Genomic DNA, 47,605 nt, shown 5'->3' with positions numbered 1-47,605 from the left:
TCTACAGGCCAGCTCCTACAGACCGTGGCCATCAGGCCTTCTTCTTGTAGGCCACACAATCGATCTCGACCTTGCAATCCACCATCATGCTGGCCTGCACACAGGCCCGGGCCGGCGCGTGTTCGGGCTTGAAGTACTCACCGAACACCTTGTTGAAACTCCAGAAATCCCGCGGGTCTTCCAGCCACACGCCAACCCGTACCACATCCTCCAGGCCATACCCGGCCTCTTCAAGAATGGCCACCAGATTGCGCAGCGTCTGATGCGTCTGCTCGACGATCCCACCGTGAATGATCTCGCCATCCAGCGCCGGCACCTGGCCGGACACATGCAGCCAGCCATCGGCCTCGACCGCACGAGCGAAAGGACGCGGCTGGCCACCGCCTGCGGTGCTACCGGTGCCGTAACGGGTGATGCTCATGAGAGGTTCTCCTGGTTGAAGGCTGAGCAGACAAGACCACCCTCGGAAAAACAAAGGCGGCCTGGGTCACACAGCAATAATTCCGCTACAACGGAATTAAATATCAAATAACGGAATAAATTCCGCAGGAGTGTGCCATGGGGAACACGGAACATGACAGGGGGGGCCAGAACAATCGGGCCGGGAGCGACCATGGATCGGCCGTCCAGTTGCACGGCAAACCCGAATACCCTCCCCGCCCCACAGCCCTCTCGTGCTTACGCCTTGAACGTCAGGATCGGCGAAAACCGCGCAATCACCGATACCGTGCCCTCTTCCACCTGGGACTGGATCACCTGGCCAATTTCCTTGTAGGCCCCCGGTGCTTCTTCGATCATCCGCTCTTCCTTGGTGGTGATGCACTCCACGCCCTGCAGGCCGAGGAAGGCCTTGTCCTTCTTGGCCTTGAACACCACCTCGCTGCGCGACATGGAGCGTCCGGCGCCGTGGCTGGCCGAGCGCAGCCAGCGTTCGTTGCCCAGCCCGGTGAGCAGGTAGGAGTCATGCCCCATGCTCCCCGGAATCAGCAGCGGCTGCCCGGCATAGGCCGGTGTGGCGCCTTTGCGGTGGACGTTGCCGCCTTCCTCGCGCAGTACGATGTTGTGCGGTACATCGACAATCAGCGGCGCTTCGATGCCCGCGCCGAACACCTGCCGAGTGCGCTGGCGCACCATTTCGGCGATCAGTGCGCGGTTGGCGTCGGCGTAGTGCGCGGCGCTGTGCATGGCCAGCAGGTACTCATCGGCCATCTCGCCAAACAAGGCGAAGATCTTCGAATCGGGATGCTTGATCCCGGCCGGCCACAGGGCCTTGGCCTTGTCCATCCAGCGTCGGCCTACATAGAAGCCCACGTCGCGAGAGCCGGTGTGGATCATCATCACCACCTGCCCCACGGACAGGCCCTGGGCGAAACAGGCCTGGCGATCCACCAGTTCAGTGACCACCTGGATCTCGACAAAGTGATTACCACCTCCCAGGGAACCCAGGCCCGGGTCGCGAAGGATCTTGCGCGAAAAGTCTTGCAGGGCCTCCGGTGCATAGTCGGCGCTGCCGCGGGCAAAGGACGACTCATGCAGGCCCGAAAGCTCACGCTGCAACTGGGCGAAATCCGCCCCGGCAAACAGCCCGATCGGGTCCTGTTGCTGTACCTGAGCCCAGAAATCCCCCAGCCCCGAAGCAAACAGTGCGCTCATGGCCGTGGGGCTGGTGGGAATATTGCGCGTGCCTTCCAGCAGATCGCCACGCACCAGGGCGGTCCACTTGGCCTTTTGCGCCATGAACTGCTCGTAGTTCAGCCCCAGCTTGTGCAGGCGCATGCCGCAATTGATGTCGGTGCCGATAGCTTGCGGCACCACCATGTCGTGGCTGGTGACGATCACGCTGCCCACCGGAATCGGGCTGCCGGTATGGAAATCCGGCGTGGCGCAGGCGCACTTCACTTCGCCGCCATGGGGGTGGGCGACCTTGGCGAAATCCATCAGTTGCAGGATGGCTTTCTCTTCGATGGCAAAACTGTCGGGCAGCAGCAGATCCACCTTGAGGCCGGCGTCATTGGTGGACGAGATAGAGAGGGAATTGGAATTCAGGCGTTCGATGGCCACCCCGGAACGGGCGAGCTTGTGCTGAATTCTTTTCAGAGGAGTCTTGGTCATTTTTCAACTGCTTTTCTTGGACGCAACAAAACAACCACCCTTTTGGTGGCTGGAATTGTCTGGTCAGCAGCGAAACTTAGACGGCGCGAATAATGGGGGAATGACGCTGTGGATGTAAATAGCCGGGGAGAAATTATTTAAGGAGGCGCCTGGCGAGACGCCTTCGCCAGCAAGCGGGCTCCTACAGAGCTGCGTGGGGTCAGAAGTCGAAGCGCACGCCCTTGATCTGCACCTTCTGCGCCTGGCAGTTGGCGGCAGGTGGGCCAGGGTCTGCTGCCAGAGGAAGCGGCCCTGGGCATAGCTCTGGGTCTTGAGCCGTAGTAACTGCTGTTGCTCGGGGGGCAGACTTGGGGCGGGGAAAATCAGAGTGGCAGCCGGCCAGGGCCAAACTGCTTCTACCTGAACGAACCAGCAGGCGTTCGCTACAGGCCGGCGCGGATTATCCTTGCCCGCTACATGAGATGAAAAGGCCCCAGCGCATGCCGAGACCCTGAACGGCGAAACCGTTCAACGATAACTCATCGTCAAGGTCGCCATCCCACTGACCGTTCCTGGGGTGACTCGCGAAGCGGTCTGGACATAACGTGCGGTCAGTGGAATGTCGTAGCTCGAGACCCCAGCGGAGATATTCCCCGCCCACCATCGATTGACAGAGCCCGAACCGTAGCCGAGAACAGTCGCTCCCTTGAGGATCTGCACCCCCACTCCCGAGGCAGTCGACCCGGCGCTCAGCGACAAGGTGCTGCCCTGGTTAGCCCAGTTGTTCACATCTATGAACGAGACATAAGCCCCGATCGAAGCCCCCGCATCCCCTCCCGAACATGACAGGTTTATTTTGAAGGGCACCGCTTTGGAGGTACTCCCCACTCCGGAAAAGGTCATGTTCGATGTTCGCCCCAGGGGCACTGAAATCTGCGAGCTGGACACATTGCATGTCGGTACTCTGAGCTGCACCGTCACTGCGCTTTTGCCGCTGGTGTAGACCGTCCAGCCTTTGGAGTTGCAGATACCAACGCAGTTGAACGCAACGTTCACCGACCCGTTACCAGCCAAGGTCCCACTCTGGATGTCGCCGATCTTTATGATTTCCAGCCACATGGATTGCTTGTAGGCATCACCCTTGACCCATCTGAGTTTTACGAGTGACTTTCCACTCCCCACCAGATACTGGCTGGACCCGGACTGATTTTCACGCCATCTCCATTTGGCGTTCCACCTGAATCCGACTCCAGCCACATTGCTCAAATAGACATTGTGGTAACCGGGGGCCAGCGTAGCGCCTTGAAGCTTGTAGACCATGGGCTCGGAACTGAATATTTGCGGCCATGGATCCCTCATCGTCGAGTCCACCTCTGCGGTGGTCGCAATGACGTCGCCATTCATGGTTCCTGCACTGATGTAAATGCTGGCAGGCAACTGAATGATCGATGACTCGGGAGAGAACTCCCCGCCGGCATACGCCGGGCCCCCACCCCATAGCGACAACAACAGGACAAGAGCCGAGAGCAGAAGGTTGCGCTTCATGAAAGTACGGTGCCTGTTCAAATGTCCACGACGTTTGGCGCTCTTTCCACTGAGGACGAGGCGACCCAAACTTCGACTTTAAGCCCCCCCGATCACGGCACCTATCAGCCCGAACACAGAACGTTGTCGATAAATCCTCAGGAGCCAAGGACTTATCCTACAAAGCGCTGTTGCAGGGGTCAGCAACACGCCAACGACAGCAGCCCTCCCCCCCTTGCCCAGCAACGAAATGTTCCATTGAGTCGCTGAAATCGGGCTATTCTGCGCGCCCTCCAATACTCATTCGCCTCAGCAAGGACAGCTGCCCATGACCCGCGCCATTACCCTTGTCTGCGACAATTTCGCCGACTGGGAAACCGCCCTGATCAACGCCACCGGCCGTGGCTACTATGGCTTCGACTGCCGTTACGCCTCACCCAAGGGCGCCATCGTGACCTCCATGGGCGGCCTGCGGGTGACCCCGGACCTGGCGTTGGAAGATATTCGTCTGGATGAGGTGGACCTCTTGATGGTCTGCGGCGGGACGGTCTGGCAAAGCCCCCAGGCGCCGGATATCCGCGAACTGCTACGCGCGGCCAAGGAGCGCAAGCTGGTCCTCGCCGGCATCTGCGACGGCACCCGCGAACTGGCCCGGGCCGGGGTGCTGGACCAGCTCAAGCACACCTCCAATTCGGCGGACAACCTGCTGGCGGTGGGTTATGCCGGCGCCGCGCACTACCAGGATGTGCCCCATGCGGTAGCGGACCAGCGCGTGGTCACCGCCCCGGGCAGCGCTCCAGTGAGTTTCATGGCACAGATTCTCGGCGCCCTGGGCATCAGCGACGACAACCTGACCTTCTACCTGGGCCTGCACGCCGCCGAGCACCGCCAGCAAGCCTGACCCTCCCCTGTAGGAGCCGGCTTGCCGGCGAAAGCGATCTCCCGGCCGCCTTGGCTGGCAAGCCAGCGCCTACGCAAGGTAGTGGGTGGGCGGCAGTGCGGGCGTGTGCCGTGGATTATTTCACCAGCCGAAAATTCCGGTGGCCCAACCATGCCGAAAAGTCCGCAGCGCTGAAAATGCTCTCGCCCTCATGCTCGAGGATCGCCAGCCCCGCCAGAAATTCGCTGTCCCGGGTGTAGGCACGGATGCTGGCGCCGAAGGCCAGCACGCCATCCAGGTGACGGGCCAAGGTCAGCGCCGCCTGCCCTAGGCGCTGGTGATCCGCCTGGTCTTTATCCATGGCCGCCAGGCTCAGAATGTCTTCAGGGAGCCATCCCAGTTGCCCGGCCAGCCCGGCATATTCCGCCAGCTCCCCTGGATATTCGGCCCCCATCCCAAACAGCATGGGGCTACCGCCAATGAAGAACGAGCTCGTACCGGCCCAGGGTTGATCCGCAATTGCGGCCAGACAGGCCCGCACCCGGTTTTCGAGCAAGCCATCGATCTGGCGCGGTAAAAGCACCCTGACAGTCGGCCCGGCCATTGAGTCACCTCCTCCAGCGCACCGCATCCGCATCAGGGATAACAGGCGAGCCCTTGTTCGCTGCATCAGCAGGCCTCAATGCTCAAGCCCGCTGCCGGTCAGTGCATTCACCGGACCGGGAGCATAAAAGCCCGTGGTGCAATAGCCAAGCTCAGCGCCTGGAACCATTGACCCCCAACACCTCTTCCAATCGCTTCGCCTCGCCCTCCGTCAACAAGGGCGCAGGCGGTTGAACAAGGCGCTGGCTGGACAGGGCGGGCACCGGGGCCGTTGGTTGGGCCGCCTTCGCAGTACGGCTGCGGCTCGCGCTGCTTTGCGGGTACAGCGCTTCATCCAGGCATTTGTCGCGCATGCCCTGGCTGGACAGGCCGTGGCAACCGGTGCCGTTGGACAGGGCGCGGGCGCCGCAGGTGGCCTTGCTGTCGGGGTCCTTGAGGTCGATGCAGCCCAGGGAACCAAAACCATGGCCCAGTACCGAGGCGGGGTCTTCGGCGCAAGCTGCGCCGGCACACAGGAACAGGGAGGTCAGCACAAGTGCATTTCGCATAGGGGCGCGTCCATGGCTAGCGTAGGTCCCCCGACGCCTTTCCGGCCGCCGGGCAGGTCTGTCGAGGGAAAAAGCCGTTGTAGCAGATGAACATGACCGTTTCCCTTCCCCATAACCACCGCTGTTGCGTGACTAGCGGAAACGCCCCGCCAGGAAGGGTTGCAGGTTCACGCTCGGGGTCAGCCCGCTGGCCTGTTCCGCCACCAGTTGCCCACTGATGGAGGCCAGGGTCAGGCCAACGTGACCATGGCCGAAGTTGTAGTGCACCTGGGGCAGCAGCCGCGACTGGCCGAGCACCGGTTTGCTGTCCGGCAGCGAGGGACGAAAGCCCATCCACCGGGAAACCGGTTCGTGGTGCAGGGTCAGGAAGCGTCGCGCCGCCCGGGCCAGGTAGTGATAGCGGCGCGGGTCCGGCGCGGCGTCGAGGCCGCCGAATTCCACCGTGCCCGCCACCCGCAGCCCTTGGGCCATGGGCGTCAGGTAGAAACCGCCGGCGCCCCAGCACACCGGGCGGCTGAGCAAGCCGCCAGCCTGATCGAACAGCACGTGATAACCGCGCTCGGTGTCCAGGGGAATCTCGTCCCCCAGGCTCTGCGCCAGGCGGCGGGACCAGGCGCCGCTGCACAACACCAGGCGTTCGGCGGGCAGTTGCTCGCCACTGCCGAGGCGGGCAAGCACCCGCTCGCCGTCCTGGGCGCTGCGCTCGACCCCCTGCAACTCATCGCGGCGAAACACTCCACCGCGCTCGATGAAGCACCGCAGCAAGCGCTGGCTCAATGCGAAGGGATCGAGGGTGCGGCTGACCTGGGGCAGTTCCAGCGCCAGGGCCGCACGGGCGTTGAGGGCCGGCTCCATGGCCCGTAGCTCCGGCCCTTGCACCAGGCGCATTGGCACCTCGAACCCCTGGTGATAGGCCAGCATGTCGATAGCGCTCTGCCGCTCGTGGGCCTCGAAGATGTACAGCGAGCCGTCATGGCGCACCAGGTCGTTGGCCCCGGCATCGTCGAACAACGCCTGCCAGGCGCCCATGCAGGGCTTGAGCAGGCTGTGCAGGTCATGGCTGATGGCCTTGACCCGCGGCTCGCTGGAGCTTTGCAAAAAGCGCCATAGCCAGGGGGCGATCCGTGGCAGGTAACCCGGGCGGATCGCCAGCGGGCTGTCGCGCCGCAACAGCATGCCCGGGGCCTGGCGCCAGATGCCGGGGGTTGCCACTGGCTCCACGGCATAGGTGGCGAAGGTACAGGCATTGCCGAAGGAAGTGCCGCTGCCCGGCGGCTGGCGGTCCAGCAGGGTCACCCGCCAGCCCAGGCGCTGCAGCCACAGGGCGCTGGCCAGGCCCACCACCCCGGCCCCCACCACCACGGCGTGGCCGCGTTGTTGCTGACTTGCAATCATGCCGTGCTCCTCATGTGCCGCTGACGACCCGGGTCCACAGGCGAGTGCTCAGGCGCATGCCGGCCGGGGTCATGGTCTTGATCGGGAACAGCGTATCGAGCACCGACTGCGGCGGGTAGGCCGCCGGGTTGCTGCGCAACTGCGGTTCGATGTAGGGCAAGGACGCCGCATTGCCGTTGGCGTACTGCACGAAGTTGCTGATGTTGGCGATCACCTTGGGCTCCAGCAGGTAGTTCAGGTAGGCGTAGGCGTTGTCCAGGTGCGGGGCGTTCCTGGGAATCACCACCATGTCCATGGCCACGGTGGAGCCTTCCCTGGGGATGCTGTAGCCGAGGTTCACGCCGTTTTTTGCCTGCTGCGCGGTGGCCATGGCTTGCAGCACGTCGCCGCTGAAACCCACGGCCACGCAGATGTTGCCGTTGGCCAGGTCGCTGACGTACTTGGCCTGGTGGAAGTAGAGGATCGAGGGGCGGATCGCCTGCAGCGCCGCTTCGGCCTTTTTCAGGTCCGCCGGCTGTTCGCTGTGGGGGTCCAGGCCCAGGGCATTGAGGGTGATGGGCACCATCTGTGTCGGGTTGTCGAGAAAGGCCACGCCGCACTGCTTGAGCTTCTGGATGTTCTCCGGCTTGAACAGCAGCTGCCAGGACTGGGTGACATCGGTGTCGCCGAAGATCGCCTTGATCTTGTCGACGTTGTAGCCGATGCCCACGGTCACCCACATATAGGGAATGCCGTACCTATTGCCCGGGTCGCTGGTTTCCAGCAGCTTCATCAGCTTGGGATCGAGGTTGTTCCAGTTGGGCAGCTTGCTGCGATCCAGGGGCTGGATCGCCCCGGCCTGGATCAGCCGCGGCAGAAAGTGGTTGGACGGGCTGGCCAGGTCATAGCCGCTGCCGCCGGTCATCAGCTTGGCCTCGGTGGTCTCGTTGCTGTCGATCACGTCGTAGGTAGTCTGAATTGCGGTGCGCTGGGTGAACTGGGCCAGGGTGTCCGGAGCGATATAGCCGCTCCAGTTGGCGATGCTCACGGTCTCGGCCGCCTGGACGCTTGCGGCGCACAAGGCCAGGGATAACAGTGCCGTAGTGGTGCGATTGATCATGTTGCCGCCCTCTGTGCTCTTATTATTGCGGCGTTTCATTCGCCGCGACGGTTAACGTTCGTGTCGCGCGCGCTGCACTTCCCAGCCCATGCGCAAGCTTGCTCCAATGTCGAAAAACGGTCGGGGTGGCAGGTAGCCGGGCCGGGCCTGGGACAGCACGTCCCGCAGCAGCGAGGAGTCGCAGCCGGCGGCCATTTCCACCAGCAGCCTGCCCCACAGGGTGCCCCGCGCCACCCCCGAGCCGTTGCAGCCGGCCACCGCGTGCAGGCCTTCGGCGACCCGGCTGAAGTACGGCTCGCCGGAACGGGTGCCGCTCAGGTGCCCGGTCCAGGTGTATTGCAGGTCGGTATCGGTAATGCCGGGAAAGCGCTTTTGCAGGCCCCGCAGGTGTTCCTGGCGGCGCACCGCCAACTGCGCCGGGCCGAGATCGCGCTGGCGATACTCGACGGTGTTGCGCATCAGCAGGCGGCGCCCGGGCAACAGGCGCACCGTGGCCGCCCCGGGCAAGGTGGAGAGCACGCCCCAGCCCTGCTCATCCAGCAGCCGCTGCCAGTGATCTTCCTGCAGGGGCCGGGTGATGCTGGCGCTCAGCTCCAGGGGGAAGGTGCGGCTGTGCCGGACTCCGAGCCGGGGCAGAAAGGCACCGACACAGGCCAGCACCTGGGGCGCCTGGATCTCGCCCTCCCCGGTCACCGCCCGCCAGCCCCGGCCCGGCAGAGGCTGCAGGTCCTGCACCGGGCTGTTCTCGAACACCTCCACCCGCTCCGGCAGGCGCTCCAGCAGGCCCTTGACGTATTTGGCCGGCTGCAGCAGCGCGTTGCCACCGGCGCAGTGGATGGCCCGCTGGTAGAAGCCGCTGCCCAGGCGCTGCTGCAAGGCCGCGCCTTCCAGGTACTGGGCCTGGGCGCCCGCAGCGTTCAGGGTAGCGACTCGGGCGCCGCTGTCCTGCAAGTGCTGCCCCTGGTGCACGGCGAAGTGATAGCCGCCAGCGTCGAACTCGCACTCGATGCCCAACTCGTCAATGCGCCGGCGCACCTCTTCACCGGCAGCGATGCCGATGCCGCAGGCAAGCTGATAGGCCGAGTGGCCGGGCCGGCCCAGCAACTCATCGGCGCCGGGCAATTCATGGCTGACCACAAACCCCGAGTTGCGCGCCGAAGCCCCCTGGGCCGCCCGCTGGCGATCCAGCAGGACGATGCGTTGCTGGGGCAACATCCGCGCCAGGGCATGGGCCGCCGAGAGGCCGGTGATGCCACCGCCAATGATCAGCCAATCGGCTTTCTGTAGGCCCTTGAGGGTTGGCCGCTGGGAAGTCTGCCCTGCCAGGGCGATCCAGCCACATACATTGTTCAAAGCCTGTCACTCCTGCACAATCCATGCGCCCGGAGCATTCAACAGAACACTCAACCCGGCGCCACATGCCTACAATCTATGGATATGACGGCTTTATTTCGAACGTTATTAATTCATCCATCTATTCGGAAAACGCATGGATAACCCTCTTCGACTGCCCTCGTTGCAGGCCCTGCAGACCCTGGTCAGCGTGGCCCAGACCCACAGCTTCACCGAGTCCGCGGCGCGCCTGCACCTGACCCAGAGCGCGGTGAGCCGGCAGATCCAGCAACTGGAGGAGCACTATGGGGTCAGCCTGTTCGAGCGCAGCAGCCGAAGGGTCTCGCTGACCGAACAGGGGCGCGATGTCTGCACGGTGGCCACCCAAGTCCTGAGGTCCCTCGGCTCCCTGCAGGAACGCCTGGCCCCGGCGCCCCTGGACCGGCCGTTTCGCATCCGCATCTTTGTCTCCCTGGCGGTGCGCTGGTTGCTGCCGCGGCTCAGCGGTTTCTACGCCGCCAACCCCGGGCTGTGCCTGTCGATCGAGACCGTGGGCGGGGCCACGGTAGACCCCGGCGGCGATTGCGACGCCTATGTGCTGTACCTGCCGGAAGGCCTGGACGAGCGGCCGCTGACCCCGCTGTTCGACGAATACCTGGTACCGGTGTGTGCCCCAACGCTCAGTGACGGGCAATTGCCGCCGCGCTCCCTGGAGGAACTGGCCGGGCACGCGCTGATCCACGGCTCTACCAGCCGCCAGGAATGGACCGCCTGGCTGCAGGCCCAGGACGACCAGACACCCCACAGCTACAAGCACCTGCTGTTCAACCTCGACGACCTGGCCCTGGACGCCGCGGCTCGGGGGCTGGGGGTGGCCATGACGGACCTGATCCTGGCCCAGGACTCGATTGCCCGGGGCAGCCTGCTGATCCCCTTTGGCCAGGCGCTCAAGACCGGCGGGGTCTATGCCCTGTGGCTACGCGACAGCGGCGCCGCGCATCCGGCCTGCGAAACCGTATTGAACTGGTTCCAGGCTCAGGCAGCCGAACGGGATCTGCCCGCGGCACGAGGCCTGGCTGGGGCGATTGCAGCAGCCCTGCCCACCCTGGGTGGCAGTAAATCCCAGGCTGAATGACTGGACCAGGCCCTGCTGCTCATGGGCCTGGGCAAACAACATTGAAGGGCCGATGAACACAGCCCGGGAAAGCTCGAGCGCCGCCGGCGCTCAGCTGTAGAGCGTCACCATTGCCCAGGCAAAACACGCCAGCACCAGGGCCATCCCCACTACATATACCGCTAAAGCACGACCCACAGCATCACTCCACGAACCAGGCAGTCATCAACACACTCACTCTCGGGGTGAGTCATGGCGCGCATTCTAGCAGCGCGCGACGTCATTTTGACACGAGCCTCTAAGCCTGATTAAAAGCCTCCCGACAAATGGTACAGGCGTCAATTTAATGGCTTAAATCAGCCTGATTCTTCTTAACGGGCAGCCGAACTGCGAAACATCATCTTGCATTGCGCCCAGTGTTTTCTTTCCGCCGAGAAACCTGCTGCCTCCGGAATCAATGCAAGCCCCCTTTTCCCGCTAAACCGCGAACCTGAGCGCTATCAGCGCCTGCACTCCTGGTTGGACAAGAGTGATTCTCACTGCTTTGATCTCAACGCCAGGTCCGGTTTTCACAATCCCAGGGAGGGGTCCATGTCGTTCAAGGTCATGATGGTTTTCGGTACACGTCCTGAGGCGATCAAGATGGCACCACTGGCTCGGGTTCTAAGGCACTGGCCAGGTATCGAGCTGCACATCTGTTCCACCGGCCAGCACCGGGAAATGCTCAAACAGGTACTCGACGCCTTTGAGCTCGAGGTCGATGTGGACCTGCAAGTGATGACCCAGGGCCAGACCCTCAACGGCTTGTCGCAGCAACTGCTGATCCACCTGGACACCAGCTACGAGCGCCTGCAACCGGACATCGTGCTGGTCCATGGCGACACCACCACCAGTTTTATCGCCGCCCTCGCTGCCTTCAACCGGCGGTTGCCCATTGGCCACGTCGAGGCCGGCCTGCGCACTGGCAACCTCCAGGCACCCTGGCCCGAAGAAGCCAACCGGCGCCTGACCGGGGTCATCGCCGACCTGCACTTCACCCCGACCGCCAGGTCCGCAACCAACCTGCTGCGGGAAAACGTGCCCGCTGAAAACATCGAGGTCACCGGCAACACGGTGATCGACGCGCTACTGTGGATGCGCAACCGGCAGAAGCACACCCACTGGCGCCCCGCGGCCAACTCGCCCCTGGCGGTGCTCGACGACAGCCGGCGCATGGTGCTGATCACCGGCCACCGCCGGGAGAACTTCGGTGACGGTTTCCGCGATATCTGCAAAGCCCTGGCAACCCTGGCCGAGCGCTACCCGGACGTGCAGTTCGTGTACCCGGTACACCTCAACCCCCAGGTGCAGAACGCGGTGTACGGCCTGCTCTCGAACAAGCCGAACATCTACCTGGTAGCGCCCCAGGACTATCAGCATTTTGTCTGGCTGATGGGACGTTCGCACTTCATCCTCAGCGACTCCGGCGGCGTCCAGGAAGAGGCCCCGGCCATCGGCAAGCCCTTGCTGGTGCTGCGCGAGGTCACCGAGCGGCCGTCGGTGCTGGAAGGCGGCACCGTGCTGCTGGTGGGCACCGATCGCGAGCGCATCGTGCACCACGCCAGCGAACTGCTGGACGATGCACAGCTGCATGCCCGCATGAGCCGCGTGTACAGCCCCTACGGTGACGGCCGCGCCAGCGAACAAATCGCCCGCCGCCTGTGCACCTGGCTGGAGGCCCAAGCCCCCCGTACTCCGGCATGAGCCCGGGCAGCCTCCGCAGCCCGCAGTCGCAAAACGTCCAGTTGGCCATATGGCTCCACACTCTGTGCGAGAACTGGAAGCTACCGGTCACTGGCAGGTACCTGCCGATTGAACTGGACGACCTACACTTTCAAGCAGCGGATCGTCGCGCCCCCTCCAACCCCAGCGCGGTGTTCTCCCTGCGCTATCGCCCCTGGGGCAAGCCGCTGCTGGATCATCAGCTCACACCCAAGGCCCGCGATGTTCAGAACCCTTGAAGAACAAGTGCTCAAACAGGCCGCTCCGGCGGCCTTGAAGCTTGAATTCGCGCAACATGATTTCGAACGCCTGCGCAGCTTCTGCGTCCTGATCTACACCGCCAGCATCCTGATCTGGCTGATCTTCGACCTGATCGTCAGCTTTCCCGGGCAGCAGGGCTTCACCGCCTATTCGATGGTCTTTCTGAGCATTCTGTCCTTCACCACCATCATCCTCGGCTTCACCCGCCAGGACCGGCACTTCCAGTGGATCAACCTGCTGTTCGTGCTGACCATCACCATCGGCGTACGCCTGGTGATCGAGGGGCTGCCCATCGACCAGCGCCCGGTCTGGCTGATTCTCGGGGCGTCGAGCATGCTCTACGGCGCCTCGGTGATGCCTCTGCGACGCTGGTCGTTCGTCAGCGCCATCTTCATCACCTGGCTGGTGCTCAATCCGTTCTGGCGCACCAGCACCACCCTGCAGGAACTCAAGGGGCTGCTGGTGCTGGTGTACGCATTGTTCCTCAGCGCATTGACCCTCTACAGCTTCATCACCCTGCGCCGGGCCCGGCTGCACAACTACATCATGTCCAAGTTGCTGCTGGACCAAGCCTACCTCGACACCCTCACCGAGATCCCCAACCGCCGCTCGTTCATGGCCCGCGCCGGCCAGCGCCTGCAGGCTCTGCCCCGGGAGCACGACCATTACCTGGCGATGGTCGACATCGACAACTTCAAGAAGGTCAACGATGTGCACGGGCATGACATCGGCGACGAAGTGCTCAAGCGCATCGCCGCCGATATCAAGGGAGTAATGAGGGATTTCGACTATGCCCGCCTGGGCGGCGAGGAGTTCGCCATCTACCTGGCCGACGTGCCCCGCGCGGATGTGGAGGCGCTGGCCGCGCGGCTGTGCCAGGTAGTGCGCGACCAGCCGACCCCGCACCCGGTGACCATCAGCATGGGCCTGGCCCGGGTCGAGCCTGGCGAAACCCTGAACCAGGCCTTGATCAAGGCCGACCAGGCGCTGTACGAATCCAAGCACGGCGGCAAGGATCGCTACACCTTCCATCCAGCCGCCAGGCCCGCACCACCCGCGTAGGAGCTGGCTTGCCAGCGAAGAGGCCCCAGTGTCAGTCCACGCTCCTGCGCGACAGCAGCACCTGGGTTACCCGGCGCTCTTCCACTGCCCTGACCTGCAGGCTCCAGCCCGCCCACTCCACCCTATCGCCCTTGACCGGCAGGCGGTCCAGCAGGCTCATCACCAGACCGGCCAGGGTCTGGTAGTCCTCGGTGGGTTCAGCGCCGAAGCCGGTCCGCTGGCGTACCTGAGGCAGGTTCAGCGCACCATTGACCAGGAACCCGCCCTCTTCTTCGATCACATCCGGGCCTTCGATCTCGCTGGCATCCGGCAGCTCGCCGGCAATGGATTCGAGAATGTCGGTCATGGTCAGGATGCCCATGAAGTCACCGAATTCGTTGATCACAAAGGCAATGTGAGTGGACGCCTGGCGCATCTGTTCCAGGGCGTTGAGGATCGAAAAGCTGTCCAGCAGGTTGATGGTCTTGCGCGCCAGATGCTCAAGGTTCGGCTCGCTGCCCGCCAGGTACTCCTTGAGCAGTTCCTTCTTGTGCACGAAGCCCAAAGGCTCATCCACCGCGCCATCGCGAATCAGCGGCAGGCGCGAGTACGAAGAATGCATCAGCTTGGTACGAATACTCTCCGGGCTATCCGTAAGGTCGATGCAGTCGACCTCGGCACGCACCGTCATCAGGCTGCGGATCGGCCGCTCCGCCAGTTGCAGCACACCACTGATCATCACCCGCTCACGGCGGTCGAACAGCTCGCTGCTGGGGGCCTCATCAGTTTCCAGCAAGTCGGCAATTTCCTCGCCCACTTCTTCCGCCGCCAGCCTGCGCCCACCCAGCAGGCGCATCACCGCATAGGCCGTGCGCTCGCGCATCGGCCGCAGGCCCTGCATGGATTTCTTGCGCCGGGCCCGGGCGATCTGGTTAAACACCTCGATCAGGATCGAGAAGCCGATGGCCGCATACAGGTAACCCTTGGGAATATGGAAACCCAAGCCTTCCGCGGTCAGGCTGAAGCCGATCATCATCAAGAAGCCCAGGCACAGCATGATCACCGTCGGGTGCGCGTTGACGAAACGAGTCAGCGGCTTGCTGGCGACGATCATCACGCCGATGGACACCACCACCGCGATCATCATCACCGACAGGTGCTCGACCATGCCCACCGCGGTGATCACCGCGTCCAGGGAGAACACCGCATCGAGCACCACGATCTGCGCCACGATCGGCCAGAACAAGGCGTAAGTGGTACTGCCGGCGCGCTGGCTGACATGGCCCTCCAGGCGTTCATGCAACTCCATGGTGGCCTTGAACAGCAGGAACACACCACCGAACAGCATGATCAGGTCACGCCCCGAGAAGCTGTGCTCGAAGACCTCGAACAGCGGCTGGGTCAGGGTCACCATCCACGAGATGCTGGCCAGCAGGCCCAGGCGCATCAACAACGCCAGGGACAGGCCGATGATCCGCGCACGGTCGCGCTGCTCGGGCGGCAGCTTGTCCGCGAGGATGGCGATAAACACCAGGTTGTCGATGCCCAGCACCAGCTCCAGGACGATCAGGGTCAAAAGGCCAAGCCAGGCCGTGGGGTCTGCGATCCATTCCATAACGACGACTCAAGTGCTCCGGAAAATTCAAACGGCCAGGCGCGACGCAGCGCCAAGGTGCAGGGGCTGCAAAACCTCGGGTACGGGCGGATAAAGGCAGGAAGTGGCAAGTGCCAGGCAAGTGCAACCGGGAGAATGGCTGCCTGAGCGTCTGGGGCTCAGGGCCGCCGGATGGCGCGAGAAGTCATGGGGCAAAGCGAGGAAAGAGCGCCGACTGGGGGGCTCCGAGAGCGTGTTCATGCAAGTCCTGAAGGAAAAAACGGACTTGGAGATTACAGGGAGGGCAAGGCGATTCCCCAGCGGGAAATCATTACAAGATTTTATCCGGCCCGCGTCTCTGACGCAGGCCGGCACCGCTACAACTGCTCGGAAATCTCGATCAGGTTCAGGTCCGGGTCCCGCAGGTACACCGAACGGATCGGGCCGGTGGCGCCGGTGCGCGGCACCGGCCCTTCGATGATCGGCCAGTTGGCCTGTTGCAGATGGGCAATCACCTGGTCCAGGGGCACGCTGGCGATGAAGCACAAATCCAGCGCCCCCGGCACCGGCAGGTGGGCCTTGGGTTCGAACTCCTGGCCGCGCACATGCAGGTTGATCTTCTGGTTGCCGTACTTGAAGGCCTTGCGCCCGCCGGCAAAGGTTTCCAGTTGCATGCCCAGCACGCGGACGTAGAAATCCTCGGCGGCAATCGGGTCGATGGTGGTCAGTACCAGGTGGTCAAGGTGGTCGATCATCGAAGACGCGGCTCCTGAAGCGAAAGGAATGGCCCGGGGATTATGCGACCCGGGCCGTCGCTTGAACATGCCCCATCAGGCTTTGCCGCGGTACTCGCGCCGTACCTGCTCGATGTAGCGCACCACCGCCGGTGCCTGCTCGAAACGCCGGTGGATCAGCGACAGCCAGGACGTCGCCGAGCTGCCGCCAATCGGCCGGTACAGCACATGGGGCAGGCTGATGTGGCCCACCACCGACTCCGGCACCACTGCCACGCCCTGCCCCAGGGACACCAGGGCCAGTACCGCCACCAGGCCGCCGGGCTGGGGGCCCAGCTTGGGGGCGTAGGCACCCTGGGCCGCCACCTGCAAGGTGCCGCTGATCTGCTCCGGAAGAATGAAGGTTTCATTGAGCAGGTGTTCGGAGGCGATCTGCGGCAGGCGGCACAGCCAGGATTCATCGGACAGCGCCAGGACAAAGCCCTCGGCGTCCAGGCGAATGGCCTCGACCCCTTCCGGCAATGTCATGGGCGAGCGAATGTAGCCCACGTCCAGGCGACCATCGGCAATCCGCGCCGGCAGCGTCGCCATCGGGCACTCCCGCACGTTGAGGCTGACGTCCGGGCAGTCGCGGCCAAAGCCCTGCACCTGTTTCTGCAACAGCCCGCAATACACCGCCGAGGCCACATAGCCCAGTTCGATATGGCCGATCTCGCCGCGCCCGGCACGCTGGGCATTGCGCTGGGCAAACTCGAACTGGCGCACCGTGGCCTCGGCTTCCAGCAGCAGGGTGGCGCCGGCCTCGGTCAGGCTGACTTCGCGTTGCTGGCGCAGGAACAGCCGGGTGCCAAGGGTGTTCTCCATGTCCTGGATCTGCCGGCTCAGGGTGGGCGGGGCAATCCCCAATTGCTCGGCGGCGCGGGTGAAATTGCGCTGCCGGGCCACCGCCAGGAAGTAGCGAAAGTGACGAATTTCCATGATGGGCATTAGCTCAAAGGTAATGAACTGGTCGCCAGCAGCTAACAAAGACCGCGAAAGGCCGGGATAAGCTGAGCGAACCTTCACAGTAGAGAGCCTCTGCCATGCGCGTCAAACCCCTGCTTCTGGCAATGATCACCTGCTGCGTGCTGCAGACCGCGGCCGCCGAGGACAGCCGCCCCGTCATTGCCCACAAGGCAATCCTTACCCTGGACAACGCCCAGCGCCTGCTCAGGGCCGCCCAGCAAACCGCCCAGGCCAAGGGCTGGCCCTGCGCCGTGGCAATCGTCGACGACGGCGGCTGGCCGATACTCGGCGCACGCATGGACGGCGCCCCGGTGGTGGCCGGAGTCGAGCTGGCCCAGGGCAAGGCACGCACCTCGGCGCTGTTCAAGCGGCCTTCCGGGGATCTGGAAAACGCCGTCAATGGCGGCCGCCCCGCCGCCCTCAGCGCCGGCCTGGTGATGATGAAAGGCGCCCAGCCGATCATCGTCGACGGCCAGGTGATCGGCGCCATCGGGGTCAGTGCCGACACCCCGGCCCACGACGATGAAATCGCCCTGGCCGCCCTCGCCACCCTCAGTCGGCAGGCCACGCAATGAACCGCTCCGTCAACCCGCGCCTGACCCTGCTCACCGCCTCCGGGGTCTGTTCGCTGATCGTTCTGGACACCAACATCGTCGCCGTGGCGCTGCCGAGCATCGCCCGTGACCTGGGGGCCAACTTCGCCGATATCGAGTGGGTGGTCAGCGCCTACATGCTGGCCTTCGCCGCCCTGCTGCTGCCCGCCGGCAGCCTGGCCGACCGCTTCGGCCGCAAGCGCACCCTGCTCTGCGGCCTGGGCCTGTTCATCCTCGCCTCCCTGGGCTGCGGCGCGGCGCCCAACGCCCTGCTGCTGGACATCGCCCGGGCGCTCAAGGGGGTGGGCGCGGCGCTGCTGCTGACCTCGGCCCTGGCCTCCATCGGCCATACCTTCCACGACGAAGTGGAACGGGCCAAGGCCTGGGCCTTCTGGGGCGCCTGCATGGGCATGGCCATGACTGCCGCGCCCACGGTCGGCGGGCTGATCACCGAGTACTTCGGCTGGCGCTGGATCTTCTACTTCAACCTACCGGTGGGTGCGTTGCTGCTGTGGAGTGTGCTGCGCAACGTGCCGGAATCCCGGGATACCCAGGCGGCGCGCCTCGACCCCTGGGGCAGCCTGGCCTTCAGCGCCAGCCTGCTGTGCCTGATCTGGGGCCTGATCGAGGCCAACCGCATCGGCTGGAGCCACCCGGCCACCACCACCCGCCTGCTGGCAGGCGTGGCGCTGCTGGGGCTGTTCGTGCTGATCGAGCGGCTGCAAAGCCGGCCCATGGTGGACCTGCAACTGTTCCGCCACCCGCGCTTCATCGGCGCCCTGCTGGGCATGTTCGCCTACGCCGGCTGTGCCCAGGTGATGATGACGCTGCTGCCCTTCTACCTGCAGAACGGCCTGGGCTTCTCGGCCATCGCCTCGGGCCTGGGCATGCTGCCCTTCGCCCTGACCATGCTCATCTGCCCGCGGATCGGCGCACGCCTGGCCGGGCGCTATGCGCCGGCCACGCTGATGGCCGCAGGGCTGACCCTGGTGGGCTGCGGCAACCTGCTCAGCGCCTGGGCGGTACACGCCGGGGGCTACCTGAACTTCGCCCTGGCAATCGCCGTGACCGGCGCCGGGGCCGGCTTGCTCAATGGCGACACGCAGAAAAACATCATGGCCTGCGTGCCGCGGGAACGCACCGGCATGGCCTCGGGCATGAGCACCACCATGCGCTTTAGCGCCATCATGCTGGCCATCGGGGTGTTCGGTGCGCTGCTGGCCAGCCATACCCAGCAGCTCTTGCAGGGCAGCCTGCACGCCGTGCCCGGGCACTGGCTGGAGCAGGCACCGGAGATTGCCTCACGGGTGGTGGCCGGGGACATGCAGGGCGCGATGGCCGGCTTGCCGCCCGATGCCCGGGCCCTGGTCGAGCCCCTGGCCCGGCAGGCCTTTGTCGGTGGTTTCGGCCTGGTGCTGACGGTGGCCGGGATGCTCGCCCTGCTCGGCGCCCTGGTGGTGGGCCGGCTGATGCGCAATCCACTGCCCCAGGCATTGGGGCTGACGCTGAAGCTGCAATAGCCCAGGCACTGCACAAACCGCTGCCGCGCCTGCGGCAGCGGTCCTGGCCCGCCCGCTTGCAATTTCACAACACTCGTTCAATTGCTGGGGCAATCCGCCACGGTTAAGGTGCGCCCTTCGCAACGCCCCATTGAATGGATAACGAGGTGAGCGTGAAGCCTTCAAGCGTGATCGTGGTGGGCGCCGGGATTGTCGGCGCCGCCATTGCCTACCACCTGGCCCGCCAGGGCACGCAGGTGACCGTGCTGGAACAGGACAGCCCGGGCTCGGGCGTCACCCGCCACTCCTTTGCCTGGATCAACCCCCACGGCGAGTTCCCGGCAGCCGCCCGCGCCCTGCGGGCCCAGGCGCTGGCAGACTACCGCCGCCTGCAGCACGAACTGCCGGCCTTGCAGATCCGCTGGTCCGGCGCGCTGACCTACGGCGCGGCCGACCAGCAAGCGCCAGATACCGACGAGCCAACCGCCGAGGCCTCGACCCGGTGGCTGGACCGGGCCGGGGTTGCCCAACTGGAACCCCACCTGCAAGTGCTGCCGGAGCGTGCCCGCTATGCACCCGGCGAAGGCAGCCTGGACCCGGTGGCCGCCACCCGCACCCTGCTCGATGCGGCCTGCACCCACGGCGCCCGGGTGTTCGACCAGACCCGGGTACTTGGCTTGCGGGTCGAAGGCCAGCGGGTACTCGGGGTAAACACCGCCGCCGGGCTCCACCGTGCCGACCAGGTGCTGCTCGCCAGCGGCTGCGCCACCCCGGCCCTGCTCGCGCCCCTGGGTATTCAGTTGCCGGTGCAGGCCTCGCCGTCGATCCTGATCCGCATCAATGCGCCACCGGGCCTGGTCAAGACCCTGGTCTCCAACAGCCAGCTGGAAATCCGCGAAGCGGCGGACGGCAGCCTGCTGCTGGCCGAGGACTATATCGATGCCCAGGGTCCACTGGGGCCCGAGGCCATCGCGCAACAGGCCCTGGCCAGCATCCGCCAGCTGTTCCGTGGCGCCCAGGCCATCACCTTGCGCAGCGTGGAAGTCGGCCTGCGGCCGATGCCCGGGGACCAACTGCCGATCATCGGCCCCAGCACCCGCTACCAGGGCCTGTACCTGGCGGTGATGCACGCCGGCGTGACCCTGGCCCCCACGGTGGCGCGCCTGATCAGCCAGGAACTGCTGCACGGGCAAACCTGCGCCGAACTGGCCGCCTGCCGACCGGCACGCTTCGCCTGAACACCAGCCCCTGTCGCCACACCGCGGCAGGGCCTGCAAGATTTCACGGAATCATCCGCACTCGCCTGTTGTCCTCTTTTGATTGCACGACTTCTTAAGCGGACCGCAGGAGCTCTTCATGGCGAACATCACCATCGCCCAGCAACTGGCAACCACCCTTGAACAGGCCGGGGTCAAGCGTATCTGGGGGCTGACCGGCGACAGCCTCAACGGCCTCACCGACGCTCTGCACAGCATGCAGACCATCGAGTGGATGCATGTGCGCCACGAAGAGGTGGCCGCCTTTGCCGCCGGCGCCGAAGCCGCCGCCACGGGGCAACTGGCGGTGTGCGCCGGCAGCTGCGGGCCGGGCAACCTGCACCTGATCAATGGCCTGTTCGACTGTCACCGCAACCATGTGCCGGTACTGGCCATCGCCGCACAGATCCCCTCCTCGGAGATCGGCCTCGACTATTTTCAGGAAACCCACCCTCAGGAGCTGTTCAAGGAGTGCAGCCACTTCGTCGAACTGGTGAGCAACCCGGCGCAGATGCCCGAGGTGCTGCACCGGGCCATGCGCAGCGCGATCCTCAACCGCGGCGTGGCGGTGGTGGTGATCCCCGGCGACGTGGCCCTGCAGCAGGTACCCGCCGCCAGCAAGCCATGGCCGGCCCTGCACGCACCGCGCACCCTGCCCGCCCCCCACGACCTGGACAAACTGGTGGAGCTGCTGAGCCAGAGCAAGGCCGTGACCCTGCTCTGCGGCAGTGGCTGCGCCGGTGCCCACGATCAGGTGGTGGCCCTGGCCGACGCCCTCGGCGCACCGGTGGTGCATGCCTTGCGCGGCAAAGAGCATGTGGAATGGGACAACCCCTTCGACGTCGGCATGACCGGCCTGATCGGCTTCAGCTCCGGCTACCACGCCATGCTCAACTGCGACACCCTGGTGATGCTCGGCACCGACTTTCCCTATCGCCAGTTCTACCCCAGCGACGCCTGCGTCATACAGATCGACCGCAACCCCCAGGCCCTGGGCCGGCGAGTGCCGCTGGACCTGGGGATCGCCGCCGACGTCGGCGAAACCCTCGCCGCACTGCTGCCGCGCCTGCCCTATAAGGGCGACCGCCGCTTTCTCGAAGAATCCCTCAAGCACTACGCCAAGGCGCGCCAGGGCCTGGACGACCTGGCCCAGCCCTCGCCCGCTGGCCGGCCGATCCACCCGCAGTACCTGACCCGGCTGCTCAGCGAACTGGCAGACCAAGACGCCATTTTCACTGCCGACGTCGGCACCCCCACGGTGTGGGCCGCGCGCTACCTGAAAATGAACGGCCAGCGGCGCCTGCTGGGCTCTTTCAACCACGGCTCCATGGCCAACGCCATGCCCCAGGCCATGGGCGCCCAGGCCGCCTTCCCCCAGCGCCAGGTGATCTCGCTGTCCGGCGATGGCGGCTTCAGCATGCTGATGGGCGACTTCATCTCCCTGGCCCAGCTCAAGCTGCCGGTGAAGATCGTGGTCTACGACAACGCCTCCCTGGGCTTCGTGGCCATGGAAATGAAGTCCGCCGGCTACCTGGACACCGGCACCGACCTGCACAACCCGGACTTTGCCGCCATGGCCAACGCCATGGGCATTCTCGGCCTGCGGGTGGAAAACTCCGAAGAACTGGAAGGCGCCCTGCGCACCGCCCTGGCCCATGACGGCCCGGTGCTGGTGGACGTGGTCACCGCCACCCAGGAACTGGCCATGCCGCCGGCCATCAAGCTGGAACAGGCCAAGGGCTTCAGCCTGTACATGCTCAAGGCGGTGATGAGCGGGCGTGGCGACGAGGTGATCGAACTGGCCAGGACCAATTGGCTCAAGGACAGTTGGTTCAAGATCACCTAGAAAGGCTCTACCCCCGGGCATGCCATCGCAGCCTCTAATGCACCCACATTAGAGGCCTGTGTCCATGAAAAGGGTGGCAGTAGCATCCATCGAGGGTGGCGTTGGGAAAACCACCACCTCCGCAGGCCTCGCCTCTTATCCATTAAGACAAGACGTTTCGACTGCACGCCAACGGATTGGCCGTAAGCACAAGCGGGACAAGGAAGCCGTCAGGCTCTGTCAGTGATCCGATCATTTTTGAGCGGCTCGCCTCTTTCAAGATCGGCAGCGGATGAAGGCATGCCCAAACGTCAGCCCCCCCTCAGCGGCCGACTGATCAGGCGCAAAAAACCTACGCAATATTTTCCTTTAGACCAAATGCCTTTGCTTTTTTGAATGCTAATTCGGAAACGGAAGGTGCATCGCTTTTCCGGCAGGCTAGAGTCTAAATCCGACAAGCACATTGATGTGCCTCTTGCACGGATGCACAGAGACTGGCGGCCTTCCCCTCCTCACAGACAGCCCGCCTCGAAACAGGGAGTGTTATGAACAAGCCAATCAAGAATATCGTCATCGTGGGCGGCGGCACCGCGGGCTGGATGGCCGCTTCGTACATCGTCCGGGCGCTCCAACAGCAGGTAAACATCACGCTCATCGAGTCTGCGGCGATCCCCCGGATCGGCGTGGGCGAGGCGACCATCCCGAGTTTGCAGAAGGTGTTCTTCGACTTCCTCGGGATACCGGAGCGGGAGTGGATGCCCCAAGTGAACGGCGCCTTCAAGGCCGCGATCAAGTTCGTGAACTGGAGAAAATCTCCCGACCCATCGCGCGAAGATTACTTCTACCACTTGTTCGGCAGCGTGCCGAACTGCGACGGCGTGCCGCTTACCCACTACTGGCTGCGCAAGCGCGAACAGGGCTTCCAGCAACCGATGGCGTACGCGTGCTACCCGCAGCCCGGGGCCCTCGACGGCAAGCAGGCACCTTGCCTGGCCGACGGCACCCGCCAGATGTCCCACGCGTGGCACTTCGACGCGCACCTGGTGGCCGACTTCTTGAAGCGCTGGGCCGTCGAGCGCGGGGTGAATCGCGTGGTCGACGAGGTCGTGGAGGTTCAACTGAACGACCGCGGCTACATCTCCACCCTGTTAACCAAGGAAGGGCGGACGCTGGAGGCGGACCTGTTCATCGATTGCTCCGGCATGCGGGGGCTCCTGATCAATCAGGCCCTGAAGGAACCCTTCATCGACATGTCCGACTACCTGCTGTGCGACAGCGCGGTCGCCAGCGCCGTGCCCAACGACGACGCGCGCGAGGGGGTCGAGCCTTACACCTCCGCGATTGCCATGAACTCGGGATGGACCTGGAAGATTCCGATGCTGGGCCGGTTCGGCAGCGGCTACGTCTTCTCGAGCAAGTTCACCTCGCGCGACCAGGCCACCGCCGACTTCCTCAAACTCTGGGGCCTCTCGGACAATCAGCAGCTCAACCAGATCAAGTTCCGGGTCGGGCGCAACAAGCGGGCGTGGGTCAACAACTGCGTCTCGATCGGGCTGTCGTCGTGCTTTCTGGAGCCCCTGGAATCGACGGGAATCTACTTCATCTACGCGGCGCTTTACCAACTCGTGAAGCACTTCCCCGACACCTCGTTCGACCCGCGGTTGCGCGACGCATTCAACGCCGAGATCGTCTACATGTTCGACGACTGCCGAGACTTCGTCCAGGCGCACTATTTCACTACGTCGCGCGAAGACACGCCGTTCTGGCTCGCGAACCGGCACGAACTGCGGCTCTCGGACGCCATCCAGGAAAAGGTTGAGCGCTACAAGGCCGGGCTGCCGCTGACCACCACCTCGTTCGACGATTCCACGTACTACGAGACCTTCGACTACGAATTCAAGAACTTCTGGTTGAACGGCAACTACTACTGCATCTTTGCCGGCCTGGGCATGCTGCCCGACCGGTCGCTGCCGCTCCTGCAGCACCGACCGGAGTCGATCCAGAAGGCCGAAGCGATGTTCGCCAGCATCCGGCGCGAAGCCGAGCGCCTGCGCACGAGCCTGCCGACGAACTACGACTACCTGCGGTCACTGCGTGACGGCGCGCAGCTGTCGCGCAACCAGCACGGGCCGACGCTCGCGGCTCAGGAACGCCAGTAGTGGAACGCACCTTGAACCGGGTATCCGCATTCGCGGCCACACACGCTGCCGTGGCGGCCTGCGATCCACTGCAGGCGCGCGCGCTGGTTCTGCAGCTGCCGGCCCTGAACCGTGACAAGGACGTGCCCGGCATCGTCGGCCTGCTGCGCGAATTCCTCCCGGTGCGCGGCGTGCCCTCCAGCTGGGGCTTCGTCGAAGCCGCCGCCGCGATGCGGGACATCGGTTTCTTCCTGGGGTCGCTCAAGCGGCACGGACATGAGCCCGTGGACCTGGTGCCCGGGCTTGAACGGGTGCTGCTCGACCTGGCACGGGTGACCGACTTGCCGCCGCGCGAGACACTCCTGCATGTGACGGTCTGGAACCCGGCGGCGGCCGATGCGCAGCGGAGCTACACCGGGCTGCCCGACGAAGCGCACCTGCTCGAGAGCGTGCGCATCTCGATGGCGGCCCTCGAGGCGGCCATCGCGTTGACCGTCGAGCTGTCCGATGTATCCCTGCGCTCGCCCGCGTTCGCGCAAGGGTGCGATGAGCTGGAAGCCTACCTGCAGAAAATGGTCGAATCGATCGTCTACGCGTACCGCTTCATCTCGCCCCAGGTCTTCTACGATGAGCTGCGCCCCTTCTACGAACCGATTCGAGTCGGGGGCCAGAGCTACCTCGGCCCCGGCGCCGTAGAAATGCCCCTCTTCGTGCTGGAGCACGTCTTGTGGGGCTCGCAATCGGACGACCCAGCTTATCGAGAATTCAAAGAGACGTACCTGCCCTACGTGCTTCCCGCGTACAGGGCGGTCTACGCTCGGTTCGCCACAGAGCCGGCGCTCATCGACCGCGCGCTCGACGAGGCGCGAGCGGTGGGTACGCAGGGCGAGCACGTCCGGGCTGGGCTGACAGCCCTCGAGCGGGTCTTCAAGGTCCTGCTGCGCTTCCGGGCGCCTCACCTCAAATTGGCGGAGCGGGCATACGAAGCCGGGCGCAGCGGCCCCACAACCGGCAGCGGGGGCTACGCGCCCAGCATGCTCGGCGATCTACTCACGCTCACCTGTGCCGCGCGGTCCCGCATCCGCGCCGCGCTCGATGAATCCTGATGCGCGCGACCCAGTGTTATTTCACAAGGAGAGTTTGCCCCCATGACTCAGAAGAGCCCCGCGAACGGACACGATAGCAACCACTTCGACGTAATCATCCTCGGTTCGGGCATGTCCGGTACCCAGATGGGGGCCATCCTGGCCAAACAACAGTTTCGCGTGCTGATCATCGAGCAGTCGTCGCACCCGCGGTTCACGATCGGCGAATCGTCGATCCCCGAAACGTCTCTCATGAACCGCATCATCGCTGATCGCTACGACATTCCGGAGCTCGGCCACATCACCTCGTTCTACTCGACGCAGCGTTACGTTTCGTCGAGCACGGGCATCAAGCGCAACTTCGGCTTCGTGTTCCACAAACCTGGCCAGGAGCACGACCCGAAGGAGTTCACCCAGTGCGTCATTCCCGAGCTGCCGTGGGGGCCGGAGAGCCATTATTACCGGCAGGACGTCGACGCCTATCTGTTGCAAGCGGCCATCAAATATGGCTGCACGGTCCGCCAGAAGACGAGCGTGACCGAATATCACGCGGACAAGGACGGCGTCGCGGTGACCACCGCCGAGGGCGAGCGGTTCACCGGCCGGTACATGATCGACTGCGGAGGACCCGGCGCGCCGCTGGCGACCAAGTTCGGGCTCCGCGAAGAGCCGTGTCGCTTCAAGACGCACTCGCGCAGCCTCTACACGCACATGCTCGGGGTCAAGCCGTTCGACGACATCTTCAAGGTCAAGGGGCAGCGCTGGCGCTGGCACGAAGGAACCCTGCACCACATGTTCACCGGCGGCTGGCTCTGGGTGATTCCGTTCAACAACCACCCGCGCTCGACCAATAACCTGGTGAGCGTCGGCCTGCAGCTCGACCCGCGTGTCTACCCGAAAACCGACATTCCCGCGCAGCAGGAATTCGACGAGTTCCTCGCGCGGTTCCCGAGCATCGGCGCTCAGTTCCGGGACGCCGTGCCAGTGCGCGACTGGGTCAAGACCGACCGCCTGCAGTTCTCGTCGAACGCCTGCGTCGGCGACCGCTACTGCCTGATGCTGCACGCGAACGGGTTCATCGACCCGCTCTTCTCCCGGGGGCTCGAGAACACCGCGGTGACCATCCACGCGCTCGCGGCGCGCCTCATCAAGGCGCTACGCGACGACGACTTCTCCCCCGAGCGCTTCGAGTACATCGAGCGCCTGCAGCAAAAGCTTTTGGACCACAACGACGACTTCGTCAGCTGCTGCTACACGGCGTTCTCGGACTTCCGCCTATGGGACGCGTTCCACCGGCTGTGGGCGGTCGGCACTATCCTCGGGCAGTTCCGGCTGGTGCAAGCCCACGCGAGGTTTCGCGCGTCGCGTGACGAGGGCGACCTCGATCACCTCGACAACGACCCGCCGTACCTCGGGTACCTGTGCGCGGACATGGAGCAGTACTACCAGTTGTTCAACGACGCCAAAGCCGAGGTCGAGGCCGTGAGCGCCGGGCACAAGTCGGCCGAGGAGGCCGCGTTGCGGATTCACGCCCTCATCGACGAACGAGACTTCGCCAAGCCGATGTTCGGCTTCGGGTACTGCATCACCGGGGACAAGCCGCAGCTCAACAACTCGAAGTACAGCCTGATACCGGCGATGAAGCTGATGTACTGGACGCAAACCCGCGCGCCGGCAGAGGTGAAGAAGTACTTCGACTACAACCCGATGTTCGCGCTGCTCAAGGCGTACATCACCACCCGCATCGGCTTGGCTCTGAAGAAGTAGTCGGCCAAGGACGGCACACACGCGATGAACAACATTCAATTGGATCAAGCGAACGTCAAGAAGCATCCCCCGGGGGCGTACGACGCGACCACACGCGTGGCCGCGAGCTGGTACGTCGCGATGCGCTCGAACGACCTCAGGGACAAGCCGAAGGAGTTGACGCTCTTTGGCCGTCCGTACGTGGCGTGGCGCGCGGCGACGGGGCAGGCCGTGGTGATGGACCGCCACTGCTCGCACCTGGGCGCGAACCTGGCTGACGGGCGGATCAAGGACGGGTGCATCCAGTGCCCGTTTCACCACTGGCGCTACGACGAGCAAGGCAAGTGCGTTCACATCCCCGGCCACAGCGAGGTGGTGCGCCAGCTGGAGCCGGTGCCACGCGCGGCGCGCCAGCCGACGTTGGTCACCACCGAGCGATACGGCTACGTGTGGGTCTGGTACGGCTCCCCGCAGCCGCTGCACCCGCTGCCCGAAATCACCGCAGCCGACGTCGACAACGGCGACTTCATGCACCTGCACTTCGCGTTCGAGACGACGACGGCGGTTTTGCGGATCGTCGAGAACTTCTACGACGCACAGCACGCAACCCCCGTGCACGCGCTCCCGATCTCGGCCTTCGAGCTCAAGCTCTTCGACGACTGGAGCCGGTGGCCGGAGGTTGAGTCGCTGGCCCGGGCGGGCGCGTGGTTCGGTGCTGGGATCGACTTCCACGTGAACCGCTACTTCGGCCCCCTCGGCATGCTGTCGCGCGCGCTCGGCCTGAACATGTCGCAGATGAACCTGCACTTCGATGGCTACCCCGGCGGGTGCATCATGACCGTTGCCCTGGACGCAGACGTCAAATACAAACTGCTCCAGTGTGTGACACCGGTGAGCGACGGCAAGAACATCATGCACATGCTCATCTCGATCAAGAAGGTGGGCGGCGTCCTGCGCCGTGCGACCGACTTCGTGCTGTTCGGGCTGCAGACCAGACAGGCAGCGGGGTACGACGTCAAAATCTGGAACGGGATGAAGCCCGACGGCGGCGGCGCGTACAGCAAGTACGACAAGCTCGTGCTCAAGTACCGTGCGTTCTACCGCGGCTGGGTCGACCGTGTCGCGAGTGAGCAGTAATGCGTGAGGCCGAGCCGGTAGCGGTCGCGTCGCGCTGCCCGGCGCTTGCGAACCTTTCGAGCTGCGTCACGGAGATCACGGCGTACGGCGCGGCGGACCCGCTTGGGCTCGCGGCCACCCGCTTGGTGTCGGTGTCGCTCTTTGCGAGGTATTGATGACCATCTGGCTGTTGCAACTCGTGCTGGTGATCGCGCTCTGCAACCTCTGCGGCCGCCTTGCCGAACGGCTCGGCCAGTGCGCGGTGGTCGGCGAGATCGCGGCCGGCCTGCTGTTGGGGCCTTCGCTGTTCGGCGTGATCGCACCGAGTTTCTACGACCTGTTGTTCGGCCCACGTACGCTGTCAGCCATGGCGCAAGTCGGCGAAGTCGGCCTGATACTGCTGATGTTTCAGATCGGTCTGCATATGGAGTTGAGCGAGACGCTGCGCGGCAAGCGCTGGCGCATACCTGTCGCGATCGCGGCGGGCGGGCTCATCGCGCCGGCCGCGATCGGCATGATCGTCGCCATCGTCTCGAAAGATACGCTCGCCAGCGACGTGCCGGCGCTGCCCTACATACTCTTTTGCGGTGTCGCACTTGCGGTATCAGCGGTGCCGGTGATGGCGCGCATCATCGACGACCTGGCGCTCGGCGCCATGGTCGGCGCACGGCACGCAATGTCTGCCGCGATGCTGACGGATGCGCTCGGCTGGATGCTGCTGGCAACGATTGCCTCGCTATCGAGCGGGCCTGGCTGGGCATTTGCGCACATGCTCGTCAGCCTGCTCGTGTACCTGGTGCTATGCGCGCTCCTGGTGCGCTTCGTGGTGCGACCGGTGCTTGCGCGGCTCGCCTCGACTGCGCATGCGACGCGCGACCGCTTGGCCGTGTTGCTCTGCTTTGTAATAGCCTCGGCACTCGCGACGTCGCTGATCGGATTCCATAGTGCATTTGGCGCACTTGCGGCGGCGCTGTTCGTGCGGCGCGTGCCCGGCGTCGCGAAGGAGTGGCGCGATAACGTCGAAGGTTTCGTCAAGCTTGTACTGATGCCGGTGTTCTTCGCGTGTGCGGGGCTGCATGCGTCGGTCGGCACGATCGACGACGCGGCATCATGGATGTGGTGCGGGGTATTCCTCGTGGGCGGATTCATCGGCAAGTTCGGCGGCAGCTATCTGGGCGCGCGTGGCACTGGGCTGGCGCCGCACGATGCGATGCTGGTGAGCTCGTTGATGAATACGCGCGGGCTGATGGAGCTAATCGTCCTGTCAATCGGCCTGCAGATGCAGATTCTTCCGCCAAAGGTCTACACGATCCTCGTGGTGTTCGCGCTGGTGACGACGGCGCTGACCGCACCGCTGGTTCGATTCACGCTGCGCATGCAAACACGCGCAATGAGCCAACAGGCCGCCTGAGCCAGCTTGAGGGGAGAGCTCACCATGATTGCTGCCACCGAAACCAAAGTTCACGATTTGCTCGATGCCGAGGGCCGCGATGTCCGCGATGCCCGTGAACTGCGCAAAGTGCTGGGGCAGTTTGCTACCGGTGTGACCGTGATCACCACCCGCACCGCTGACGGCCGCAACGTCGGCGTGACGGCCAACTCGTTCTCCTCACTGTCGCTGTCACCGGCGCTGGTGCTCTGGAGCCTGGCACGCACGGCACCGAGCCTGAAGGCCTTTTGCTCGGCGAGCCACTTCGCCATCAACGTACTGGGCGCGCACCAGCACCACCTGTCGGAGCAGTTCGCACGGGCAGCAGCCGACAAGTTCGCCGGTGTAGCTCATTCCTATGGCAAGGCGGGAGCCCCGGTGCTGGACGATGTGGTGGCAGTGCTGGTGTGCCGCAACGTCACCCAGTACGAGGGCGGTGACCACCTGATCTTCATTGGCGAGATCGAACAATACCGCTACAGCGGCGCAGAACCGCTGGTCTTCCATGCAGGCCAGTACCGAGGTCTAGGGAGCAATAGAGCAGAAAGCGTCCTCAAGCACGAATAGCCCGGCTCATGTGATCTTTTGCCGGGAAGGGTCACTGATCCAGGTGCCCCTTGATGTGGCAGCAGCTCGACCTCAGTGGCTCGCTGCGCAGCGCCCCAGCGAACAACCAGCCCGATCGGCCAAGCGCCCGCGACAGCTATTTGTAGTTTCCCTCCTCCTCCTCCTCCTCCTCCTCCTCCTCCTCCTCCTCCTCTGAAGTCGATCCGTCACCCACGCCAGGAAATAAATAATCACTAATGGGTTTGTGCCCAATGAGAAAGCCCTTGTAGTACGTTTTTTTCGAATGCCTTAGGCCCTTGAAGCCTGGCCATCCCAGCGCGAGGCTTGCCCAGGCGGTGCTGATTGAGGCTCACAAAATGCATTTGATAATCATTTGCAATCAAGGATAGAATCCCGCCCCCTCGTCTGATCCCGCCTTGAATGATCGCCGCCGTGTCTTATCTCAGCGATAAACTCGAGCTCTACCTTTCCCACCGTACCGCGCTGGTCGACTATTCGGCGCCCATTGTCGGTTGTCGGGCTCAAGCCGAAGAAGTGGTCCAGGAGGCCTGGCTGCGCTTCTGCGGCCAGGCCGATAGCGCCGCCCAGCCGAGCAACCCGGTGGGCTACCTGTACCGCATCGTGCGCAACCTGTCCTTTGACCTGCTGCGGCGCTCGACCCTGGAAAATCGTCATCCCGATGGCGCCGATCTGCTGAACGAGCTGCCCTCGAGTACGCCATCACCGGAGCATCAGGCGCTGCACAGCGACCAGTTGCGCCTGCTGCAAGATGCGCTGGCACTGCTGCCGGAGCGCACGCGCCGGGCCTTCCACATGCACCGCCTGCAACACCTGACCTTCCAGGAAATTGCCGCTGAGCTGAAGATCTCCTCCAGCTTGGCGCACCAGCTGGTGCGTGACGCACTGACCCACTGTGCGGAGCACCTGGCCGATGACTGATACCCCCTTGCCTCAACCTGTATCCGGTTCACTGAAGGACGACCCCGTGTGGCAGGCGGCGATGGATTGGCTGCTGCAATGCCACTCGGCGCCGGATGACGCCTTGCTGCAACAGGCCCATGCGCGCTGGCTGGCCGCTGACGAGCGCCATGCTGTCGCCTGGCGCAAGGCCGAGAAAGTCTGGTTGCTCAGTGGCGGCCTGGCGCCGCTGGAACCACCCGTGCCCCAGCCTTTGCCCACCCCGCTCCGGGCTCGGCGCAACAGGCCGCGGCGGGCACTGAAGGCGCTTGCACTGGCAGCCTGCCTGCTGTTGCTGGCCGGGCCGACACCACCGACCGCCCATACCAGCCCAGCCGGCGAGCACCGACAAGTGCTCTTGAGTGACGGCAGCCGTATTGAACTGGGCAGCGACAGCGCTATTCGAGTGGACTTCGAACCCGGTACGCGGGCGGTCACCCTGCTCAGGGGGCAGGCGTTCTTCGAGGTCAGCCACGATGCCTCGCGCCCGTTCACGGTGCAGGCTGCGGACGTCAAGGTCAGGGTCATAGGGACCGCGTTCGACGTGGACCTCAGCCGCACCGCCGTGGTGGTAGCCGTACAGAGCGGCGCTGTCCAGGTTCGCGATGGGCGCGGCGAACTCGCGGTGCCGGCCCTGGGCCCGGGCGATAGCCTTCGCCTTGGCCTGGACCAGGGCCCGCCGCAGCGCGGTCGGCTATTGCCTGGCCAGGTTGCCCCCTGGCGCCAGTGGCAGTTGCTGGTCAATGACCGGCCACTCTCCGAGGTGGTTGAAGCGCTGCAGGACTATTACCCCGGTGTACTGCTATTGACGGACCCTGCTCTGGGCGAGCGGCGCATCACCGCTTCGCTGAACCTGCGCTCGCCAGTCAGCGCACTGCAACTGGCGATCGCTCCGTTGGGTGGGCATCTGCGGCAATGGGGCCCCTACCTCACGCTGATCCGCAAAGAGCCGCAAGTGCCGGCAAAACAATAAATTTCAAAATTTTCTGGAAGTTCTCGATCGCCGTTCGTTTATTGCCCCGCTGAGTTAATCATAATTATTCTCATTAGCATGTGCGTATTGTTCGCACTGAACGGGGAGTTCACCAGAGCATGTCCATTTTCCCCCAACAGGGACTTCAGGGTTGCCGACGCAGTGCGCGGCTGTTGTGGCTGTCAGTGGGGCTGGCGGTGTCCCTGCCGGCCTTGGCCAGTGACCATCGGACACGGCATAGCATCGACATCGCACGCCAGCCGTTAAGCACGGCGCTGATGGCGCTGGCACAGCAGACCGGCCTGCAGATCAGCGTCGAGAGCCAACTGCTGCTCAACCTGAACGCTCCGGCGGTGCAGGGCGAACTGAGCGCCGAGCAGGCGTTGGCGAAACTGCTCAAGGGCAGCCAGCTGGAGTGGATCTACATCGGTGACGACGCGCTGATGGTGCAACGGGCGACTCGCCCGCGTACCGACCCGGTCCGCCTGGGCAATACCAAGGTGCCTGGCGAGTTCTCGCTGCCCCAGGGTGAAACCCGAGTGGACCGCGCGACGATCGAAGCAATGCCGGCGGGCAATGGCGACATCACCAGCCTGTTGCGCAGCCATCCCAACGTGCAGTTCGACGACGCTCAGCTGAGCAGCAAGACCCCTGGCGAAATCGGCCCGGCCAACATCAGCATCAACGGGGCGCAGTTCTACCAGAATGCCTTCCTGGTCGATGGCATCAACATGAACAATGACATCGATCCGGCCGAATACCGGGTGCAATTGCTGGACGCGGTACCGGGGCGCAGCCAGGGCCTGGCACTGGACACCGACCTGCTGGAGAACATCACGGTCCTGGACAGCAACGTGCCAGCGGCCTATGGCGGCTTCAACGGTGGCGTCATCGATGCACAGACCCGTGCACCGACCCAGGCGCTGCACGGCAAATTCTCGGTGCAGACCACCCGCGCCGCCTGGACCCAATATCACGTCGACGAAAGCGAAGAACAACGCATGGAAAACTCGGGCTCTCCCGACGAGCAGCCCAAGTTCGACAAGGTCACCGTTCGTGGCACGCTGCAGGGCCACCTGACCGACAATTTCGGCCTGCTTGGCAGCTTCAGCCAGAAGCGCTCGACCATCCCCCTGGGTTTCTACTCCTACAACAATGTCGAGGAGATGGGCTTTCACGAGGAGAAGCAGCAACGGCGCATCGACAACTACTTCCTCAAGTCGGTATGGAAAGCCAGCGATCAACTCACTGTTGAGACCAGCGTGACCCATGCCCCCGAGGAGAGTCACTACTTCCGTGCCAACGTGGCCAACTCGGGTTATGACAACAAGGCCGGCGGCACCCAAGTGAACCTGCGCACCGTCTGGGATGGCGACCTGGCGCGCGTCGAACAGAACCTGGCGTGGAGCGGCCAGGAACAGAGCCGCCAATCGGACTCCGCCGACTACTGGACCTGGCGCAAGTCGGCCACCAAGGATTGGGGCATCGGCAACAAGGCCACCTCCAATACCCTTGAAGGCGGTTGGGGTGATATCGAGCAGCAGCAACGTACCTGGCAGTACAAGCTCAATGCCGACTGGCGCAGCGTCGACTGGCTGGGCATGACTCACCGCCCGCAGACCGGCCTGGAGTTCTCCCGCCAGTACGTGCGCTACGAGCGCCTGACCGACAGCAGCACCTATGTCACCCCCGCGGCCACCACCACCTGCACCAACGGCGCCGGGGTTACCGACAGCGTCGCCTGCAACATCGGCCAGACCCTGAACGGCTGGGCGGGCCAGTACATGAAAAGCCGTACCCGCTATGCCACTGGCGAATTCGACTTCACCACCACCTCCTGGGGCAGCTGGCTGCAGGACGAGATCACCCTCGGCCAACTGACCTTGCGCCCGGGCGTGCGCGTGGACAGCGACGACTACATGGACAAGACCACCTGGGCGCCGCGCTTCTCCCTGGAATATGACCTGTTCGGTGACCGCACCACCTTGCTCAATGCCGGCGTCAACCGTTACTACGGGCGCAGCGTCAGCAGCTGGCAGCTGCAGGACGGGCGCAACCGCCTGCGCTTCAACGAAACCCGCGACAGCCTGGACAAACCCTGGGTGGTCAAATCCAACGCGGCCAACCAGGTGCGCTTCAATCAGCTGGACATCCCCTACGACGACGAGCTGATGCTGGGCGTGGTGCAGCAATGGGCCGGGGTCGAATATGCCCTCAAGTATGTCAATCGCAAGGGGCGCGACCAGGTGGTTCAGGTGTCCGGCAAGACCTTGGGCGAGCCCTCCACGGACCCGACGCTGGCGAGCAACTACACCACCTACACCAACGACGGCAAGAGCGAGACCGACACCTACACCCTGACGGTGACACCGTTGCAGCGCTGGACACTGCTAGGCACCCAGACCGGCGGGCAACTGGCGCTCAACTGGACCGACAGCAAGGCCTCCGCACCGACCTACGTCGCCGCCGAGAACCTGTACTACCAGAACAGCGTCATCCAGTACCAGGGCAGCTTCATCAATTATGACGACCGCCCGGCCAGCAACTTCAACCGGCCCTGGACGGCCCGCCTGACGACCATCACCGAGATCCCCCAGGCCAATCTGCAGTGGAGCAACTTCTGGCGCTACCGCGCCGGCTACAAGCGCATTGGCGACACGGGGCGCAATGTGGACTACATGGGCACCTCGGTGGATGTCTGGGAGGAACAGAAATTCCAGGCGGCGCTGACCTGGGACACGCGCCTGGGCTGGCGTATTCCCACCGCCAGGGACCAGAACGTGTTCATCAATGTCGACGTGTTCAACGTGCTCGACAAGAAGTCGGTCAATGCCAACCAGACGGTCAACAGCAACTCGGTCTCGACCTATGAGGTGGGCCGCCAGTACTGGCTCGAAGTCGGATACGCGTTCTGAAATGCGCCGGTTCCTGAAGAGCCTGCAGGTCATGCTCGGCATGGTGCTGGTGATTGGCCCGCAGCACGTGCTGGCCTGCGCCACGAGCGAACCGTCTTGCCTGCGCGAGTTGTACAGCCGGCCCCCCGCGCAGTGGCCGGCGCCGCAGGTGGATGCCGGCGTGGCCTGGCAAGAGCTGGGCCCCTTGCCCGAGCGGGCGCCGTCCCCGGCGTACAACCCCTACACGCAGCAGAAGGCCGATCTGGGCCGCCGGCTGTTCTTCGACCCGCGCCTGTCGCGTTCGGGGCAGATTGCCTGCGCCTCCTGCCATGAACCGGACCTGGGGTTCGCCGATGGGCGTCGGGTTTCGTTCGGGCATGACCGTGCCGCGGGCCGGCGCAATGCACCGAGCCTGGTGGCCAGCGGCCTGGCCAAGAAGCTGTTCTGGGACGGGCGCGCCGACAGCCTGGAGATGCAGGCCCTGATGCCGGTCGTCGACCCCAAGGAGATGGCCTTCAGTGTCGCGGAACTGGTGGCCCGGCTGCGTGACACCAAGGACTACCCGGCACAGTTCGCCCAGGTATTTCCCGGACAGGCGCTGGGTGCCGAGCAGGTGGCGGCGGCATTGGCGACTTATCAGCGTGGCCTGCTGCGGGTTGCCCAACGCACCCCCTTCGAGCGTTTTCTACGGGGGCAGGCGAAGGCGCTCAGCGACCAGCAATTGCAGGGGCTGCACCTGTTTCGCACCAAGGCACGCTGCATGAACTGCCACTTCGGCCCGGGGATGCAGGACGACCGCTTCCACAATGCAGGCCTGACCTTCTATGGGCGCCTGCGCGAAGACCTCGGGCGCTATGAAGTCACCGGGCTGGCGCAGGATGTCGGGCGCATGCGCACACCTTCACTGCGGCTGGTGAGCCATACCGGCCCCTGGTTTCACAACGGGCTGGCCAGCAGCCTCGATCAGGTGCTGTTGTTCTACAACGCAGGCATGCCCAGGCCCGTACCCAAGGAGGGGCAACTGCAAGACCCGCTGTTTCCCGTGACGTCGGCGCAATTGAAGGTATTGGAGCTGGACCGGACCGAACTGAAGGCACTGAAGGCTTTCCTGGAGGCCCTATGAGAGGTTGGCCGCGGCGGCTGCACATCGGTGTGCCCACACAGGGCCAGCGCCAGGGACTTGATCACCTCCTGCCCGCTGCGGATACCGCTGTCGAGCCAGACTTCGAGGCGCCGGGCAACAGGCGCCTGGCGGCAGCGGGCCGGCGGCTGGCGATCTAAAGAGTTCGTAAAGTCTGCCCGCCCGCCCCTCCCGGCACCTGACAAATGCGCTTCAATAGCCTGCAAGCCAAGCCTGAAGCTCCCGGAGAAGCCCATGAGCAAAGTCGCCCGCTATCTGCAGGTCGAAGACATCCTCCTGGCGGTCAATGTCACGAACAAGCAGCGCCTGTTCGAGCAGGTCGGCCAGCACCTGCAAGAGACCCGGCAACTGCCGGCGGAGTGGGTGGCCGCCAGCCTGTGGCGCCGGGAGTTGGCCGCCAGTACCGCCATCGGTGAAGGGGTGGCGGTGCCCCACGCGCGGCTCGCCGAGCTCGATCGCATTCATGCGCTGTACCTGCGGCCACAGACCGCCATGGCCTTTGCCGCCCCGGACCAGCAGCCGGTCAGCGATATCCTGGTGCTGCTGGTGCCCGCTCCCGCCGATCAGCAGCACCTGGACCTGCTGGCCGACACCGCCCGGCTGTTTACCAACCCGCGGTTTCGCCAGGCCCTGCTGCGCTGTACTGCGCCGATGCAGGTCAAACAGCTGTTCGATCACTGGTAGCTTGACCCAGACACCTGCTCCAGCACGCAATACCCATTTGCCGCTCCCCCGCGGCAAATGGGATAGCTCAAGCCCCACCGATCACCTTCCGGCACAAGATTTCATCTATTGGCGGTTAGCCGACTCATCCATTAACGTTCATTACACCTCGCGCAGCCCAGCGCTTGAGGGGGTGCCTGCCCTGCCGTCGCGCCGCTCTCCATATTCCTGTTGAACTCACTCACTGATTGCTCAATTAGAGAGAATATGAACAAGCCACAGCTGCTGCCTGTAGCCACTGGCGGCCGGCGTCCTCACAGGGACGAAGGTACCGGTCGAAAATCCTCTGGGCACCTGTCTCTTCTGTTGCTTGCCCGCTCGTCCCTGAACCTGATCTGCATCGCAGCCCTCGCCAGCTGCGCCGTGGGGCCGGATTTCAGCCGCCCGGAACTGAGCCGGGACGCCGGCTACAGCGCCACGCCCCTGCCGCCCGGCACCGTCACGGCGGGGGTCGCCGCCGGTGGCGCGGCGCAGCGACTGGTGAACGGCATGGACATTCCCGGGCAGTGGTGGACGCTGTTCCGCTCGCCGCAACTCGATGCCCTGGTGCAGGAAGCGCTGCAGGCCAACCCGGATATCGACGCCGCCCAGGCCGCGCTGCGCCAGGCCAATGAACTGCTGTACGCCGAACAGGCGTCGCTGTTTCCCTCCCTCAGCGCCTCGGCCTCGAAAACCCGCGAGAAGGTGTCCGCCGCCAGCGCCCTGGGCTCCAGCGGCGGTGCGGCAGCGGCCGGGGGCTCTGCGGCGCAGATCTTCACGGTCAACTCGGCGTCCCTGAGTGTGTCCTACGCCCCCGACGTGTTTGGCGGCACCCGTCGGCAGATCGAGGCCAGCGGTGCCCAGGCCGACTACCAGCGCTACCAGCTGGAGGCGACCTACCTGACCCTCACCGCCAACCTGGTGAACACCGCCATCAGCCTGGCCTCGATCCGTGACCAGATCGCCGCCACCGAAACCGTGATTCGCCTGCAGAGCGACCAGCTCGACCTGCTGCAGGCCCAGCGTCGACTGGGTGCCATCGGCGACAGCGATCTGCTGACCCAGCAAGCGACCCTGGCCCAGACCCGCGCCACCCTGCCGCCCTTGCAGAAACAGCTGGCCCAGGCCCGCAACCAGTTGCAGGCCTACCTGGGGCGCTTCCCCAGCCAGGACCGTGGCGAACACTTCCAGCTGGCCTCCCTGCACCTGCCCGAGGAACTGCCCCTGAGCCTGCCTTCGGCCATCGTCGAGCAGCGACCCGACGTGCGTTCCGCCGAGGCCCAGTTGCATCAGGCCAGCGCCGATATCGGCGTGGCCATCGCCAACCAGTTGCCGCAGTTCAGCATTACCGGTTCCCTGGGCTCCACGGCGCTGGCGGGCACCAAACTGTTTTCCTCCGGCACCGGGGTCTGGAGCCTGGCCGGCTCCATCGCCCAGCCGCTGTTCGACGCCGGCGCCCTGGAGCATCGCAAGCGCGCCGCGGTGGCCGCCTATGAGCAGGCCGCAGCGCGCTATCGCGGCACGGTGATCACCGCCTTCCAGGACGTAGCCAATGCCCTGCGTGCCCTGCAGGCCGACGCCGAGGCCCTGCAACAACAAGTGCTGGCCGAGACCGCCGCGCGCCAGAGCCTGGACCTGGCCCAGGCCCAGTACCGCCTGGGCGCGGTGGGCTACCTGAACCTGCTGACCGCGCAGCAGACCTACCAGAACGCGATTGTCAGCCGGGTGCGGGCCCAGGCCGCCCGCTACAGCGACACCACGGCGCTGTTCCAGGCCCTGGGGGGCGGCTGGTGGCAGCGCCAGGATGTCGACCCCGACAGCCTCGGCAGCCCCGATCGTTTCGGCTGGCCGTCGCTCAAGGAGATGTACCCGCCGCCCGCGGCCCAGCACCGCGAACAGGCTCAAGCCGGCCAGCCGGGCCGGCTCCAGGGGCCGGCAGCCGCCGCGCCGTCCACTCGACCTGCACCCTTGCCTTAAGTGAGATCCGCCATGGCCGATGTCCACTCCAGCCCCTCCCCTGCGCACCCCGGCGCGGCCCCCCAGGCGCCGCGCAAGCGCCGGCTGCTGCGGCCGATGCTGATCATGCTCGGCGTGGTGCTGCTGATCGTCGCGGTGATCGGCGGGGTCAAGTTCGCGCAGATCTCCAAGCTGATCGCCCAGGCCAAGGTGCCCCTGCCGCCCGCGGTGGTTACCGCCATCAAGGCCCAGTACGAAGAGTGGCAGCCCAGCGTCTCCGCGGTGGGCTCGATGAAGACCGTGCGCGGGGTGGACGTGACCACCGAGGTCGGCGGCATCGTGCGCAGCATCGGCTTCAAGCCCGGCCAGGAAGTGGCCGCCGGCGACCTGCTGGTGCAGTTGAATGCCGACTCCGACATCGCCCAGTTGCATTCCCTGGAAGCCACCGCGGCCCTGGCCGGCACGGTGCTCAAGCGCGACCGGGCGCAACTGAAGGTGAGCGCGGTGTCCCAGGCCCTGGTCGAGGCCGACGAAGCCGACCTCAAGGCCAAACTGGCCGCTGCCGAACAGCAGCGCGCGCTGGTGGCGAAGAAGAGCATCCGCGCGCCCTTTGCCGGGCGCATCGGCATCACCGCGGTCAACCCCGGGCAATACCTCAACCCGGGGGACAAGATCGCCAACCTGCAGACCTTCGACCCGATCTACATCGACTTCAACGTGCCCCAGGCCCAGGTGCAGCAGGTGGCCCTGGGCCAGAGCGTCACGGTCAGCGCCGACGGCCTGCCCAAACAGACGTTCACCGGCCGGGTCAGCTCCATCGACACCCAGTTCGACCCCAACACCCGCAACGTCACGGTGGAAGCCACCATCGACAACCCCAAGCGCAGCCTGGTGCCCGGCATGTTCGCCCGGGCCGTGGTGGCCTCAGGCGGCACCCAGCGTTACCTGACCCTGCCCCAGACCGCGGTCACCTATAACCCCTACGGCACCACGGTGTTCATCGCCAGCCAGAAGAACAACGACCAGGGCGACGCAGTGCTCACCGCGCAGCAGACCTTCATCGAAACCGGCCCCAACCGTGGCGACCAGGTGGCGGTGCTGTCAGGGGTCAAGGAAGGCGACCTGGTGATCACCAGCGGCCAGATGAAACTCAAGAACGGCTCGCCGGTGAAAGTCGACAACAGCCACGCGCCGCGCAACGATCCTTCGCCGACGCCGCAAGAGCACTAGGGCCCGCCATGAACTTCACCGATACCTTTATCAAGCGTCCGGTCTGGGCCGTGGTGGTCTCGCTGTTCATCCTGATCCTGGGCCTGCGCTCGATCTTCGAGCTGCCGGTGAACCAGTGGCCGCGCACGGAAAACACCGTGGTCACCATCAGCACCTATTACTACGGGGCCGACGCCGCCACCGTGGCCGGTTTCATTACCCAGCCCCTGGAGGCCGCCATCGCCCAGGCCCAGGGCATCGACTATCTGTCGTCCACCAGCATCACCGGGCTCTCCACCATTACCGCGACCCTGCGCCTGAACTACGACTCCAGCAAGGCGCTGACCGAGATCAACACCCAGGTCAACTCGGTGAAGAACCAGTTGCCGGCCCAGTCCCAGGAACCGGTGCTGACGGTAGCGGTGGGCCAGACCACCGACGCCATGTACCTGGGGTTCTACAGCGACACCCTGGCCACCAACAACATCACCGACTACCTGGTGCGGGTGGTCAAGCCCAAGCTCGATTCCCTGGAAGGCGTGCAGACCGCAGAGATCCTCGGCGGCCGCCAGTTCGCCCTGCGGGCCTGGCTCGACCCGGACAAGCTGGCGGCCCACAACGTCACCGCCCAGGACGTGGCCACGGCCCTGGGCAACAACAACTACCTGTCCGCCGTGGGCTCCACCAAGGGGCAGATGATCACCGTGGACCTCACCGCCGGCACCGACCTGCACACGGTGGACGAATTCAAGCGCCTGGTGGTCAAGCACAACGGCGACGCCCTGGTGTACCTGGAGGACCTGGGCAACGTCACCCTGGGGGCGGAAAACTACGACAGCAGCGTGGCTTTCTCCGGCAAGCGCTCGGTGTTCATCGGCATCAAGGCAGCGCCCACCGCCAACATCCTCAACGTCGCCGACAACGTGCGCAAAGCCTTCCCCGAACTGCAATCGCAACTGCCGGCCGGGGTGCGCGGCGAGATCGTCTACGACTCCACGGCCTTCATCAACACCTCGATCTTCGAGGTGGTGAAGACCCTGGTGGAAGCCATGATCATCGTCTCGGTGGTGATCTACCTGTTCCTCGGCTCGTTCCGTGCGGTGATCGTGCCTCTGGTGGCGATCCCGCTGTCGCTGGTGGGCACCTTCTTCGTCATGTACCTGCTGGGTTATTCCATCAACCTGCTGACCCTGCTGGCCCTGGTGCTGGCCATCGGTCTTGTGGTGGACGACGCCATCATCGTGGTGGAAAACGTCGACCGGCATATCAAGGAGCAAGGCCGCGGCGTACTGGAGGCGGCGCTGCTGGCGGCCCGCGAGCTGGGCGGCCCGATCATCGCCATGACCGTGGTGCTGATCGCCGCCTACGTGCCCATCGGCCTGCGCAGCGGCCTGACCGGGGCGCTGTTCAAGGAGTTCTGTTTTTCCCTGGCCGGCGCAGTGACGGTGTCGGCGGTGATCGCCCTGACCCTGTCGCCAATGATGACCTCGCGGCTGTTCAAGAGCGGCCAGGAGGAAGGCCGGTTCGCCAAGCGCCTGGACCGCTACTTCGACTGGCTGCGGGGGCGCTACCACCGGGTGCTGGCGGCCGGGCTGGATAGCTGGCCGGTGCTGGTGACCTTCGGCTTCCTGCTGTTCGTGCTGGTGGCCGCCAGTGGCCTGACCGCCAAGAGCGAGCTGTCGCCCACCGAGGACCAGGGCCTGGTGTTCATGCAGATCAAGGGCGCGCCCACCGCCTCGCCGCAGCAGATGGAGTGGATTGCCGACCAGGCGTTCCAGATCGCCAACAAGGAGCCCGAGTACCTGCAGATGTTCCAGCTCACCGGCCTGCCCTCGCTGAACCAGGGCCTGGGCGGGGTGCTGCTCAAGTCCTGGGAGGATCGTGACCGCTCCCAGGCGCAGTTGATCCTCGACCTGCAACAGAAGTGGAACCAGGTGCCCGGCGCCACCATCGCCGCCTTCCCCCTGCCCTCGCTGCCCGGCGCCCAGGGCCTGCCGGTGCAGTTCGTGATCAGCACCACCGAGTCGGTGGCCAACCTCAACGAGGTGGCCCAGGCGGTACTGGCCGAGGCCACCAAGCAGCAGCTATTCTGGTTTTCCGACCTGGACCTCAAGCTCGACAAGCCCCAGGCCAAGCTGGTGGTGGACCGGGAAAAGATCGCCGCCCTGGGCATGACCCAGGCCGACGTCGGCGCCGCGCTCTCGGCGGCCCTGGGGGGCAACTACGTGAACTACTTCTCCACCGCCGGGCGCTCCTACAAGGTGATCCCCCAGGTGCTGCAGGTAGACCGGCTGAACCCCGAACAGATCCTCGACTACTACATCCGTACCCCGTCGGGGGCGATGATTGCAGCGCGCACCGTGGCCCATATCGAAACCTCCACCGAGCCTGAGTCGGTCAACCACTTCCAGCAGCTCAACTCGGCGACCCTGTCCGGGGTCAGCGGCGTGTCCCAGGGCGAGTTGCTGGCCCGGCTCAAGGGCATTCTGGAACAGGTGGCGCCATCCGGTTACTCCAGCGACTACGCCGGCGAATCACGGCAGTTCATCCAGGAATCGGGGGGGTTCGTCGGCCTGCTGCTGTTCTCGATCCTGATCGTCTACCTGGCCCTGGCGTTCCAGTTCGAGAGCTACCGCGACCCGGTGGTGATCCTGTTCTCGGTGCCGCCGGCGCTGTTCGGCGCCCTGGCCTTCATCACCATGGGGTTCGCCTCGATCAACGTCTACACCCAGGTCGGGCTGGTGACGCTGCTGGGGCTGATCACCAAGCACGGGATCCTCATCGTGCAGTTCGCCAACCAATTGCAGCGCGCCGGCCACAATAAGCGCGAAGCCATCGAAGAAGCCGCCGCGGTGCGCCTGCGGCCGATCCTGATGACCACCGCGGCCATGGTCCTGGGGGTGGTGCCGCTAGTCTGGGCTTCCGGCGCCGGCGCGGCGGGCCGCCACGACATGGGCCTGGTGATCTTTGCCGGGCTGTCCATCGGCACCCTGCTGACCCTGTTCATGGTGCCGGCCATGTACCTGTTCATTGGCAGTACGCACTCTGCCGCAAGCATCGAGAACCCGGGGGCGCAGGCGGATGCCGGAGCTTCCGACAGCGCCTGAACCCCTGCTCGATCGAAACCGCCGGGTATCAGGCCGGTACGCCCAGGATGATGTGGGACGCCTTGATCACCGCCGTGGCGCTGACGCCCGGGGCCAGGCCCAGTTCGGTCACCGCATCGCGGGTGACGATGGAATACACCTGGCTGCCGCCGCTGAGCTCCAGCACCACTTCGGCGTTGACCGCACCATCGGTGACGCTGATCACCTTGCCCTGCAGGCAGTTGCGAGCGGACAGGCGGATGCCCTCGGCATCGGTCATGAGCATCACCCAGGGTGCCTTGACCAGGGCCAGGGCCTCGGTGCCCGGGGCGATGCCCAGGCTACGCAGGCTTTGCAGGGTCACCACCGCCACCAGTTGCTCGCCGCCCTCCAGGGACAGCACCACCTCGGCGTTGACCGAACCCTCTTCCACCTGGCTGACCCGGCCTTTGAACACGTTGCGTGCACTGACTTTCATGTTGCATTCCTTTTATTGACTGCGGGGTTAGGATCGCCCGGCATGATCCGGGCGCACGTTGTGTAGAAACAACCATAGCGCCCGCCACCCAAGGCCGGAGATTTCTCGCAGGCCCCGGGTCAATCCTGCTCTTGCAGGTGTTCGATAAAGGTCGTGCCGCTATAGCGCTCGCGAAACAGCCCCGCCTCCACCAGCATCGGTATCACCTGTTCCAGGAAAATGTGCATCGAACGGATCGAGCCCCCCGGCGCGGCGATAAAGCCGTCCATGGCGCCGGCCTCGGCCCATTCGACGATCTGTGCAAATGCATCTTCGGCGGTGCCTATCACTTGCCAGTGGGCCGCGGAAATCACTTCCGGGCGCAGCAGCAGTTCGTCCAGGCGCAGGGTTTCGCGCTCGATCAACCGCCGCAGCAGGTTGGTGTGGGTACGGCTGCCGGGGTTGTGCACCGGGGCCGGCAGGTCGGCGGCGCTCACCGGGCGGTCCAGGGGCCAGTCGCTTAAATCGAGGCCGATCATCTGCTGGATCGAGGCGAACTTGCGCGCGTTGTCCGGGCGCCCGTGGGTTTGCATGAACAGCTCGCGGGCCTGTTCCCGGGTCGGCGCCAGGTACAGGCTCAGGCCCGGCAGCAGGCGGATGTCCTCGGGGCGGCGGCCGTGGCGCCGGGCCCGTTGCGAGAGGTCGCGACGCAGTTCCAGGGCCGCATCCTTGTCCGGGGTCGGGGCGAACACCAGGTCGGCCACCGAGGCGGCAAAGTCGCGACCGGTGTCCGAGGCACCGGCCTGGACCAGGGGAATCCGTGCCTTGCCGAACGCCGGCAGGTTGAGCGGACCGCGCACCCGGAAGTGCTCGCCGGCATGGTCCACCGGGTGCACCTGGCTGCGGTCGGCGTAACGGCCGTTCTCCCGGTCCAGTAGCAGCGCCTGGTTGGGGTAGCTGGCCCACAGGTCGTGCACCAGGCGGGTGAACTCCGCCGCCCGGGCATAGCGCTCATCCGCGCCGGGCATGGCCTCCAGGCCGAAGTTCTCGTGGCCCTGCAAGGCGGTGACGATGTTCCAGCCGGCGCGGCCATTGCTCACCCAATGCAGCGACTGCAACTGGCGCGCCACCACATAGGGCGGGAAGAAGGTGGTGGAAACGGTGGACACCAGGCCGATGCGGGACGTCTCCCGGGCGATGCACGCCAGCAGCACCGTGGGATCGAGGCTGGCGAAACCCGAGCCGCTTTCCAGGCCGTCCATGTTCAGGCAACTGACGTCGGGGCGGAACACGAAATCCAGGTGCGCGGCCTCGGAACGCTTGGCGATGTCCACGGCGAAGTCGGCGCTGTAGATGCCTTCGATATTGCTGTCGGGCTGGCGCCAGGCATCGCCGCTGAGCCAGGTGGGGGCCAGGGACATGCCGATATGCAGGCGTTTGCGGTTACTCATCTGTTGCCAATCTCCTGTGTACGAATGAACGCCGGCAGCGCCTCGGGGGGCGGCCGGCGACGGGTTCCCGGGGGCCTCAGAACGCCCCTTTGACGCCGATGCCCAGGGTCCGTGGCTGGGTCATGCTGGCCTCGATGCCGCCGATGCCGCGGTTCTGCTGCATGTAGGTGGGCGAGCGGTCGTCGAAGACGTTCTTGACGTAGCCATAGAGCTGCACCTGGTCGTTGAAGCGGTAGCTCATGCGCGCATCGGTCAGGGTGTAGGGCTTGATCGAATAGGCCGAGGTGTTGGCGGTATCCGAGTAGTAGCCGTCCAGGTAGCGCACCTGGGCATTGAGGTTCAGGCGCTCGGTGATGTCCCAGCTGGGGCCGACGCTCAGGGTGTAGCCCGGCGAGCGGGCAAACTCGTTGTGGGCGTAGTCGGCGTTGCTGGAAATCTTGTCGATGCGGGTGCGCAAGGTGCCGGCGCTGGCCTTGAGCCGCAGGTTGTCCAGCAGGCGATAGTCCAGATCCAGCTCCAGGCCATAGGCGTGGGCCTTCTCGGCGTTGATGGTGTAGGACTGTGCAACCCCCGGGGAAATCACCACCGGGATGTTGTACTGGGCGTCCTTGAAATCCATGTAGAACAGGTTGGTGTTGATCAGCAGGCGGTCGTCGAGAAAGCTCGCGCGGCTGAACAGCTCATAGTTCCAGATCGACTCTTCCTTGAAATAGGCCCATTGCCGGGTCGTCAGGTTCAGCGACACACCGCCCGGGTTGTAGCCCCGGCTGACCAGGCCACCGACGGTCCAGTGCGGGGTGGCGGCGTAGGCCAGGGAAACCTTGGGCAGCACGGTGGAGAAGGTCTTGTCGTAGTTCAGCGCGCCGGGAGCCAGCACCGAGTTGCCCGTGCGCTCGATGTGGTCCTGCTGGTAGCGCAGGCCGGTGCTCAGGGTCCACAGGTCGGTGAGCCGGTAGTTGAGCTCGCCGAAGATCCCCAGGTTGGTCTTGGTGTCGTCGAAGGCCGAACGCCCCCGCAGGTTGAGGGTTTCGTCGGTGCGGGTGCGGGCGTAGTAGATCCCGCCCATGCCACTGAGCAGGTCCTCTTTCTCACCGAAGGTCAGGCGCGACTCGTTGGAGGCGTTCTTCTGGTGGATATCGGCATCGCCCTCGCCCGCCGCCCCGGTCACCCGGTGCACCGACGACAGCGAATACTGCGCCTGGTTGAACAGCTTGAGGCCATTACCCAGCTCATAGGAGACGTCGAGGATGCTGGTGTTGGTGTCCTGTTCCCAGGACGGCATGGTGGTGGAGCTGTGCTCCAGCTTGTGGAACGGCGCCGAGGCGGCTTCCTGGGTCGGGCGGTTGCTGTCGTTGTGGGCGAAGGTGAACTGGCTTTCCAGCCCTGGAATGTCGGTGGGCAACCACAGCAGCTTGGCCCGGGCATTGAGGTTGCGAAAATCCTGGTCGGTCTTGCCGCCCTGGAACTTCGGGTTGTCGTAGTCGATGAAGGTGTCGCGGGCCGAATAGTCCACTGCCAGGCGCCCGGCAAAGTCCTGGGCCAGGGGCCCGGACACCGCCACCGAACTGCGCCGCGAGTGGTAGCTGCCGATCTCCGCCTGGTAGGCCGCCTCGGGGGTGAAGGTCGGGTTCTTGGTGTTGACGATGATCGCCCCGGCAATCGCATTGGCGCCCTGGGAGGTGGTCTGCGGGCCGCGGAACACCTCGATGCTGTCCAGGTCCCAGACCGAGGTCGCGCCGAAGAACATCTCGTTGTAGTTCAGGTAGTGGCCGTCCAGGTTGATGGTGGCCCGCGGCACCGTACCACCCCAGAACACGTTCTGCCCGTTGTTCGGGCCCTGGGTGTCCTGGCCGCGGATGATCGGCGCGCCCACCGAGTCGGTGTAGATCACGTTGGGGCTGCCGTTGATGACCTCCGACACCGACGCATCGCCGGTCTTGTTCTGGTCGATATCGCGGTCGGTGATGATCGACACCGAGGAGGCGGTGTCCTTCAGCTCGCGGTCGAGTTTCTCACCGGTGACCACCAGCGATTCCAGGGCCAGGCTGCCTTTCCCTGGCTTGTCCGGCTGCCTGCTGTCCTCGGCCATCAGCGGCGGGCTCGCCAGCAGGGTGGACAAGGTGAGAACGCCAATACCGTGACTGAATGTGCGGTGCGTAAGGGCCATCAAAACTTCCTTCCAAATGAGAATGATCCTCTTTCACGATTAGGCTATCACGCTGCCATGACATTCCTCAATACGGAATACATTCTGCAAATTGGAATGATCTACACTTTTGGCCCGGGCGCATTCCCCCGTCCCAGGCAGGCGGTGGAACCGGTATCATGGCCGCCGCTAGCGCCAGCGCCGCGCAGGCCGTAGCCTGCGTACCCCACGCGGCCAGACATTGGTGAGGAGACCCAGCCGTTGAACAGTTCGCAGCCCCCGTTGGACGAGACCCTGGATGCACCGCCGGAAAAACGTTCCGGGGTGATCCAGTCGGTGTCGATCGCCGCGCGTTTTCTCAACACCCTGGCCAATGCCGAGGGCGAGCTGGCCCTGG

Annotated in this window: 36 protein-coding genes and 1 pseudogene; 23 read left to right on the top strand and 14 right to left on the bottom strand. The window is 64.8% G+C overall.

Going from position 1 to position 47,605, the window contains the following annotated elements; translation table 11 throughout:
• Positions 1-31 precede the first annotated feature (31 nt).
• From F6S12_RS12875 to F6S12_RS12865, 3 genes are all read right to left on the bottom strand, one after another.
• Positions 32-421 (bottom strand): RidA family protein, encoded by a 390-nt coding sequence (locus F6S12_RS12875; RefSeq protein ID WP_011061860.1) that lies wholly within the window; start codon positions 419-421, stop codon positions 32-34.
• Between the two features lie 257 nt (positions 422-678).
• Positions 679-2,112 (bottom strand): RtcB family protein, encoded by a 1,434-nt coding sequence (locus tag F6S12_RS12870; RefSeq protein ID WP_315868956.1) that lies wholly within the window; start codon positions 2,110-2,112, stop codon positions 679-681.
• Between the two features lie 507 nt (positions 2,113-2,619).
• Positions 2,620-3,636 (bottom strand): fimbrial protein, encoded by a 1,017-nt coding sequence (locus tag F6S12_RS12865; protein ID WP_161466997.1) that lies wholly within the window; start codon positions 3,634-3,636, stop codon positions 2,620-2,622.
• 307 nt (positions 3,637-3,943) lie between these two features.
• On the opposite strand from F6S12_RS12865, the gene F6S12_RS12860 reads away from it, so the two are divergent.
• Positions 3,944-4,516: a type 1 glutamine amidotransferase family protein gene (locus F6S12_RS12860; protein WP_152686276.1), complete on the top strand. Its 573-nt coding sequence runs from the start codon at positions 3,944-3,946 to the stop codon at positions 4,514-4,516.
• 115 nt (positions 4,517-4,631) lie between these two features.
• Here the strand turns inward: F6S12_RS12860 and F6S12_RS12855 are convergent, their stop codons facing one another.
• The 5 genes from F6S12_RS12855 to F6S12_RS12835 all read right to left on the bottom strand — a co-directional run bounded on the left by F6S12_RS12855 (position 4,632) and on the right by F6S12_RS12835 (position 9,493).
• Complete coding sequence (locus F6S12_RS12855; protein ID WP_015636028.1) at positions 4,632-5,099, bottom strand: DUF6368 family protein; 468 nt, start codon at positions 5,097-5,099, stop codon at positions 4,632-4,634.
• Positions 5,100-5,250: 151 nt separating this feature from the next.
• Positions 5,251-5,646: a hypothetical protein gene (locus F6S12_RS12850; protein WP_015636029.1), complete on the bottom strand. Its 396-nt coding sequence runs from the start codon at positions 5,644-5,646 to the stop codon at positions 5,251-5,253.
• A 132-nt stretch (positions 5,647-5,778) separates the two neighbouring features.
• Positions 5,779-7,041, bottom strand: coding sequence for an FAD-dependent oxidoreductase (locus tag F6S12_RS12845; protein ID WP_315868955.1), 1,263 nt, complete (start codon positions 7,039-7,041; stop codon positions 5,779-5,781).
• 10 nt (positions 7,042-7,051) lie between these two features.
• Entirely contained in the window at positions 7,052-8,140 is a 1,089-nt protein-coding gene (locus F6S12_RS12840; RefSeq protein ID WP_041118815.1) for a polyamine ABC transporter substrate-binding protein, read from the bottom strand.
• Between the two features lie 51 nt (positions 8,141-8,191).
• Entirely contained in the window at positions 8,192-9,493 is a 1,302-nt protein-coding gene (locus F6S12_RS12835; protein WP_015636032.1) for an NAD(P)/FAD-dependent oxidoreductase, read from the bottom strand.
• A 136-nt stretch (positions 9,494-9,629) separates the two neighbouring features.
• Between F6S12_RS12835 and F6S12_RS12830 the strand changes: the two genes are divergently transcribed.
• From F6S12_RS12830 to F6S12_RS12820, 3 genes are all read left to right on the top strand, one after another.
• Positions 9,630-10,607 (top strand): LysR substrate-binding domain-containing protein, encoded by a 978-nt coding sequence (locus F6S12_RS12830; protein ID WP_315868954.1) that lies wholly within the window; start codon positions 9,630-9,632, stop codon positions 10,605-10,607.
• Between the two features lie 570 nt (positions 10,608-11,177).
• Positions 11,178-12,329, top strand: a complete 1,152-nt coding sequence (wecB, locus tag F6S12_RS12825) for a non-hydrolyzing UDP-N-acetylglucosamine 2-epimerase (RefSeq protein ID WP_315868953.1) — start codon at positions 11,178-11,180, stop codon at positions 12,327-12,329.
• Between the two features lie 240 nt (positions 12,330-12,569).
• Positions 12,570-13,670, top strand: coding sequence for a GGDEF domain-containing protein (locus tag F6S12_RS12820; RefSeq protein WP_315868952.1), 1,101 nt, complete (start codon positions 12,570-12,572; stop codon positions 13,668-13,670).
• A 31-nt stretch (positions 13,671-13,701) separates the two neighbouring features.
• Here F6S12_RS12820 and F6S12_RS12815 read toward each other — a convergent pair whose 3' ends face one another.
• From F6S12_RS12815 to F6S12_RS12805, 3 genes are all read right to left on the bottom strand, one after another.
• Entirely contained in the window at positions 13,702-15,264 is a 1,563-nt protein-coding gene (locus tag F6S12_RS12815) for a TerC family protein (protein ID WP_011061874.1), read from the bottom strand.
• A 356-nt stretch (positions 15,265-15,620) separates the two neighbouring features.
• The gene (locus tag F6S12_RS12810) at positions 15,621-15,998 is read right to left on the bottom strand and encodes a VOC family protein (RefSeq protein WP_041118828.1); all 378 of its coding nucleotides are present in this window, start codon (positions 15,996-15,998) and stop codon (positions 15,621-15,623) included.
• A 75-nt stretch (positions 15,999-16,073) separates the two neighbouring features.
• On the bottom strand, positions 16,074-16,955 hold the full coding sequence (locus tag F6S12_RS12805) for a LysR family transcriptional regulator (protein WP_011061876.1): 882 nt from the start codon (positions 16,953-16,955) through the stop codon (positions 16,074-16,076).
• Positions 16,956-17,059: 104 nt separating this feature from the next.
• Here F6S12_RS12805 and F6S12_RS12800 point away from each other — a divergent pair, with 104 nt between their 5' ends.
• From F6S12_RS12800 to F6S12_RS12715, 18 genes are all read left to right on the top strand, one after another.
• Positions 17,060-17,557, top strand: a complete 498-nt coding sequence (locus F6S12_RS12800) for a GlcG/HbpS family heme-binding protein (RefSeq protein WP_015636038.1) — start codon at positions 17,060-17,062, stop codon at positions 17,555-17,557.
• A complete protein-coding gene (locus F6S12_RS12795) occupies positions 17,554-19,095 on the top strand; it encodes an MFS transporter (RefSeq protein WP_315868951.1) in 1,542 nt (513 codons plus the stop codon). Before F6S12_RS12800 ends, F6S12_RS12795 begins: the two co-directional genes overlap by 4 nt.
• Before the next feature lie 152 nt (positions 19,096-19,247).
• Positions 19,248-20,312 carry an FAD-dependent oxidoreductase gene (locus F6S12_RS12790; protein WP_315868950.1) on the top strand — a complete coding sequence of 355 codons (1,065 nt, stop codon included), beginning with the start codon at positions 19,248-19,250 and terminating at the stop codon, positions 20,310-20,312.
• 118 nt (positions 20,313-20,430) lie between these two features.
• Positions 20,431-22,176, top strand: coding sequence for a ubiquinone-dependent pyruvate dehydrogenase (gene poxB / locus F6S12_RS12785; RefSeq protein WP_072441294.1), 1,746 nt, complete (start codon positions 20,431-20,433; stop codon positions 22,174-22,176).
• Between the two features lie 524 nt (positions 22,177-22,700).
• Positions 22,701-24,314 carry a tryptophan halogenase family protein gene (locus F6S12_RS12780; protein WP_315868949.1) on the top strand — a complete coding sequence of 538 codons (1,614 nt, stop codon included), beginning with the start codon at positions 22,701-22,703 and terminating at the stop codon, positions 24,312-24,314.
• Entirely contained in the window at positions 24,314-25,399 is a 1,086-nt protein-coding gene (locus F6S12_RS12775) for a monodechloroaminopyrrolnitrin synthase PrnB family protein (RefSeq protein ID WP_053159249.1), read from the top strand. Before F6S12_RS12780 ends, F6S12_RS12775 begins: the two co-directional genes overlap by 1 nt.
• Before the next feature lie 42 nt (positions 25,400-25,441).
• Positions 25,442-27,145, top strand: coding sequence for an NAD(P)/FAD-dependent oxidoreductase (locus tag F6S12_RS12770; protein ID WP_011061883.1), 1,704 nt, complete (start codon positions 25,442-25,444; stop codon positions 27,143-27,145).
• Positions 27,146-27,169: 24 nt separating this feature from the next.
• Positions 27,170-28,261, top strand: a complete 1,092-nt coding sequence (locus tag F6S12_RS12765; RefSeq protein ID WP_123430555.1) for a Rieske 2Fe-2S domain-containing protein — start codon at positions 27,170-27,172, stop codon at positions 28,259-28,261.
• A 154-nt stretch (positions 28,262-28,415) separates the two neighbouring features.
• Positions 28,416-29,651 carry a cation:proton antiporter gene (locus F6S12_RS12760; protein WP_019094363.1) on the top strand — a complete coding sequence of 412 codons (1,236 nt, stop codon included), beginning with the start codon at positions 28,416-28,418 and terminating at the stop codon, positions 29,649-29,651.
• 24 nt (positions 29,652-29,675) lie between these two features.
• Positions 29,676-30,236, top strand: a complete 561-nt coding sequence (locus F6S12_RS12755) for a flavin reductase family protein (RefSeq protein WP_315868948.1) — start codon at positions 29,676-29,678, stop codon at positions 30,234-30,236.
• 420 nt (positions 30,237-30,656) lie between these two features.
• Positions 30,657-31,175, top strand: coding sequence for a sigma-70 family RNA polymerase sigma factor (locus F6S12_RS12750; protein WP_011061887.1), 519 nt, complete (start codon positions 30,657-30,659; stop codon positions 31,173-31,175).
• The gene (locus F6S12_RS12745) at positions 31,168-32,166 is read left to right on the top strand and encodes a FecR family protein (RefSeq protein WP_225368693.1); all 999 of its coding nucleotides are present in this window, start codon (positions 31,168-31,170) and stop codon (positions 32,164-32,166) included. The genes F6S12_RS12750 and F6S12_RS12745 overlap by 8 nt, the downstream gene beginning before the upstream one ends.
• A gap of 119 nt (positions 32,167-32,285) precedes the next feature.
• The gene (locus tag F6S12_RS12740; RefSeq protein WP_315868947.1) at positions 32,286-35,081 is read left to right on the top strand and encodes a TonB-dependent receptor; all 2,796 of its coding nucleotides are present in this window, start codon (positions 32,286-32,288) and stop codon (positions 35,079-35,081) included.
• Between the two features lies 1 nt (position 35,082).
• The gene (locus F6S12_RS12735; protein ID WP_315868946.1) at positions 35,083-36,183 is read left to right on the top strand and encodes a cytochrome-c peroxidase; all 1,101 of its coding nucleotides are present in this window, start codon (positions 35,083-35,085) and stop codon (positions 36,181-36,183) included.
• A 252-nt stretch (positions 36,184-36,435) separates the two neighbouring features.
• Entirely contained in the window at positions 36,436-36,885 is a 450-nt protein-coding gene (locus F6S12_RS12730) for a PTS sugar transporter subunit IIA (protein ID WP_041118852.1), read from the top strand.
• 246 nt (positions 36,886-37,131) lie between these two features.
• On the top strand, positions 37,132-38,880 hold the full coding sequence (locus F6S12_RS12725; RefSeq protein WP_212805441.1) for an efflux transporter outer membrane subunit: 1,749 nt from the start codon (positions 37,132-37,134) through the stop codon (positions 38,878-38,880).
• Positions 38,881-38,892: 12 nt separating this feature from the next.
• A complete protein-coding gene (locus tag F6S12_RS12720) occupies positions 38,893-40,089 on the top strand; it encodes an efflux RND transporter periplasmic adaptor subunit (protein ID WP_053159263.1) in 1,197 nt (398 codons plus the stop codon).
• Positions 40,090-40,097: 8 nt separating this feature from the next.
• On the top strand, positions 40,098-43,175 hold the full coding sequence (locus tag F6S12_RS12715; RefSeq protein WP_011061894.1) for an efflux RND transporter permease subunit: 3,078 nt from the start codon (positions 40,098-40,100) through the stop codon (positions 43,173-43,175).
• Positions 43,176-43,203: 28 nt separating this feature from the next.
• Here F6S12_RS12715 and F6S12_RS12710 read toward each other — a convergent pair whose 3' ends face one another.
• The 3 genes from F6S12_RS12710 to F6S12_RS12700 form a co-directional block, all read right to left on the bottom strand.
• Positions 43,204-43,632: a molybdopterin-binding protein gene (locus F6S12_RS12710; protein ID WP_015636050.1), complete on the bottom strand. Its 429-nt coding sequence runs from the start codon at positions 43,630-43,632 to the stop codon at positions 43,204-43,206.
• A 119-nt stretch (positions 43,633-43,751) separates the two neighbouring features.
• The gene (locus tag F6S12_RS12705) at positions 43,752-45,062 is read right to left on the bottom strand and encodes an NtaA/DmoA family FMN-dependent monooxygenase (RefSeq protein ID WP_093403948.1); all 1,311 of its coding nucleotides are present in this window, start codon (positions 45,060-45,062) and stop codon (positions 43,752-43,754) included.
• A 76-nt stretch (positions 45,063-45,138) separates the two neighbouring features.
• Positions 45,139-47,232, bottom strand: coding sequence for a TonB-dependent receptor (locus tag F6S12_RS12700; RefSeq protein ID WP_026020119.1), 2,094 nt, complete (start codon positions 47,230-47,232; stop codon positions 45,139-45,141).
• Positions 47,233-47,502: 270 nt separating this feature from the next.
• Here F6S12_RS12700 and F6S12_RS12695 point away from each other — a divergent pair.
• A pseudogene (locus F6S12_RS12695) lies at positions 47,503-47,605 on the top strand (IclR family transcriptional regulator); the annotation flags it as partial.

It is taken from the genome of Pseudomonas sp. JV245A (assembly GCF_032424515.1).
Classification (GTDB): domain Bacteria; phylum Pseudomonadota; class Gammaproteobacteria; order Pseudomonadales; family Pseudomonadaceae; genus Aquipseudomonas; species Aquipseudomonas protegens.
This window is presented reverse-complemented; position numbering and strand designations above follow the sequence as displayed.

Coding starts and splice junctions, on each gene's coding strand:
- F6S12_RS12795 (WP_315868951.1), top strand. CDS start 17,554: ATGAACCGCTCCGTCAACCCGCGCCTGACCCTGCTCACCGCCTCCGGG.
- F6S12_RS12810 (WP_041118828.1), bottom strand. CDS start 15,998: ATGATCGACCACCTTGACCACCTGGTACTGACCACCATCGACCCGATT.
- F6S12_RS12850 (WP_015636029.1), bottom strand. CDS start 5,646: ATGCGAAATGCACTTGTGCTGACCTCCCTGTTCCTGTGTGCCGGCGCA.
- F6S12_RS12780 (WP_315868949.1), top strand. CDS start 22,701: ATGAACAAGCCAATCAAGAATATCGTCATCGTGGGCGGCGGCACCGCG.
- F6S12_RS12740 (WP_315868947.1), top strand. CDS start 32,286: ATGTCCATTTTCCCCCAACAGGGACTTCAGGGTTGCCGACGCAGTGCG.
- poxB (WP_072441294.1), top strand. CDS start 20,431: ATGGCGAACATCACCATCGCCCAGCAACTGGCAACCACCCTTGAACAG.
- F6S12_RS12865 (WP_161466997.1), bottom strand. CDS start 3,636: ATGAAGCGCAACCTTCTGCTCTCGGCTCTTGTCCTGTTGTTGTCGCTA.
- F6S12_RS12770 (WP_011061883.1), top strand. CDS start 25,442: ATGACTCAGAAGAGCCCCGCGAACGGACACGATAGCAACCACTTCGAC.
- F6S12_RS12875 (WP_011061860.1), bottom strand. CDS start 421: ATGAGCATCACCCGTTACGGCACCGGTAGCACCGCAGGCGGTGGCCAG.
- F6S12_RS12760 (WP_019094363.1), top strand. CDS start 28,416: ATGACCATCTGGCTGTTGCAACTCGTGCTGGTGATCGCGCTCTGCAAC.
- F6S12_RS12800 (WP_015636038.1), top strand. CDS start 17,060: ATGCGCGTCAAACCCCTGCTTCTGGCAATGATCACCTGCTGCGTGCTG.
- F6S12_RS12855 (WP_015636028.1), bottom strand. CDS start 5,099: ATGGCCGGGCCGACTGTCAGGGTGCTTTTACCGCGCCAGATCGATGGC.
- F6S12_RS12745 (WP_225368693.1), top strand. CDS start 31,168: ATGACTGATACCCCCTTGCCTCAACCTGTATCCGGTTCACTGAAGGAC.
- F6S12_RS12710 (WP_015636050.1), bottom strand. CDS start 43,632: ATGAAAGTCAGTGCACGCAACGTGTTCAAAGGCCGGGTCAGCCAGGTG.
- F6S12_RS12840 (WP_041118815.1), bottom strand. CDS start 8,140: ATGATCAATCGCACCACTACGGCACTGTTATCCCTGGCCTTGTGCGCC.
- F6S12_RS12720 (WP_053159263.1), top strand. CDS start 38,893: ATGGCCGATGTCCACTCCAGCCCCTCCCCTGCGCACCCCGGCGCGGCC.
- F6S12_RS12845 (WP_315868955.1), bottom strand. CDS start 7,041: ATGATTGCAAGTCAGCAACAACGCGGCCACGCCGTGGTGGTGGGGGCC.
- F6S12_RS12805 (WP_011061876.1), bottom strand. CDS start 16,955: ATGGAAATTCGTCACTTTCGCTACTTCCTGGCGGTGGCCCGGCAGCGC.
- F6S12_RS12820 (WP_315868952.1), top strand. CDS start 12,570: ATGTTCAGAACCCTTGAAGAACAAGTGCTCAAACAGGCCGCTCCGGCG.
- F6S12_RS12705 (WP_093403948.1), bottom strand. CDS start 45,062: ATGAGTAACCGCAAACGCCTGCATATCGGCATGTCCCTGGCCCCCACC.
- F6S12_RS12735 (WP_315868946.1), top strand. CDS start 35,083: ATGCGCCGGTTCCTGAAGAGCCTGCAGGTCATGCTCGGCATGGTGCTG.
- F6S12_RS12830 (WP_315868954.1), top strand. CDS start 9,630: ATGGATAACCCTCTTCGACTGCCCTCGTTGCAGGCCCTGCAGACCCTG.
- F6S12_RS12815 (WP_011061874.1), bottom strand. CDS start 15,264: ATGGAATGGATCGCAGACCCCACGGCCTGGCTTGGCCTTTTGACCCTG.
- F6S12_RS12725 (WP_212805441.1), top strand. CDS start 37,132: ATGAACAAGCCACAGCTGCTGCCTGTAGCCACTGGCGGCCGGCGTCCT.
- F6S12_RS12755 (WP_315868948.1), top strand. CDS start 29,676: ATGATTGCTGCCACCGAAACCAAAGTTCACGATTTGCTCGATGCCGAG.
- F6S12_RS12715 (WP_011061894.1), top strand. CDS start 40,098: ATGAACTTCACCGATACCTTTATCAAGCGTCCGGTCTGGGCCGTGGTG.
- wecB (WP_315868953.1), top strand. CDS start 11,178: ATGTCGTTCAAGGTCATGATGGTTTTCGGTACACGTCCTGAGGCGATC.
- F6S12_RS12750 (WP_011061887.1), top strand. CDS start 30,657: ATGATCGCCGCCGTGTCTTATCTCAGCGATAAACTCGAGCTCTACCTT.
- F6S12_RS12870 (WP_315868956.1), bottom strand. CDS start 2,112: ATGACCAAGACTCCTCTGAAAAGAATTCAGCACAAGCTCGCCCGTTCC.
- F6S12_RS12765 (WP_123430555.1), top strand. CDS start 27,170: ATGAACAACATTCAATTGGATCAAGCGAACGTCAAGAAGCATCCCCCG.
- F6S12_RS12860 (WP_152686276.1), top strand. CDS start 3,944: ATGACCCGCGCCATTACCCTTGTCTGCGACAATTTCGCCGACTGGGAA.
- F6S12_RS12730 (WP_041118852.1), top strand. CDS start 36,436: ATGAGCAAAGTCGCCCGCTATCTGCAGGTCGAAGACATCCTCCTGGCG.